This window comes from Chryseobacterium lactis, assembly GCF_003815875.1.
Classification (GTDB): Bacteria; Bacteroidota; Bacteroidia; order Flavobacteriales; family Weeksellaceae; genus Chryseobacterium; species Chryseobacterium lactis.
The window spans coordinates 5,420,886-5,478,556 of record NZ_CP033924.1 but is presented as its reverse complement, the minus strand read 5'-3'; the positions used below and the strand labels follow the sequence as shown (position 1 = coordinate 5,478,556).

Annotated in this window: 59 protein-coding genes and 1 riboswitch (2 of these 60 cut by a window edge); of the genes, 34 read left to right on the top strand and 25 right to left on the bottom strand. The window is 35.6% G+C overall.

What is annotated here, in order from left to right; genetic code table 11:
• On the top strand, positions 1-89 hold the final stretch of the coding sequence (locus EG342_RS24430; RefSeq protein ID WP_103293264.1) for an L-fucose dehydrogenase. The gene continues 691 nt to the left of window position 1, outside the view; only the last 89 of its 780 coding nucleotides appear in the window; its start codon lies beyond the left edge, outside the window; it ends in the stop codon at positions 87-89.
• A 462-nt stretch (positions 90-551) separates the two neighbouring features.
• On the opposite strand, the gene EG342_RS24425 is transcribed toward EG342_RS24430, so the two are convergent.
• The 9 genes from EG342_RS24425 to EG342_RS24385 form a co-directional block, all read right to left on the bottom strand.
• Complete coding sequence (locus tag EG342_RS24425; protein ID WP_103293263.1) at positions 552-1,025, bottom strand: hypothetical protein; 474 nt, start codon at positions 1,023-1,025, stop codon at positions 552-554.
• On the bottom strand, positions 1,000-4,497 hold the full coding sequence (locus EG342_RS24420; RefSeq protein WP_103293262.1) for a DUF6443 domain-containing protein: 3,498 nt from the start codon (positions 4,495-4,497) through the stop codon (positions 1,000-1,002). The genes EG342_RS24425 and EG342_RS24420 overlap by 26 nt, the downstream gene beginning before the upstream one ends.
• 6 nt (positions 4,498-4,503) lie before the next feature.
• Positions 4,504-7,980, bottom strand: a complete 3,477-nt coding sequence (locus tag EG342_RS24415) for a hypothetical protein (protein WP_103293261.1) — start codon at positions 7,978-7,980, stop codon at positions 4,504-4,506.
• 438 nt (positions 7,981-8,418) lie between these two features.
• Positions 8,419-8,991, bottom strand: coding sequence for a Crp/Fnr family transcriptional regulator (locus EG342_RS24410; RefSeq protein ID WP_103293260.1), 573 nt, complete (start codon positions 8,989-8,991; stop codon positions 8,419-8,421).
• 10 nt (positions 8,992-9,001) lie between these two features.
• A complete protein-coding gene (locus EG342_RS24405; RefSeq protein ID WP_103293259.1) occupies positions 9,002-10,072 on the bottom strand; it encodes a tetratricopeptide repeat protein in 1,071 nt (356 codons plus the stop codon).
• 93 nt (positions 10,073-10,165) lie between these two features.
• A complete protein-coding gene (locus EG342_RS24400; RefSeq protein ID WP_103293258.1) occupies positions 10,166-10,417 on the bottom strand; it encodes a hypothetical protein in 252 nt (83 codons plus the stop codon).
• A gap of 100 nt (positions 10,418-10,517) precedes the next feature.
• Positions 10,518-11,054, bottom strand: coding sequence for a GNAT family N-acetyltransferase (locus tag EG342_RS24395; RefSeq protein WP_103293257.1), 537 nt, complete (start codon positions 11,052-11,054; stop codon positions 10,518-10,520).
• A 9-nt stretch (positions 11,055-11,063) separates the two neighbouring features.
• Positions 11,064-11,456, bottom strand: a complete 393-nt coding sequence (locus EG342_RS24390; RefSeq protein ID WP_103293256.1) for a VOC family protein — start codon at positions 11,454-11,456, stop codon at positions 11,064-11,066.
• A 22-nt stretch (positions 11,457-11,478) separates the two neighbouring features.
• On the bottom strand, positions 11,479-12,258 hold the full coding sequence (locus EG342_RS24385; RefSeq protein ID WP_103293255.1) for a hypothetical protein: 780 nt from the start codon (positions 12,256-12,258) through the stop codon (positions 11,479-11,481).
• A gap of 104 nt (positions 12,259-12,362) precedes the next feature.
• Here EG342_RS24385 and pafA point away from each other — a divergent pair, with 104 nt between their 5' ends.
• The 3 genes from pafA (at position 12,363) to EG342_RS24370 (ending at position 17,266) form a co-directional block, all read left to right on the top strand.
• On the top strand, positions 12,363-14,009 hold the full coding sequence (pafA, locus tag EG342_RS24380) for an alkaline phosphatase PafA (RefSeq protein ID WP_103293254.1): 1,647 nt from the start codon (positions 12,363-12,365) through the stop codon (positions 14,007-14,009).
• Between the two features lie 130 nt (positions 14,010-14,139).
• A riboswitch (cobalamin riboswitch) is annotated at positions 14,140-14,316 on the top strand.
• Between the two features lie 33 nt (positions 14,317-14,349).
• Positions 14,350-16,188 carry a TonB-dependent receptor plug domain-containing protein gene (locus EG342_RS24375; RefSeq protein WP_103293253.1) on the top strand — a complete coding sequence of 613 codons (1,839 nt, stop codon included), beginning with the start codon at positions 14,350-14,352 and terminating at the stop codon, positions 16,186-16,188.
• 16 nt (positions 16,189-16,204) lie between these two features.
• On the top strand, positions 16,205-17,266 hold the full coding sequence (locus EG342_RS24370; RefSeq protein ID WP_103293252.1) for a YncE family protein: 1,062 nt from the start codon (positions 16,205-16,207) through the stop codon (positions 17,264-17,266).
• A gap of 175 nt (positions 17,267-17,441) precedes the next feature.
• Here EG342_RS24370 and EG342_RS24365 read toward each other — a convergent pair whose 3' ends face one another.
• From EG342_RS24365 to gldB, 12 genes are all read right to left on the bottom strand, one after another.
• The gene (locus EG342_RS24365; protein WP_103293251.1) at positions 17,442-18,860 is read right to left on the bottom strand and encodes a CCA tRNA nucleotidyltransferase; all 1,419 of its coding nucleotides are present in this window, start codon (positions 18,858-18,860) and stop codon (positions 17,442-17,444) included.
• 37 nt (positions 18,861-18,897) lie between these two features.
• Complete coding sequence (locus EG342_RS24360) at positions 18,898-19,242, bottom strand: nuclear transport factor 2 family protein (RefSeq protein WP_103293250.1); 345 nt, start codon at positions 19,240-19,242, stop codon at positions 18,898-18,900.
• Between the two features lie 106 nt (positions 19,243-19,348).
• On the bottom strand, positions 19,349-19,897 hold the full coding sequence (locus EG342_RS24355; protein ID WP_103293249.1) for an L-threonylcarbamoyladenylate synthase: 549 nt from the start codon (positions 19,895-19,897) through the stop codon (positions 19,349-19,351).
• 110 nt (positions 19,898-20,007) lie between these two features.
• On the bottom strand, positions 20,008-20,601 hold the full coding sequence (locus tag EG342_RS24350) for a hypothetical protein (protein WP_103293248.1): 594 nt from the start codon (positions 20,599-20,601) through the stop codon (positions 20,008-20,010).
• Positions 20,602-20,635: 34 nt separating this feature from the next.
• Positions 20,636-21,052, bottom strand: coding sequence for a hypothetical protein (locus EG342_RS24345; RefSeq protein WP_123868177.1), 417 nt, complete (start codon positions 21,050-21,052; stop codon positions 20,636-20,638).
• Positions 21,049-21,561 (bottom strand): DinB family protein, encoded by a 513-nt coding sequence (locus EG342_RS24340; RefSeq protein ID WP_103293246.1) that lies wholly within the window; start codon positions 21,559-21,561, stop codon positions 21,049-21,051. The genes EG342_RS24345 and EG342_RS24340 overlap by 4 nt, the downstream gene beginning before the upstream one ends.
• A gap of 115 nt (positions 21,562-21,676) precedes the next feature.
• Positions 21,677-22,123 (bottom strand): GNAT family N-acetyltransferase, encoded by a 447-nt coding sequence (locus tag EG342_RS24335; protein WP_103293245.1) that lies wholly within the window; start codon positions 22,121-22,123, stop codon positions 21,677-21,679.
• Positions 22,124-22,186: 63 nt separating this feature from the next.
• Complete coding sequence (locus EG342_RS24330; RefSeq protein WP_027374511.1) at positions 22,187-23,326, bottom strand: cystathionine gamma-synthase; 1,140 nt, start codon at positions 23,324-23,326, stop codon at positions 22,187-22,189.
• Between the two features lie 120 nt (positions 23,327-23,446).
• Positions 23,447-23,770, bottom strand: coding sequence for a gliding motility protein GldC (gldC, locus tag EG342_RS24325; RefSeq protein ID WP_103293244.1), 324 nt, complete (start codon positions 23,768-23,770; stop codon positions 23,447-23,449).
• Between the two features lie 24 nt (positions 23,771-23,794).
• On the bottom strand, positions 23,795-25,996 hold the full coding sequence (locus tag EG342_RS24320; protein ID WP_103293243.1) for a thioredoxin-like domain-containing protein: 2,202 nt from the start codon (positions 25,994-25,996) through the stop codon (positions 23,795-23,797).
• Positions 25,997-26,002: 6 nt separating this feature from the next.
• On the bottom strand, positions 26,003-26,905 hold the full coding sequence (locus tag EG342_RS24315) for an ABC transporter ATP-binding protein (protein WP_103293242.1): 903 nt from the start codon (positions 26,903-26,905) through the stop codon (positions 26,003-26,005).
• 74 nt (positions 26,906-26,979) lie between these two features.
• Entirely contained in the window at positions 26,980-27,966 is a 987-nt protein-coding gene (gldB, locus tag EG342_RS24310; protein ID WP_103293241.1) for a gliding motility lipoprotein GldB, read from the bottom strand.
• A gap of 52 nt (positions 27,967-28,018) precedes the next feature.
• Here gldB and EG342_RS24305 point away from each other — a divergent pair, with 52 nt between their 5' ends.
• The 8 genes from EG342_RS24305 (at position 28,019) to EG342_RS24270 (ending at position 32,420) form a co-directional block, all read left to right on the top strand.
• Complete coding sequence (locus tag EG342_RS24305) at positions 28,019-28,657, top strand: leucine-rich repeat domain-containing protein (protein WP_103293240.1); 639 nt, start codon at positions 28,019-28,021, stop codon at positions 28,655-28,657.
• A gap of 9 nt (positions 28,658-28,666) precedes the next feature.
• Positions 28,667-29,194, top strand: a complete 528-nt coding sequence (locus EG342_RS24300) for a GNAT family N-acetyltransferase (protein WP_103293239.1) — start codon at positions 28,667-28,669, stop codon at positions 29,192-29,194.
• Positions 29,195-29,725, top strand: a complete 531-nt coding sequence (locus EG342_RS24295) for a GNAT family N-acetyltransferase (RefSeq protein WP_103293238.1) — start codon at positions 29,195-29,197, stop codon at positions 29,723-29,725. It begins immediately after the preceding gene.
• Between the two features lie 11 nt (positions 29,726-29,736).
• Positions 29,737-30,531 (top strand): NAD(+) synthase, encoded by a 795-nt coding sequence (gene nadE, locus EG342_RS24290; protein ID WP_103293237.1) that lies wholly within the window; start codon positions 29,737-29,739, stop codon positions 30,529-30,531.
• A gap of 21 nt (positions 30,532-30,552) precedes the next feature.
• Complete coding sequence (locus EG342_RS24285) at positions 30,553-31,065, top strand: ribonuclease domain-containing protein (protein WP_185126917.1); 513 nt, start codon at positions 30,553-30,555, stop codon at positions 31,063-31,065.
• Positions 31,066-31,118: 53 nt separating this feature from the next.
• Positions 31,119-31,427, top strand: a complete 309-nt coding sequence (locus EG342_RS24280) for a GIY-YIG nuclease family protein (RefSeq protein ID WP_103293235.1) — start codon at positions 31,119-31,121, stop codon at positions 31,425-31,427.
• A gap of 67 nt (positions 31,428-31,494) precedes the next feature.
• Entirely contained in the window at positions 31,495-32,115 is a 621-nt protein-coding gene (locus EG342_RS24275; RefSeq protein WP_246008694.1) for a Zn-dependent protease, read from the top strand.
• A complete protein-coding gene (locus EG342_RS24270) occupies positions 32,112-32,420 on the top strand; it encodes a barstar family protein (RefSeq protein WP_103293234.1) in 309 nt (102 codons plus the stop codon). Before EG342_RS24275 ends, EG342_RS24270 begins: the two co-directional genes overlap by 4 nt.
• 585 nt (positions 32,421-33,005) lie before the next feature.
• Here EG342_RS24270 and EG342_RS24265 read toward each other — a convergent pair.
• Positions 33,006-33,488, bottom strand: coding sequence for a cytidine deaminase (locus tag EG342_RS24265; RefSeq protein WP_103293233.1), 483 nt, complete (start codon positions 33,486-33,488; stop codon positions 33,006-33,008).
• Positions 33,489-33,588: 100 nt separating this feature from the next.
• On the opposite strand from EG342_RS24265, the gene namA reads away from it, so the two are divergent.
• The 17 genes from namA (at position 33,589) to EG342_RS24185 (ending at position 49,760) form a co-directional block, all read left to right on the top strand.
• Complete coding sequence (gene namA / locus EG342_RS24260) at positions 33,589-34,641, top strand: NADPH dehydrogenase NamA (RefSeq protein WP_103293232.1); 1,053 nt, start codon at positions 33,589-33,591, stop codon at positions 34,639-34,641.
• A gap of 29 nt (positions 34,642-34,670) precedes the next feature.
• The gene (locus tag EG342_RS24255) at positions 34,671-34,961 is read left to right on the top strand and encodes a DUF2752 domain-containing protein (RefSeq protein WP_103293231.1); all 291 of its coding nucleotides are present in this window, start codon (positions 34,671-34,673) and stop codon (positions 34,959-34,961) included.
• A 177-nt stretch (positions 34,962-35,138) separates the two neighbouring features.
• Positions 35,139-35,543: a type VI secretion system tube protein TssD gene (gene tssD / locus EG342_RS24250; protein WP_103293230.1), complete on the top strand. Its 405-nt coding sequence runs from the start codon at positions 35,139-35,141 to the stop codon at positions 35,541-35,543.
• A 138-nt stretch (positions 35,544-35,681) separates the two neighbouring features.
• Positions 35,682-37,610 carry a type VI secretion system Vgr family protein gene (locus EG342_RS24245; protein WP_103293229.1) on the top strand — a complete coding sequence of 643 codons (1,929 nt, stop codon included), beginning with the start codon at positions 35,682-35,684 and terminating at the stop codon, positions 37,608-37,610.
• Position 37,611: 1 nt separating this feature from the next.
• Positions 37,612-37,782: a hypothetical protein gene (locus EG342_RS25315; RefSeq protein ID WP_164465230.1), complete on the top strand. Its 171-nt coding sequence runs from the start codon at positions 37,612-37,614 to the stop codon at positions 37,780-37,782.
• A gap of 64 nt (positions 37,783-37,846) precedes the next feature.
• Positions 37,847-38,884, top strand: coding sequence for a DUF2931 family protein (locus tag EG342_RS24240; protein WP_221408182.1), 1,038 nt, complete (start codon positions 37,847-37,849; stop codon positions 38,882-38,884).
• Between the two features lie 6 nt (positions 38,885-38,890).
• On the top strand, positions 38,891-40,354 hold the full coding sequence (locus EG342_RS24235) for a phospholipase effector Tle1 domain-containing protein (protein WP_103293227.1): 1,464 nt from the start codon (positions 38,891-38,893) through the stop codon (positions 40,352-40,354).
• Positions 40,355-40,393: 39 nt separating this feature from the next.
• Positions 40,394-41,434, top strand: coding sequence for a LysM peptidoglycan-binding domain-containing protein (locus tag EG342_RS24230; protein ID WP_103293226.1), 1,041 nt, complete (start codon positions 40,394-40,396; stop codon positions 41,432-41,434).
• Positions 41,435-41,448: 14 nt separating this feature from the next.
• Positions 41,449-42,492 carry a hypothetical protein gene (locus EG342_RS24225; protein WP_103293225.1) on the top strand — a complete coding sequence of 348 codons (1,044 nt, stop codon included), beginning with the start codon at positions 41,449-41,451 and terminating at the stop codon, positions 42,490-42,492.
• A gap of 2 nt (positions 42,493-42,494) precedes the next feature.
• Complete coding sequence (locus EG342_RS24220) at positions 42,495-42,983, top strand: DUF4280 domain-containing protein (RefSeq protein ID WP_103293224.1); 489 nt, start codon at positions 42,495-42,497, stop codon at positions 42,981-42,983.
• 11 nt (positions 42,984-42,994) lie between these two features.
• Positions 42,995-45,790, top strand: coding sequence for an OmpA family protein (locus EG342_RS24215; RefSeq protein ID WP_103293223.1), 2,796 nt, complete (start codon positions 42,995-42,997; stop codon positions 45,788-45,790).
• A gap of 1 nt (position 45,791) precedes the next feature.
• The gene (locus EG342_RS24210) at positions 45,792-46,397 is read left to right on the top strand and encodes a hypothetical protein (protein WP_123868176.1); all 606 of its coding nucleotides are present in this window, start codon (positions 45,792-45,794) and stop codon (positions 46,395-46,397) included.
• Between the two features lie 4 nt (positions 46,398-46,401).
• Entirely contained in the window at positions 46,402-47,115 is a 714-nt protein-coding gene (locus EG342_RS24205; protein WP_123868175.1) for a hypothetical protein, read from the top strand.
• Between the two features lie 59 nt (positions 47,116-47,174).
• Positions 47,175-47,942 (top strand): hypothetical protein, encoded by a 768-nt coding sequence (locus tag EG342_RS24200; RefSeq protein ID WP_103293220.1) that lies wholly within the window; start codon positions 47,175-47,177, stop codon positions 47,940-47,942.
• A gap of 114 nt (positions 47,943-48,056) precedes the next feature.
• Positions 48,057-48,839 carry a hypothetical protein gene (locus EG342_RS24195; RefSeq protein ID WP_103293219.1) on the top strand — a complete coding sequence of 261 codons (783 nt, stop codon included), beginning with the start codon at positions 48,057-48,059 and terminating at the stop codon, positions 48,837-48,839.
• Positions 48,839-49,399, top strand: a complete 561-nt coding sequence (locus tag EG342_RS24190; RefSeq protein WP_103293218.1) for a LemA family protein — start codon at positions 48,839-48,841, stop codon at positions 49,397-49,399. Before EG342_RS24195 ends, EG342_RS24190 begins: the two co-directional genes overlap by 1 nt.
• Complete coding sequence (locus EG342_RS24185; RefSeq protein WP_123868174.1) at positions 49,380-49,760, top strand: hypothetical protein; 381 nt, start codon at positions 49,380-49,382, stop codon at positions 49,758-49,760. The genes EG342_RS24190 and EG342_RS24185 overlap by 20 nt, the downstream gene beginning before the upstream one ends.
• Positions 49,761-49,941: 181 nt before the next feature.
• Here the strand turns inward: EG342_RS24185 and EG342_RS24180 are convergent, their stop codons facing one another.
• The 3 genes from EG342_RS24180 to EG342_RS24170 form a co-directional block, all read right to left on the bottom strand.
• Entirely contained in the window at positions 49,942-51,480 is a 1,539-nt protein-coding gene (locus tag EG342_RS24180; RefSeq protein ID WP_103293216.1) for an endonuclease, read from the bottom strand.
• A gap of 504 nt (positions 51,481-51,984) precedes the next feature.
• Positions 51,985-52,512: a DUF4136 domain-containing protein gene (locus EG342_RS24175; RefSeq protein ID WP_103293215.1), complete on the bottom strand. Its 528-nt coding sequence runs from the start codon at positions 52,510-52,512 to the stop codon at positions 51,985-51,987.
• Between the two features lie 5 nt (positions 52,513-52,517).
• On the bottom strand, positions 52,518-52,697 hold the full coding sequence (locus tag EG342_RS24170; RefSeq protein WP_089737355.1) for a DUF5522 domain-containing protein: 180 nt from the start codon (positions 52,695-52,697) through the stop codon (positions 52,518-52,520).
• Between the two features lie 39 nt (positions 52,698-52,736).
• Between EG342_RS24170 and EG342_RS24165 the strand changes: the two genes are divergently transcribed.
• The 5 genes from EG342_RS24165 to hemL form a co-directional block, all read left to right on the top strand.
• The gene (locus tag EG342_RS24165) at positions 52,737-53,063 is read left to right on the top strand and encodes a hypothetical protein (RefSeq protein WP_103293214.1); all 327 of its coding nucleotides are present in this window, start codon (positions 52,737-52,739) and stop codon (positions 53,061-53,063) included.
• Between the two features lie 651 nt (positions 53,064-53,714).
• The gene (locus EG342_RS24160) at positions 53,715-54,623 is read left to right on the top strand and encodes a 1-aminocyclopropane-1-carboxylate deaminase/D-cysteine desulfhydrase (protein WP_103293213.1); all 909 of its coding nucleotides are present in this window, start codon (positions 53,715-53,717) and stop codon (positions 54,621-54,623) included.
• Between the two features lie 15 nt (positions 54,624-54,638).
• Complete coding sequence (locus EG342_RS24155) at positions 54,639-55,697, top strand: glucosaminidase domain-containing protein (RefSeq protein WP_103293212.1); 1,059 nt, start codon at positions 54,639-54,641, stop codon at positions 55,695-55,697.
• A gap of 28 nt (positions 55,698-55,725) precedes the next feature.
• Complete coding sequence (locus EG342_RS24150) at positions 55,726-56,685, top strand: hypothetical protein (RefSeq protein ID WP_123868173.1); 960 nt, start codon at positions 55,726-55,728, stop codon at positions 56,683-56,685.
• A gap of 17 nt (positions 56,686-56,702) precedes the next feature.
• Positions 56,703-57,671, top strand: partial view of a glutamate-1-semialdehyde 2,1-aminomutase gene (hemL, locus tag EG342_RS24145; RefSeq protein WP_103293210.1) — the 5' portion only. It continues 321 nt past the right edge of the window; the window shows 969 of its 1,290 coding nt (coding positions 1-969); it begins with the start codon at positions 56,703-56,705; the stop codon falls past the right edge of the window.

Genomic DNA, 57,671 nt, shown 5'->3' with positions numbered 1-57,671 from the left:
CTTTTTTACTTTCGGAAAAATCCAGCCATACCACAGGCCAGCTTATCCATGTGGATGGTGGCTATGTACATCTGGACAGAGCTTTATAAAAAAAACACATTTATTATATTAGCATTTACTTTTTTCAAAGGAAAGGCTGTCAACTTTGTGGTGACAGCCTTTGTTTTTTATGTGGTTAAAAAACTATTAATCAAACATTCTAAAAACTGCAATCTCATCTAAAAGTTCTTTTTTGTGAGAATAATCAATTGCAGTGCTATATTTATAATTTCTACATCGTCAATATTGATATAAAATAAGGTAGTTTACTGAAAGATTTATAATAAAAATGCCACAAAGAATTTGTGCTGCTGCGAGGTTTTATTTATGACCACAAATATAAAAAATTCAACCCTTTTATTCTATCCCTAAACATAATCCTGAAAATTATTATTGTTCTGTTTTCTAATACAAAACGGAACAATAGAAAACACAAAACCCTCGCAAAATGCGAGGATTTATTTTATCTACCACACGATAATCGTATGTTAGCGGGAGGATTAAAAAATATCCTATTCGCTTTTATCGCAGTCGCTCTCCATAAAAATCTGAGTTCTATTAAAATCTGGAATGAATTTTTTATCTACGAAATAGAGTGCTCTTTCATCAATTGTTGATTGCCTGCCTTTCTTTAAATTAGATATATCTTGATTTGTTTTCTCAAAAAAAGAATCGAAAAAATTGATAATCTGCTTATCTTTTTCTTCACCCAAGTCAAAGATTATTAAAGAGCCTTTATAGTTATAAGTCTTAATCCTGTTAGAGAGATTATCATTATAATTCATTTTTGCAAAGCCGAACAGATATTGATTGTTACATTTTTTAATTAAGCTTATTTCAAAAAAAGCAAACTCCTTTTCACCAATTATTTTTTCTATGTAATTATAAAAATCCTTCTTTTGGTGAGTCTGAGCAGAGCAACCAAAATTCAATAAAAGAATGCATAATAAGAGAACTATTTTAATTTTTTTTAAATTTTCCTTCATAAGCTTTAATTATTTGAGAACTATTATATATAATGGTTGTATTGTGTGCCGGAGCGTAAATAAAATTCACTGCATTAGGCATAGTTTCTGCAGACACTCTATCTCCACGATTAGTTTTACTCATTATCTTAGAGGTAAAGCCATTTTCTTTTAGTGGAAATTTTGACATTCGAAACCCACTAGGATTTAAGGGGCCTGAAATTTGTTCGGGATTCCATGTCCCAGGATGCAAATGTCCTTGTAATTTAACATTATTTCCATCATAAACGGGACTTGTAGACGTTTCCTGATTAGATGTATATACAACAGTATTATCTTTACCATTTACTTCAGCTGTTTGTATTCCAAATTCCACATTTACTTCTCCCGATTTCATCCAATCTCCTACTTGATTAAGATAATCCAGACCTTTTGCTTCATCTCCTTTAAAGTCCAAATATGTCTCTCCAGTTGTTGAATATTGATGAGTATTCCCTTTGATAAAGCCTTTTTCACCAACTTCAAATCCACCATCATTTTCAGTCTTTAGATTTCCACTACTATCAAAATTCTTTTCAGTATAAATCACATCCGTTTTAGATTCAGCCATCCATGTAAGATTGCCACTTTTATCCATTTTGTATATATCCGTTGCTTGTCTGCCATCCGGATCAATAAATCTTATAGGATTATTAAAAGCATAAGTATAAGGACTCCATCTTCTTGAAGTTTCCGCCAACGGATCCACCACGCCCCATCTACCCAAATCAGGCATATACATCCTCGCTCCATAATCATACATCCCAGTCTCCTGCAACTCCTTCCCATTGTACTTGTAATTATAATACCCACTTAAAAGTCCTTTAAACCCTCCGATATGGTTTAATCCAAACGGGTAATAGCTGTTGGTATCGGTTACTTCCAGAACGCCTGCGCTGTTTTTGGCAAAACTTACCCTGGCATTTCCAAGGTGATCTTTGTACTGATAAATATAACGGTTTTCTGTGAAACTATAAAAGCCTTCTGCAGTAGGTACAAAATCCAGGATCCATTTTGGGTCTCCGGGGATGACCGGAATAATGATTTTTCTGTAAGCCTGTTCTTCATAGGCATTTTCCGTTTTGCAGGTAAAACACCCTGTTCCGTTATCTATATATGAATACTGAAACCCGTCAAGATAATCTGTCATGCGCTGTATAGGAAGTCCCATATAAGCTGATTGAACAAATGTCTTACGGAGCTTTATGCCATCAGCCCGATACATATGAGCGATGTTGGTCGTGCTTACTTTTCCCGCAGGATTCACCTGGGTAATTCCTATGGCGTTGGGTAAATTCAGGTAATTATAAACAATGGACTGAATTCCTTTATCCTTCATATTGATCATATTACCATTTGGATCATAATCAATGATATTATTTCCTCCTTCATAGCCCGTGTTATTCATTGCATTTTCTATAACCTGGTTCAGGCGATTTCCGGTGTACTGATACTGCAGATCGTCTACCTGGGTAGCCGTTGTACCTGTTACCGGGACAGCATTTCTTTTCAGGGTCAGGATATTTCCGTTCAGATCGTAGGTGAGATTTTCATTGAAATTATTGTTATAAGGATTTGTTGTACCTGGTTCGGTATAAATGGCATCTTTTAATCTGTTTAGCGCATCATAAGAATAGGAATATCTTTTCAGAACATCTTCTGAAGCGTTTCTCCAATCGATCTCTGCGATATTTCCGTTGTATTTTCCGGTGGCTATATTCGTATAAGGAGGATTATTATACCTGAGCTCGTATCCAAACAGCTTTCCATTCAGATTAGCAGGATCATTGATTTTGGTCATCCATCCACGGATATTGTAGGCATAGTCAATGCTCTGAAGGTTATTGGCTACTTTTTTATTCGAAACCTGCGAAAGCTCATTATAGGTATTCTGGGTTAAAATCTCAACAGGGTTACTGTCTACCTGATGCTTATGTACAAGTAACCTGTTTTGATGATCATATTCAAAATTCTCAGTAATTATTTTTTCCGTATCTGTAGTAAGTCTTTTATGTCTGGTGACAGCCATTTGCTGAGTTCCGGAGAAATTCAGCTTAGATTCTGTTTTGGTATACCCACCCAAATGATTGATGGAATAGCTTCCTATTGCTCTTCCTTTTAAATCATAGTAGGTATAATTTTTAGTCCAGTTGTCATCTTCAATATTTTTCACCAGGCTGACAAGAGGAAGGCTGTTTGTACTTCTTCCGTCAGAAGAAGGTGTTGGTGTTAAAGTAGGCTCGCCTTGTATTGTTGCAGGAAATGAAGGATTGAAGCTGTATCCGGGATAAGAATCATAATAATTTAAAGATAATAAACTCACCCATTTGGTAGAATTGGGATACGTGTTATCCGGATTTCCGTAATAGACATCCATTCCTTGTCTGTTAAACAAAACTGTGTTGAGCCTGGTGACATTATTTGAACCATATCCGTTCACAATAGCCTGTTCCTGACTTCTGTCACTTCCAGTTGCAATTCCTGTAATGGCCACTCTTCCCAGTTCATCATATTTTGTATAGATCCATTGACCTTTTGCATTGAGATTAGCATCCTGTGTAGCTACTAATCTGTCTTGCTTGTCATAGACCATGTATTCCCAACCTTTTCCGGGAAGCTTCTTTTCTACCAAACGATTTCTTCCATCGTAGTGGTACTGATAGCACAACTCATCATGTTTTACAGTATTGGCCACAATATCACCTCTAATACTGGCTAACGGAGGCAATACAAATGCCAGTTGGTCATATTCGTTATATACATAGTGGGTATCTGCATATTCTCCATTTACAATTTTTCTAACGACCACCGTTTGTCCTCTACTATTTTTAAACTCAACAGTTTTGTTGCCGTCCTCATCGGTAATTGTATTTTTAAATAACTGCCCGTCTCTGTACAACCAATCTTCAGCCAATACAGATTGGGTAGCTCCGTTTACCCAGCTCGTAGTGGTAATAAACTTTCTTACTCCATCAGCTATGGTAACTGCCTCATAATCAAATTTAACAGGCTTGGAACCCCAGTCATTACCCACCTGGATCTGTTGCTGGATTCTATCGAGTGGTGAATTCTCTAATATCTTTTCAGAAAATATTTTCTCTCCACCATAGATAGAAGAGGCATTTCCTAATGGTGAAGTATATATCGCTCCATTCTGGGTTCCGGATTGCGGGATAGGAAGATAGTCTTTTACCTGTCTTCCAAATGCATCATATTCAATATGAGTGACCACATCTTTTCCTTGTGGAGAAGCTTTTATTCCCACAACTTGTTTCGGCCTTCCCAATCCGTCAAAATACTGAACAGTTTCTGATGATTTGGTAGGCTGGCTTCCATTATAATCGAGATATGTTTTGGTCTGAACGTAATTTTCTGTAGCAGGAATCGGGCTGAGCTGTGCCTTCAGAGCACCTGTTGCCAATAGCATTCCTACAGGGATTATAAGTTTTTTCATCGGTTGTTAGTTTTTATAGTTGTACTTCATTTCCTTCAAAATCTTTCCATCTGCATTGATTACTTTTTCAAGTCTTCCTGCGGAATCATAGAGATAACTTTCCTTGATTCCCGAAGGAGGAATGATACTTCTGACTCCGATCAGCGGATCATAGCTGTAGGTAGTGATTTTGTAACCTGATAAATTGTTTTTAAATGTTTTAAAAGCGTTCAGTAAATCAGTTTCATCGTTATTAGTCCCAGCTATTGCATCCGTATCAGAAGCACTGACAATAGCATTGATAAAGGAAGAATTAATAGCTGCTAATGTTGCGTTCTCAATTTTGGCAATCGGCTGAGTATTGTTGTATCCCCAGATGATTGTTGTTGAAATACCATCTTTGGTAGTGTATTGTTGAAGGTTTCCCTTAGCATCGTATTTATCGTAGGTTACTTCTGTTGTTGAAGTACCAGTATTTTGAAGATCAAAGGATAATGTGGAAGTAGGTAATAAGGTAGCAGGATCATCGTACCTGGTTTCTGTTTTTGAGATTGTTTTAGAATCCTTTTTTAGCTCTGTCTCTAATGGAATACCTATCATATTAGCATTGATCAGTTTTTGATTTCCTTTTTCCCCGGCATATTGATATGTGGTTTGATGGCTTGTTCCATCAGGGTAAATAACATTCTGTTGTATAGGGTAGTTTAAATTATTGTACACTATGTTTTTCACCGTTTTCACACTGTTTTGACCTTGTAAGAATTCTGTATCTTCTTGTTTGATTAAGTTGGCTTTTCCTATGATTTCATTATCAAAATGATGTCTGACCATATTAGGCGTTTCTCCACCATAAAAGGCACATTGAGGAGGCGTAACATTCAAATCATCATAAAAATACTCTTTCACGCCTACATAATTCTGGGTATTGGAGTGCGCAGGTTCCACATGTTGGGAACAACCTCTGATATGGAGTAAGAAATCACCATACTTTTTAAACATCGGATAATATGCTGAAGTAGAGAGTTGACTGGAGAAATAAGTAATACCTATATTTTCAATATGATCAGTATATGAATATTCCTGGGTTGAACTTTTTAAAATCCGCCCTTGATCATCTAAGATGGCCGCTTTTTTTAGCAATCCTCTTTTATAATCCGGAGTTTCATAAAAAAGAATGGGAGGGGCACTGGCAGGGATATAATTATTTGGAATATCAATCGGGGAAGAATAGGTGTAATTTTGTTGTCCTTTACCGATTTCTTTTACCACTACATTTTTGTATCCAATCTCTCCTTTTAATTTTTGGGAGGGCACAATGTTCGATGTTGTTATGACATCATAAACAGGATAGTCATAGCCAAAAACTCCTAAAAGGGCTCCCACAGGGCTTCTGTGGACACATTTGAGTCCTTTTTTTGTAGAGTATTCCTTATAAGTATAAATTGGCTTCGGAACGGATAAAGAACCACTGCTCAGCTCTGTATTATCAAGATTTTGATAACTGTATTCTGTTTCTTTTGCGGTGTTGCTGTTACTTTCTTTATAGGTTACCTTTTTGATTCTTATTCCACCACCAAAGACATATTTCTGTACTATTGACTTTTTGGTCTTATAAAAAATGTTTACAGAAGAAGTAAAAGGCTGAGTAGCCCCTATATTCATTGAACTGTACTTCAGATAATAATTTCCTGGTTGGAGAGAAAGGGTCTTCTTACTTTCTGTGTCAGAATTTTGAGCAATAAGTGTTTCCCCTGCGATTCCTGTTGGGCTTGTATACAAAAGATATCGCCAGTCTGAAGGTGGGTTTGGGCCAAATGAATTTTCAACAACGAAAGATACATCAGCTGCTTCTTGTAGAGTAAAAGCATATTTTTGGGGCTTGTTTTTATCTGTTTGATTAAAATCTGAAACAATATATTGTTCATCCCAATTATTAATATTATCATCCCAGTTCGTAAGAGTTTCGGTAGTGTTGTACAGAGAGCTGTATGAATAGGTATTGTTTTCGTAGGTGAAATCTATACTGCCTGATGTAGGCAGTGTCATCTTTGAGAGAACATCAACGTTTGTAATTCCCGGGGTAACTTCCCTGTATTCGCCCGAAAAAGAATATATAGGTCTGGCATTCAAATAACCCCAGTAGTCTTTCCCTATATTTTGTGAAATAATATTGCCTGTAATATCACTGTAAGACAGTTGATAATTATATAAGAAAGCATTATTTTGATCAAGAACATCTACTTTGGAAAGGAACATTCGTTTGTATATACTCTCTCTGTACAGCTGGTTTAAAACATAACTTTTTGACTGATGAGAATTGGGATCGTTAACGGTGATTTTTTTAAGGAATCTTGATTCAGAAGGGTTATGAAGGTTTGTATCACTTCTTCCTGTTTGAAACTCAAATTTTATAATAGCTTTTCCAATAATATTAATTTCTTTCAGTTTGCGGGTATAGCTTATAATCTGATTAGTACTTGTTCTATTCACAGGGTTCAAATAAGGAAATATCTGATCTTCACATTGCCGCATACGGATATCATCCAAAGTAGTTTCATAACCGGAACTAAATGCATAGTTGGTAGAGTTGTTTATAATGACTATTTCTTTACTTGGCTCTTCGAAAGATGCAGCCATTAATAATCTGTTGTTGGTGTCCTCAATACGACTTAAATGAAAAGCACTGTTATAACTGATCGTTCTGGTAATGGATGAACTTCCTATACCGTCTAAACCAGATGAAAAAGTGACATCATTAGAATCGGATCGCTCTATAATATCAAAAATATAAACGTAGCCATTTTCATCTGTGATAGTAAATTTGACAGGCTCAAAGTTAGTATTATTGATATATTGAATTCTCAGGTTATTTTCATCGAGTTTTTTGACAATAAATTCACCATTATCATTTCTTTTGATAATAAATCGTCCTGTATTTCCGAAAAAGTTATATTGATACAAATCGTACTGACTGTCATAAGTGCTTTTAAAGTAAGTCTCCCATGCGAATTCATTGTATTTGTCATATCGAACCAGATCATCATAGCCAAATTGTTGATTTTTAAGAATGTCATATACTTCACCATATTTGTTAGGATAAGATTGTTCATCTTTTCTGTAGATACCTCTGCGGGTATAATTCCCGTCAAATTTATATTCATCAGGAAGTCCTTTTACAGTTCGGGTAATTGTTCCTCCGGCTATTAAGTTCCATCCTAAACCGACATCACTGGCTTTTTCTTCAACCGCAATAGAAGCTGGATGGTATTTCAGACTTACATCCAGATTTAATCCTCTATCTATACTCATGCTGGTAATCGGAATACCAATATCAGGAACTCCTGTATAGTTGTCTACAGGAATTTCCTCAAACTTCATTAACGAAGCAGTAGTTGGGGAGCTTGGAAGATCTTTAGGCGTATAGCTATTACTTTCAGGATTAGATATGTTCTGAGCTTTTCCAATATTTAAAATGAAGATGGATAATAAAAATATTTTTTTCATCGTGTTTATTTTTTAATCAATTTAGTATTTGCCGTTTGGCTTAAGGAATCTTGTGTAGAAGACTTAATGTCTTTTTACCAAATCATTTCCTGAGAATATAGTATTGAAGTAGCACATAAGAATAATGCACCCGCATAGAGTTTTTTCATGGCTGTGTTGTTTGTTTATTAATTTTTATTTCTGAGATCGCTAAGATATTACTTTTTGTACCTCCCTTTGTTGAGAATTTTATACGTGGTTTAAACTTGTATTGCAAAATTAATATGAGAGAGCGACAGAAGGTGTCGTAATATATATTAAAAAGGAAAGTTAAAATGGAAATAGAAAAAGACACCTTAGGGTGTCTTAGTGTTGTTCTTTAAAATTAAAATTAACCTTCATCTTCATCATCCCAAAATTCATTCATTATAGATTGGTGATGAATTGATTAAATAAAATTTATTGAGAGACTCTTCGTTTTCTGATTCTGCTCAACGTTTCCCTTGCAACTCCAAGGAATGATGCGGGTTGGGACAGTGATACGCGTTGAAGCATTTCAGGGTATTTATTTTCGAGATATTCTAATCTTTCCTGTGCTGAATAGAGTTTAAACAGATTCGCAAATTCTTCCTGTTTTGTTGCAAATCTACGAATACAGCTCCGGCCTAATGCTTCTATTTCCGGAGATTGCTTTGCGAGTTCAAATAATTTTTCTTTATCAAAAACGATGGTTTCTAAGGTTTCACAAGCTGCAATATTGAACTCAGATTTTTGCCCGCTTCCAAAACTGGTGATATTAGTTGCAATCTCATTTTCAAAGAAAAAGCCGGTGTTTTTTGTTACACCATCTATCTCGTAATAGCTTTTACAAAATCCCTTTTCAATAAAGAATAATGAATGACATATTTCCCATTCTTTCAACATAAGTTCGTTTTTTAGATACGATCTTTTAGAAAGTGCGGGTTGAAGAAGAGTCCAGCTTTCGTTAGAAAATGGAATAAGAGATTGGAGGTTTGTAAGTAGATTTTGCATTGACCGGAAATTATTTCTTTATTTGATCAGATATATAGATATTGTTGCGATCGATCTTAAGTACATTTTTATCTGCTGTATACCATTCTACAAAGGTATTGTACTCTTTTCCATTTTTAACTTTCCAATCCTTGAACGCTTCCTGATCTCCTATCTGAAAAATGTAGTGATTGTAAGCATCGAATACTTTGTTATTTTCCATAGTTTTATGATAATCCATTAAAACATTAGGATAGTCTTTATAATCTTTGACATAATATTCTTTAAGAAATTGTCGTCTTACAGAAGACAGAATGTCAAGATTGATCTCTTTTGTGTTAAGGGCAGAAAGTGCAAAGTTTTTAGCAAAAATAATACACCATGACAGTTTGTTATTCTTATCGTATTCTTGGGCATCAATAATGGCAGGGCAAAAGTCTACTTGTACCTGATTATTATCAAATTTCACAGCCTTTTTATATCCATTATATAATAACTGACTGATTTCTTGTGATCTTGGTGTTGTTCTTTCAAGGTTGATGAATATTTCCCCATACATAAGACCGGATAGAAGATCATTTGAATCTAAGTATAGCCTGGATACCCGATAGTAATTCGAAGGGTAAGAGGGATCAGCTTTTATTCCGGCCTCGTAGCTTTCTATTGCATTACTGATTTTCTTTTCCAGTTCCAATACCACTCCTTTTTCCAGATATAGTTTTCCTGAAGCAGGGAATCTCTTTAAGCCTTCATCATAAACTTTCAGGGCTTGATTCGGATTATTTGAAAGGTCATATGCACTTCCCAGAAGGGCATAATAATAGTCATCAATATTAGAATAGCCTTCAACCTTTTCTAACTGAGATATAGCGTTTTTATAATCCTTCTTTTTTATATATGCAAAAGCAATTTCGTAAGGATAGGTATAATCCTGTGGATCTTTTTTTTCGCAGTCTTTCAATATGGCAATACCTTCATCATATTTTTCATCATCAATTAACTGGATGGCACGATGGATTTCCTGGCACTTAAAAGTTTTTGTTTGCGCATTTGCTAGAGAAAAAGCAGTTATAGCGATTATAAAATAGATTGTTCGTAACATGAAGTTTCTAATTATTAGTCATACTACAAAGATGCATCTTTTCAAAACAAAAAAGCGGTAAAAAACCGCTCTAAATTTATCTGACAACATATTTTAATAAACACATCCGCATCCTGTTTCCCATTCCTGGCAGAAACGCATAGGCTCATGACAGATGATACCACCACCGCCGCCGCCAGGATTGCCTCCGCCACCTCCGGTAACTCTATAGCAAGTACCGTCGTTGCAGTAGGATGAACCTGCTGTAGGAGGGCAATTGCCATCAAGGTCACATAATGCATAAGGAGTATCCCCTCCGGCAATCAATACCAATTGGTTTCTTTTTAACTTTTTTAAATTTTTCATAGTAATTTGTTTTTAATTTATTGATTACTAATGTATAAAATTATTAAGACACTTCAAAGTGTTTTAATATTAAAAATGTTTGAAAGTCTATTTTTTGATTTTATTCAATATCCAAAGTCATAAACAAGGCGATTTCCTCAGAGTTTTCGTATAGTCTGGTGTTGAGCCCTGTAATATTAAATCCCATTCTTCGATAAAATTGTATGGCAGGGTAGTTGGTATTCTGGGTTTCAAGCTCAATAACTCTACAATTTAATCTTCTGGCTTCTTTGATCGCATTTTTAATCAACATAATGCCGATGCCTTGTCTTCTGTATTTTTCATCAATCAGAATATTTTCAATGTAGAAACTGTTGTTCCATGTTCTTTGTTCACAGATGATCCATCCGACAAGTTCATCCTTGTGATAAGCTCCAAAGGATTGTCCTTTTTCAATAAGAAGATTAAGTTCATCAATATCCTCAGAACCGGTTTCCCAGACTTTGGTATAAGACAATGACTTTTCCCTTATGGTAAATTCAAACGAACCTGCATATTCAATCGAAGAAACGGAATATATTCTGTCTGTTGTATAGCCGTTATGTCCCCAATTAAGGCTGGAATTAACGGCTAATTTTTGTAGTTTTTTTATTTCCATAGATTAATATTACTGAATCTCAGTACAGATTTCAATGAGATAATGATCAGGATCCTGAACGTAGGCTGTTTTCTGTCCCCATGGCTTCAAGGTAATGTCTTCATATAAAGTGGCTCCGTTTTGAATGGCTTTTTCCACCAGGGCTTCAACATCATCAGTTACAAATCCAAGTTCAATTCCGAAAGGTTTAGCGTGGGTTTTGGAGGTTAAAAATCCTTGTTTCAAATTTGAACCGGCGAGCTCAATGGAAGCAAATGAAAGACTTGTGTCTCCCGTAATAAGCTCTCCATAATCTTTTTCCGGAGTGATGAATTTTATTTCGGTATTAAAGGTGTTTTTATAAAAATTCATAGATTGTTCTACGTTTTCTACGTACAGGATAACATATTTGAATGTAATCATAGTGATACTGTGTTGATTATTATTAATTTAAAATAAAATTTTCATCCTCCATCAATTCAATATGAGGCCCGTTAAGAGGATAGTATTTTAACCCACCAAAATGGCCAAAATGAAACTGATATTTTTGGGTAAGAGATCTTATTTTATTCCCGAATGAATTGATATCAATGGTTTGAATACCGTCTTTATACTGCCTTCCATTAGTGAAAAATAACATCAGGTTGCATTGATCTTCAAAATCGTAATCGTTGTAATAAAAGATATTGAGGTTTTCATCCTTACAAATTAAGACAACGTCATGAAGGAAATCCTTTTTAGATACTAAGGGTAAATTACAGTCGATTCTGATGGAAAGAATTTCTGCGTTGTTTTTTTTAAAGTCTGACCCAACGATCTGGATGAAATTATATTCAATTCTTTTAAATTGCTCTCTTTCCGGATGATAGACTTTGGTATTTTGAATTTTAAAAGGATCGCCAGGTTCTATCAATACAGCATTTTCACGACTAAGTAAATTTTCAATTTCAAGAGCAAACTGGAAGTGATAATCAAAAAGCTGATGGTCTCCTATACTTATGATAAGCTGGTTTCCATCAATGTTCAGTTGTAAAAAGGTTCTTTTGAAATGTTCTTTTAAAGTTTCCAGTTTTTGGATAAAATGATCAATATGATCAACCCGGACCTTTGCGATCAATTCAGCATCATTATCAGCGTGGCCTCCGAAGCCTTCAAAGAATTTAAAAAAATTGAAATGATATAAATTTTCAGGAAATTTAAAATACCAGTAGACTCCTAAAACCATAGCAAAATAAGTTGATCGGTTGTAAAATATCAAAATTAAATAAAATTTCACACTCCAAAACTTTCAAAACGCTTAAATTTGTGATCAATAAAAATTTTACTTGGATGCTTAGGAACATTTCAATTGCGGCAGCTACTTTCTTGTCCGTAGTTACAATCAATGCACAGAAGAACAAAAATACCCAACTTGAAAGACCGAAATTAGTCGTAGGTCTGGTCGTAGATCAGATGCGTTGGGATTATTTGTACCGTTTTTACGGGAAGTATGGAAATGATGGTTTCAAAAGACTTTTGAACACAGGATATTCTTTAAACAATGTACATATTCCTTATGTTCCTACCATTACGGCTTTGGGACATACATGTATCTATACAGGATCTGTACCTGCAATCCACGGAATAGCCGGAAACGACTGGACGGATAAGGAAACAGGTAAGGGAGTTTATTGTACGGCAGACGAAAGTGTGCAGCCTGTAGGAACTACCAATGCTAAAATCGGAAGCCATTCTCCGAAAAACCTTTGGTCTACCACAGTAACTGACGAATTGAGATTAGCCACTAATTTCCAAGGGAAAGTAATCGGGGTTTCTTTGAAGGACCGTGCTTCTATTCTTCCTGCGGGACATACTCCAAACGGGGCTTTCTGGTTTGATGACAGTACAGGAAATTTTATTACCAGTACATGGTATATGAATGATCTTCCTCAATGGGTAAAATCATTCAACTCTCAGAATTTGCCTGAAAAATTGGTTTCAAACGGTTGGAATACCTTACTTCCGATCAATCAGTATACGGAAAGTTCACCTGATAATTCTGCCTGGGAAGGATTACTGGGAAGTGCAAAAACCCCTACATTCCCTTACAGCAATTTAGCTCAGGATTATCAGACAAAAAAAGATAATATTCGTTACACTCCTTTTGGAAATACATTGACCTTGAAATTGGCGGAAGCTTCTGTAGAAGGTGAAAAACTGGGTGGAGATAATATTACGGATTTCTTAGCCATCAACCTGGCTTCCACAGATTATGCAGGACATAAATTCGGACCTAATTCTATTGAGGTAGAAGATGTGTATATCAGACTGGATCAGGATTTAGCAGAGTTTTTCAAATATCTTGATTCCAAAGTAGGAAAAGGGGAGTATACTGTTTTCCTTTCTGCTGACCACGGAGGAGCACATTCTGTAGGATTCCTTAAAGAGCATAAAATCACCACCGGTTTCTTTGGTGAAGGTGCAGAAAAAAATCTTAACCAAAAGCTGAAAGATAAGTTTGGAGCAGATAAATTAATCAATGCTATTGATAACTATCAGATATATTTTGACAGAAAAGTATTGGCAGATAGTAAACTGGAATTGGATGATGTAAGAAATTTTGCGGTAAAAGAACTGGAAAAAGATCCTACTGTTTTATATGCTGTTTCTGTAGATAAAGTGCAGGAGTCAAGTATTCCGGAGCCTATTAAACAAAGAATCATCAACGGAATCAACAGACAAAGAAGCGGAGATATTCAATTGATTTCTCACGACTCTATGCTTCCTCCATATTCTAAAACGGGAACAACACACAGCGTGTGGAATTCTTATGATTCACACATTCCGTTAATCTTTATGGGATGGGGAGTGCAGCACGGAGAAAGCAATAAAGCTTATCATATGACGGATATTGCACCTACGGTTTCTTCTTTATTGAAAATCCAGTTCCCAAGTGGAAATGTTGGAAATCCAATTACAGAAGTTATAGGTAAATAATTTAAAAAAGATATATACTTTATAATGGCTGCTTTCAGTATTGAAGGCAGCTTTTTTATTGTTACCGATCAGTAAATATCCGGAGTATGGCAAGCTATATTCTCCTTTTTGTCTAATACATTTAAAAAGCTATCTTTGCAAAAATTTTGGTTTCCAGGATATTGGAATGAAAAGGGAATCGGGTGTAACCCCCGGACTGTCCCCGCAACTGTAAATCGCAACAAAAGTTTCTGTAAAAAGCCACTGTCTGAAACGGGAAGGCACAGAAAGCGAAAGTCAGGAGACCTGCCAGAATCATAATCAAAAAAACATATTGCTTTCGGAGGAAAAGTAAAAGAGTATGGATATAAAAAGATCTTTAGTACTGCTTTTTTCATCGTATGGTTGTTTTCTTTTTGGACAGGAGAAGGCCATTGATACTATTTATATTTTCGACAGTCAGATGAATAAAGTAAAGCTTTTTCATCCTGTAAAGACCATTACGACTGAAGATGCCGAAAAAAACTCCACCAATCTTTCTGACCTGCTGAGATTTCAGTCACAACTCTATATTAAAGAAAACGGACGAGGTGCTGTTTCTTCTCCATCGTTCAGGGGGACCACGGCCCAGCAGACTGCTTTTGTCTGGAACGGGATCAATATAAATTCTATGTTTTTAGGGCAGGGAGATATCAATAATATTTCCTTATTTGGCTATGATCAGATCGGAATAAAAGCTGGAGGAGGAAGTGTAATTTATGGAAGTGGAGCCATCGGGGGAAGTATTCATTTGAATAATGATCTGAATTTTAACAAAGGATTTCATGGTTCTTTATTTTCAGAAGCAGCTTCTTTTAGTACCTATAATAACTTTGTTAAAGGGTCTTACAGTAATGATAAATTCAGCTTTAAGGCTTCCGGAAATTATTCAGCAAGTGAGAATAATTATAAGGTAGAAAACGAAGGGAAAACGTATACAAACGATAACGGACAGTATTATAATACCAATTTCAATATAGCTACAGCTTATAAAATTGCCCCTCATCATCAGATTTCATGGATTTCTGAATTCTTTAATGGAAGACAGCATTATCCTGTTTTTTTTGGAGATCTTGAAACGAAAACGAAGTATCATACTCAGAATATCCGAAGTCTTGTTTCCTGGGATTGGAATGAATCCAAATTCAGCAACTCATTCAAAGCCGCTTACACGGAAGAGAATTTCCAATATTTCAGCAATATTGACAAACCTTATACCAGTGGAGGAACCGGGAAAAACTATATCGTGAAAAATGATTTCAATTATTTCGTACATCCGAAATGGAATATCAATATCATCGCGGAATATCAGCTGAATAAAGGAAACGGAGAAGGAACTTCAATGGTGGGAGACGTTCACAGAAATATAGGTTCTGTTTCCGGATTATTAAGATACTTCACCACAAAAGATTTGCGTTTTGAGGCAGGAATAAAGAAGGATTTTGTGGAGGATATAAGTTCACCCGTTTTATTTTCTTTTTCAGGAAAATGGAATGCTGTAGATTGGTATCATGTAGGGTTGGATGTTTCCAGAAATTTCAAATTTTCAACATTCAATGACCTGTACTGGGGACAAGGTGGAAATAAAGATCTGAAGCCTGAAACATCCTATCAGTTTGAATGGAGAAACCAATTTATGGCAGGAGATTTTAAACTTTCTGTAATTCCGTACTATATGAATATCCGGGACATGATCAGATGGCTTCCGACACTTGCCGGATATTATGCAGCATTTAATACTGCAAAAGTAGAATCTTACGGGTTGGAGTCACAGTTGGGATACGAAAAAAAGTTTGGAAAACATATTTTGAAATCGAATCTGGGATATTCTTATACCAAATCTACAGATCTTAGTATTAAAAAACAGCTGATGTACGTACCTTATCACAAATTTACAGGAAGTATTGATTATCAATATGATTTTGTGAAAGTATATGTACAGGGAATGTTTAACGGACGTACCTATACAGATTCCAATGAAACAAAAGGTGCTGCACTTGATCCATATTTTGTAATGAATGCTGGTGCCGGTTTCACATTTTATAAAAATTATACGCTGGGCTTTAAGGTGAATAATATTTTTAATACAACTTATTACACGATGCTTTCTTATCCTTTACCACAAAGAAATTACAGTGTAAATCTCAATATCAACTTTTAAAATAAATTAATTAGATATGAATATCAGAAAAATTTTACCTCTTGCGTTTGCTTCTATGTTACTTTTCAATGTGTCTTGTAGCTCAGATAGCAGCGAAATGATTACGATGCCAACCACTCTTGAAAACGGAGTTCTTATTTCTAATGAAGGTGGATTTACTACTCCTACTGCAGATGTTTCTTTTGTAAGTAATAATCTGTCTTATGGGTTTAATAAAGTGTATTCAACAGCAAATAACGAACAATTAGGAAAAGTACTTCAGACGATTGGGTTCAACGGAAGTAATGCCTATCTGGTTTCTAATATTCCTAATAAAATTGATATTGTAAACCGTTATACTTTCAAAAAACAAACTACAGTAACAACTAATCTTGATGGTGCCAGAGGTATTGCTTTTTCCGGGAATCAATATTATGTAACCAACAATAATTTTGATACAGGAAAAAGAAAGCTTAACGTGTATAACGTTGCTGACAACTCTTTTGTGAAAAGTATTGATTTTACTAATGCTGCAGAAAAAGTAGTGGAAGCAGCAGGGAAAATTGTTGTACAAACTGACGGAATAGGATATGATGCAAGCTGGAACCCAATCCCAACGGGATACACTGTAACTGTGGTAAACCCATCTTCAAATACCGTAAGTCAGGTGATTAATCTTCCGACAAACGGAATTATCAGAGATCTTATTTCCTATCAGGGAAATGCTTATGCATTGGCTTCTGATAATACCAATTCATATATTTATAAGCTGAATACAGCGGATGGAACATATACTACAACAACTCTTACAGCTATTCCAAAGGTTCAAAAGCTAAGAGCAGCTGATAACAAGTTCTATTTCATCACCGATACCAATAAAATCTACGGAATGACAATTGGAACAACAACTCTTCCAACAGTTCCTATCGTAACGGCAACAGGGAATGTATACGGATTTGACGTTATTGACGGTAAGATTTTTGCCTCTGATGCAAGCTTTACAGCAGACAGTAAAGTAAATATTTACAATGCTACCAGTGGTACTTTATTGTTAAACTTTACCGCAGGAATCGGTACTAACGGTTTCTATAAAAACTAAAAGTTACGCTTCGGCGTACACTCAATAATTTTTTATTTTTTTTCATCATTTGTGTTTTTTTCCGGCCGGTTTCGAAGAAACCGGCCGGCTTTATTTTCAATAAATTAGATTGAAAATAAAAGCTCCGGCGGGATGAAATCCCGCCGGAGCTTTTGACAATATAGCTGTGCTATACTTATATTTTTAATCCCAGTTTTTCTGCTTCTGCAATCACAAATTGGGTAGCTTCTTCTTTTTCATTAGGAATCTCGCCTTCAAGAATCGCTTCTTTTACCTTTTCCTTTAAGATACCAATTTCGCGTCCAGGTTTCAGATTAAACATTTCCATAATCTCTTCACCGGTAATGGGAGGCTGGAAATTTCTTACCTGATCTTTTTCTTCTACTTCCTTGATCTTGACCGCAACATATTCGAAATTTCGTTTAAATTTCTCCTGTTTTTTAGAATTTTTAGTGGTAATATCCGCTTTACAAAGAGTGAAAAGATCTTCAAGGTTTTCACCGGCATCGAATAAAAGCCTTCTTAATGCAGAGTCTGAAGCATCATCTGTAATCAAAGCGATGGGTCTGGATGAAAGTTTTACCATCTTTTGTACATATTTCATATCACTTCCTAATGGCAATTTGAGTCTCTGGAAGAGAGTTTTTACCATTTTAGATCCTAAAAATTCATGCCCATGGAAAGTCCAGCCTGTTCCTTCTACAAATTTTTTAGTTGGCGCTTTTCCTATATCGTGAAGTAATGCAGACCAGCGTAACCATAGATTGTCTGTATTTACAGAAATATTATCTACTACTTCCAACGTATGGTAAAAATTGTCCTTATGCGTTTGCCCTTCCACTTCCTCTACACCTTTAAGCTCAAGCAGCTCAGGAATAATGAGTTTTAAAAGACCGGTCTGTTCCATTAATCTTAATCCTACAGAAGGTTTTTCGGAAAGCATGATTTTATTAAATTCCACCATAATCCTTTCCATAGAAACAATCTTGATTCTTTCTGCCTCCTGTTGGATGGCCTGTAAAGAATGCTCTTCAACAGTGAAATTGAGAGTCGATGCAAAACGTAAGGCTCTCATCATTCTCAACGGATCATCAGAATAGGTTTGTGCAGGTTCTAATGGTGTTCTTAAGATTTCTTTTTCAAGATCTTCGATACCATTAAATGGATCAATGAGTTCTCCGAAATTATCTTTATTTAAAGAAATGGCCATCGCATTGATGGTAAAATCCCGTCTCTTTTGATCATCTTCAAGGGTTCCGCCTTCTACTTCGGGTTTTCGGCTGTTTTCGGTGTAGCTTTCCTTTCTGGCACCCACAAACTCCAGTTCAAGTTCCTTATACTTGATCATAGCCGTTCCATAGGTTTTGAATACAGAAACCTTTAATTTTGGATCAATATCGGCTGCTACATTTTGCGCCAGCTCAATACCACTTTGCTCTGTGACAAAGTCAATGTCTGTAGAAGCTTTCCTCTTCATCAGAAGATCTCTCACATAACCACCCACGATATATACGGATTGGTTATTCCTTTCTGCAGCTTCAGAAATTATTTTGAAAAGTTTTAAATTTTTATTTTGATTAAGATTAATTTTCATCGTTTATAATAGTGTCAATTTCTACCAATGTCACTCATTAATCATAATGAGCATACATCCTACTAATTTTTCCTTCTTCATTAAAAAACATAACCTCAACAGCATGTTTATCCATAATAGACTTATAAAATAATGCCACAGAATCAACTCCAGCCGTTGAATGAATCAAATCAAAGTGAAGATCCGGAAATTTATCCAGTGCTTTTCTCCAATATTCACGAACTGCATCTTTCCCTTTTAATGAACTTTCCTTTCCGCCCGTAGCCAGAGCTATCATTGGCGTTGTTATGTCGATATCTTCAGAATAATGAGAAAGAATATCTTCCAAATCATGAGAGTTCCAGGCATCTACCCATAGCTGAGCAAATTGTTGATGGTTCATAGCATGTATTTTATGAGTTGAAGTTTTGCAAAGATAGAATTAAAAAAAGAAATCCTGCCGGTACACACAGACAAGACTCTAAAAATAAAAAGATCTTCGGATGATATTATTCACGAAGAACTTTTATTCTGTTATCACTCCAGATTTTGATCACCGAAGAACCTGAATATTTTGAAACCTTTTCTCTGTCTTCTTCTACCGCATAATCAACAAGATTAATCATCTCTTCAGAAATATCAGAAAATTTCAATGGACTTTTTTCTCCACTAAAATTAGCGGATGTAGATACCAACGGTTTATTAAGCTTTGTAATCAGCTTTTTGCAAAAATCATTTTTTACCAATCGGATCCCGATACTACCGTCTTCAGCAAGCAATTCTTTAGGAAGACCTTTTGGATTCTCATAAACCATAGTAACCGGTTTTTCACTCAGATCAATGATTTCCCAGGCCATTTCCGGAACATCCACCAAATCCTGAAGTCTTTTTTCAGACTCTACCAGAATAATCATGGATTTATTTTTTTCACGTTTTTTAATGTCAAAAATTTTATTGACTGCTTCTATATTGGTGGCATCACAACCTATTCCCCAGATGGTATCAGTAGGGTAAAGAATAGTTCCGCCGGATTTTAATACTTCTATAATATGCTCCATAATGGTATCGAATTCAAATCAGTTGATAAAGGTAGAAAATCTATGTTTTTTAGACAAAAAATTAGGGATTAAATGAAATGGTATTTTGATTTAATCAAAATTTATAAAGATTATAATCCATGGAAAAATGAACTAAAATATGTCGAGCGTTTACGTGGTTGAGCTTCTTTCTGATGTAATATTTTTTTTAGATCAAATATGGTAAGATACTTAGAAAATAAAACAGGAAAATTAGCCCTTGAGCATTCTTTAATTACAGTATAAAGAATGGCATTGTTTTTAAAGAAAATGATTGTAGTTTGTTCATAGTTAACAGGGCTGTAGAAATCAGCCGTTTCATTTAAATAAAATAAATTGGTAGAAACTTTGGTTATCCTATAATTATATTTCTTACCATATTCAAGAATCCTGTTTTTAGCTTCATCTTTAGAAATACTAAATTTAATTTCTTTCAAATATTTTTCTGTGGATTTGCAATAAAAAACATATAAACTAAAAGTAAATATGACAGTGAAAAATAAATACTCCAATCCGTTATTTAGAGAAGGTTTTATTTCTCTTACACAAAGTACACTACTTCCAATCATGGCTAAAGAAGCAAAATAGATTGTCCAGGTATCAAACCTATCATACCAATTTTCTTCGAAAATTAATTTTTCAGATTCAATACTTTCTGTAATTTTTAACTTTTTTAATTGCCTCATAGCAAATCAAGATAATATTTTAGTTCTGTTAAATTTATATTTTATAATTAAAAAAAAACGAACAGATAGTTAAAAATAAAAATGACGTTAACCATAGGAAATACCCTGCTTCCAAACTATATATTTTCCCCTGTCTTCCATTTTCTGCAATTAGAATTTCTTTCCAAAATAGGAATGAAATTGAAATTACTGTGGCTATTAATCCTAGTATAAAGGCTTTTGAATAGGATTGCTTTTTGTAAATGAAAATAAGAGCGATCAAAAACCAAATATTAGCGGTCCAAATAAAAAATTCAAATATTCCTCCACCAAGAAAACTAACAGGACCTACAAGAAGTATTTCTAGGGAGCTATAAGCTTTAATTTCTTCTACCTCTATAACCTTAAATGCATTGAAACATAAAGAAATGGTAAAAACAATTAAGCTCACTGGAATAATCCATTTTCTCACATCCATCCCAATTTCGGTAAATATCTTTCTTCAATAATATTAAGGTGGTGAATGTTGTGTCCTACAATCAATTTTCCGATCGTTTCCACAGTAATTTCATTACCGTTGGCCACACCTGTAGTTTGTAAAGCAGATGAATTAAGGGTTTCTGATAAAATCTGAGATGATTTTCTTACCAGTTTATATTCTTCAACCAATGATTCTAATGTTCTTTCATTGGCAAAAGACTTTTCGGCATATTCATTTTCATCAAACCCTGGAAGGTTATTTTTATCACCTCGTGCAAAAGCCAGCATTCTGTATTGAAATACTCTTTCCGTGTCTGATAGGTGGAGTAGAAGTTCTTTCAATGTCCATTTTCCTTCGGCGTAAGAAAATTTGGATTGTTCTTCGGTAAGATTAGAATAAATTCCTAACGTTTTTTCTCCGGAAATTTTTAATTCTTTCAACCAATCTCCTGATGGAATCTGGTCTAAATATCTTTGAATATATTTTTGAAAATCAGTCATGGTATTTTCAGTTATAAGTTAAAGGTCTTTTTTGAAACATTTCAAAATTGAATATACACTTTCAATAGTATAAGATAAGGATTTAAATGATTACTCAATACTAATTATCCATTACTCATGAATTGCTCCATTCATAGAAATTTACCGAATCGTAAAGCTTAAATCCACAAGAAGGATACAGCTGATTTCCTACATCATTGCCTTTTCCTGTTTCAAGTAAAATTCCGCAAGCGTTGGTGGATATGCACAATTCTTTAGCTTTTTCGATAAGCTCTTTTGAATATCCTTTTCCACGATGATTTCCGTTGACATATAGATCATTCAGTAACCAGTAACGTTGCATTCTTGTGGATGAAAAAATAGGGTAGAGCTGGACGAAACCTGTCAATACTTCATTTTCTTCGGCAACAAAAATTTCAGAATCTTTATTCTCAAGCCTTTGTTGAAGAAAATCTTTTGCAGCAGGAACATCAGATTCTTTATGATAAAAAATCCGGTACTGATCAAATAATTCTGCCAGTTGAGGCAAATCGGAAATGGTAGCTTTTCTTGTATTTTTCATATATATTTGGTGGTATAATAAAATGAGAAGGATTATTATAAACCCTTCTCATTGTTATTTATATTAAGAAAATGCTTTCTCCAAATCTGCAATAAGATCTTCTGCGTCTTCAATACCAACGCTTAAACGAACCAAATCATCGGTGATCCCTAATTCTGCACGTTTTTCTGCCGGAATAGAAGCATGAGTCATCAATGCAGGATGGTTAGCTAAAGATTCTACCCCTCCCAAAGATTCTGCTAGCGTGAATACTCTTACTTTTTCTAAGAATTTAATAGCATCTTCTTTTTTTCCGGACTTGAAAGTGAATGATACCATTCCTCCTGATTCCTTCATCTGAGATTTTGCCAATTCATATTGAGGGTGAGATTCCAAACCGGGATAAATTACTTTATCAACAGCAGGGTGTGTCTCAAGATATTTTGCCACTGCAAGACCATTGTCAGAATGTCTCTGCATTCTTAATGCCAACGTTTTGATTCCTCTCAATACAAGATAAGAATCGTGTGGGCCTAAAATACCACCACTTGCAAATTGAATGAAGTGAAGTTTTTCTCCCAGTTCTGCATCCTTAGCGATAAGAGCTCCTGCAATAACATCAGAGTGTCCTCCTAAATATTTTGTTGCAGAATGCATCACGATGTCAGCTCCAAGATCAATTGGTCTTTGGATATAAGGAGTAGCAAAAGTATTATCAACAGCCACTAAGATATCTTTTCCTTTTGCAATGTCTACCACCGCTTTGATATCTACCAATTTCATCAATGGGTTAGTTGGAGTTTCCACCCAGATTAGTTTTGTTTTATCTGTAATAACATCGGCGATTTTAGAAACATCATCAAAATTCACGAATGTAAATTTCAACTGATATTTTTCAAAAAGTCTGGTAAACATTCTGTAAGTACCACCATAAAGGTCATCTACAGCAATTACCTCATCCCCCGGATTTAATAATTTCAAAACACAGTCGATTGCAGCAAGACCGGACCCGAAAGCAAGACCTCTCGCTCCGTTTTCAATACTTGCCAAAGAATCTTCCAATGCCTGTCTTGTAGGGTTGGCAGCTCTTGAATATTCATATCCGGAATGTACTCCGGGACTTTTCTGTGCAAATGTAGAGGTTAAAAATACAGGAACATTTACAGAACCTGTTGCAGACTCATGATGCTGCCCTCCGTGAATTACTTTTGTATTAAAATTCATATTTATATAATTTGATCATTTGAAAATAAGATCATTTGAAAATGGAATTGCAAGCATGACAAAAATGGCTCCTTCATTTTCAAATTCTCAAATTACCCCATTTTCAAATTGTTTTACATTTTATTTTATAGCTGATTTTGTCGCAAACTCCTCTGCAACTTCCTCCATCCATTGAGCTACATCTTCTTCTCCGGTTGCTCTCTGATACGTGCTTCCCAAAGAAATTAAGATTTGATGGATAAACATTTTCATCTGATCCACAGGCATTTCTTTTGTCCAAAGATCAATTCTTAAAGCTTCTTTTGTTTTATCATCCCAAACAGAGATCATCGTTGCTTTGGTCTCCTGCTTGTCAATACCACCATCCTCAGCATTCCATGTTATATTTTCAGGAACGTGGTTTTCATCCAGTTCTACATCTATCGTAATCTGAGTTTTTCTCATATCAATCTAAAATTTTTCGCAAAGTTAATACTTCTTGAGCTTATCCAAAATTTCTACGAAATTATCTTCATCAGGAAATGGGCTATTAAAGTTAAAAATTTTGCCTTCAGGATCAATAATAATAAACCTCGGAATTGACTGTATTTTGTATTTATTCATAAACTGCTCAGCATTAACCAGCCAGAACTGTGGGATATTGGACGTTTTCGTTTTTAAATAATTAGTCCATTTTGATTGTTCCTCATCCAGACTGATAGAAATAAACTGTATATTATCATAGCGTCTGTATTGATAACTTCTCGACTCAAATACGGGACGAATTTGCTTGCACGGTCCACACCAGGTTGCCCAAAAATCTATCACGACATATTTCCCTTTATATTTTGAAAGCTTTTGAGTGATCCCTTTATCGTTAAGAAGCGAAATATCAGGAAATACAGAACCTTTCTGAGACCTGTTGATCTCGTCAAGCTTTGAATACAGTGCTTTTTTATAATCGATATTACCTATTTTACTGATTTCAGTATTAAAAAGTTTGTTTCTTGCAGTACTATCCGTTTGCAGTTCAATGGTTTTTGTTAAATGCTTGGTCAACAACTGGTCTTTAGAAATTCCTTTTGGCATCTGATCAATTTTCACAAATAGGATACTATCCGGATTGGAAATCTGGTCTTTATCAGACAATAACTGATCCAGTTTATATTGAAGATAGTTATCATTTTTACTCAAAAGCGGGCCTGGCTTCTGAATATTTTCATTTAATTCTTTAAGAAAAGATGCAGGTGGAGCAAATTTTGAATCCGTTAGTGAAGTCATTCTTCTGTAATTATTGATCTCATTCAGATATTCAATAGACATCAGCTCTCTTTTATATCTTTTGTAATCTTCTGAAAGAGCATTGTTTTCGGGATCTGCAAATACATTGAGAATCCTTTTATTTTCTTTCCAGTCAGATTCTGCCAGTTCATAAAACTTTGAGGGATCATTATTGTAATTCTGTTTTTCCAACGCATACTGGAATTCGTACCCAAAAGAAGCTTCATTGTTTTTGTAGACCTGATCAGCCTTTCTGTTCGATTGTACGTAAGATACCATTTTTACACTGTTCAGTTTGATATCAAAATTGAACCAGTCACCAGTGGCCATGATGATATTCAGCTTCTTATTTCCGATTTCAAGAATATACTCATCCAGGGGAAGAGCTTGTGTAGTCAGCCAGCTAAAAGTATTGTTTTTAACCACTGCTGCTCCGATTTTTTTATGAAAATCTTTAGAGTAAATTCGGACAGAATCTATCTTGAGATCAGTTTCTAGTTTTCCTTTGATAACGACTCCCGTTCCATCGCTTTGATAAGACTTAGGTTTTTGGAAGATATAAAGCAAGCCTGAGCCAATAATAAGGCCGGCCAATGAAATGAAGATCTGCTTTTTGTTTTTAAGAAATGCATTTTTAAATCCTTTTTTACTGTACCAGAAATAGCCCAGAATAAGAAAAACGACCATCCAGAAAAGACTCATATACTCGGAGTGAGAGATGAAACTATTGAGGTTTTTGATTTCCGGAGCATTCCAGAAAGTATATAATGAGCTGTAAGGATTAAAGAAATAAGCCTGTTTCTGTACAAGAGACGTAATATTGGAAGCCAGTCCCAGTGAACCAATGAGAAAAGACCAGATGAAACCTTGAAAAGCTACGGAAACACAAAGTTGTAAAGCCGCAATTCCCAAAATCGTCACAAGGATTCTGATAAAGGTTTTGAACATCCAGCTAACGTCAAAATGTAGTAATTTTGCGGGATCCGGATGTACATAATAATCTATTAAAGCTAAAATGATATTAAATCCGAAATAAGAAACGATGCACAAGAAACACAGGAAGATTAGGATAGTATATTTTGATAAATATAATTGAAGCCTGCTTACTGGCTGGGTTTCCATCAGTTGCCATCCGTTATTTTTATGATCGGTTTGTGCTATTCTGTTGGCCGCGATGATCGCAAATAAAAGTAAGATGAAAAATGTGAAGTATTTAAGAGCTTCACGTCCTATAGCATCTTCAAATACCGAATACTTCAGGGCTTCTTCCATCACAAGACTTTTCTTGAAAAATCCGGGAACGAAACTGAGCAGAGGGATTAAAGCTCCCAGAATAAGAGCGATGTAGGTTAATCCTAATCCTTTTGTTTTAAGCCATTCTGTACCGATGGCTGTCATTAATTTTTTCATCGATGTTTAGTTTTTTGTGATTTCCATAAACCAGTCTTCAAGGCCTGCATTGTTTTTAATTTCGAAAATTTCAGCATTATTTAAAACCAGTTGCTTGATAAGACTTGCAATATTTTCTTTCGATTCTGCTGTGATTTCAATCGTATGATCATTGATGATTTTAGGAGAATAATTTTTAGGAATTTCATCGATAAATTGAGTGGCATTACTGATTCCAATTCTGATATGGTTATATCTGTAGAGTTCATTAAGATCTTGTATACTTCCTGTAAAGCGTATTTCACCATGAGAAATAATAGCAAGATGGGTAATCATTTTCTCAATTTCCTGAAGCAGGTGACTGGATATAAAAATCGTAACCCCTTCTTCTTTGTTAAGCTTGATCAGTAACTCGCGCATTTCCAGCATTCCGTTGGGATCAAGTCCGTTTACGGGTTCATCGAGAATCAATAAATCAGGATTTCCAAGCATGGTCATCGCAATAGAAAGTCTTTGCTTCATTCCAAGAGAATATTTCTTCATTTTCATTTTTCTGCTGTCCCAAAGATCTACCAGATGCAGAACCCTTTCGCATTCAGACTCTGGTAAGTTTCTGAGCCTGGAAATGATAATCAGATTGTCCCATCCTGAAAGATGATCATAAAATGCAGCAGTATCGATCAGACTGCCGATTTTTTGAAATCCTTCCGGGTACAGATCTGATAAATTTTTATCAAAAATCCGGATCGAATTGTTGTCATCGGGAATACTGCCAATGAGCATTTTCATCGTAGTAGATTTTCCAGCTCCGTTGGCTCCGAGGAACCCGAAAATACTTCCTTTCGGAACCGAAAGATCAATATTTTTGAGAATAAGCTGTTTGCTGGTAAATCCGTAATTTAAATTTCGAATACTAATTAGATTTTCCATATATCGTGATTGTGTTAAAACTAAAAAAGACCTCTTGTTTGTACAAAAGGTCTTCTATAGGTATGAGATGGAATCTATTTCGTTACAGTCGGTTTATAACCCGATTGATTAAAGATGGTGGTAGCATCCATTTTCAGGAACGCGGTTAATTTGGTGTCAGGCTTTTCTTTAAGGTAAGCTTTGCAAATTTGCCATCCCGTAAAAATCCCGATTTGAGGGGAAGATTCATTGTCAATTTCTGTATAAAATTTTGAAAACGGCCCCGGAGCAATAAAACGTTCACCCAATCTTGGGTCATCTCCGAAAATCAAATTGCTTTCCACGAAATAATTCCAGATATTGGCTTCATTGCTTTTAGCCCAGTCATACTGCTTTTGAGTATAATTCATTTTCAGATAATCAGGGAAATCCGGAAGGAAAGCATCCTGTAAAATCATCACCTTGCCGTTGAGAATAATTTGGTCAATGAATTTTTGATGATCAGGAGATTCCGTAACGATATTTTCAGCAAAGATTTGTGAAACTTTCGGAACAATATTCTGTGGATTCATCGATTTTTGGAAATAAAGTTCCAACCCTTTATAATGGGGATTGCCATCTCCCATAAATCCTGTGATATCGATAAACAAAAGATTCGTTTTGCTGTCATAAATAATCGGATCCTGCACCATCTGTAACGCTGATGAAAACAGGTATACTTTCGGGCTTTTAAACTGTGGGAAATAATATTTAATGTGAGAGAATAATCCCTGAAGCTCCTTTTGCAATTTAGCCTGGTCTATTTTTCCAATGGCTTCTTTATAGATTTTTATTTCTTCTGCATCAGTTCTTCTCTTTCCAAAATCTTCATCAGAAACAGTTCCCTGGAACCACGGAAATTGAGCTTTAAATTGCTCCAACGGAATGGCCGGATTATAGAATTCTTTGGAAATATCCGTTACATCAGCTTTTTCGGTAGTCTCTTTGATCTCTACCTTCCATTGATTTTCGGGTTCTTTTTTGCAGGAATCGAGTCCCAGAACTAAAACAGAAGAAAGCGCAATAAATCTAAAAATCTTCATTATTTTTACATGGAATTTAAGTTTACAAAAATAAACATTAAATGGACAAATTATGATGAAAATTAAAATATTTACAGCTCTGGCCTTTATTTCAGGACTTTCCCTTTTTTATGGTCAAAAGCTTGATTTTAAAGACAAAAATTTTGAAAAAGCGGTATTGGAAAATTTTGATCTGAACAAAAACGGAACAATGGAACCCATGGAAATCGGCATGGTTACCAATTTATTTCTCGTTCAGAAAGGAATCACTTCCACCGATGATTTACGGCATTTTAAAAATGTAAAAATGATTCTGTTAGATGATAATACAATCCAAGATATAACAGTGAATAATCTGGACAAACTGGAACTGTTTTCATGCACAGGATGCAAAAGTTCTTCATTCAAAGCCGAAAACCTGAAAAGCCTGACGTCATTATATTTGGATAACAATAGTCTTGAAACCATTTCTCTGAAAGGAACACCAAGAATTGAACAATTAACTTTATCTTTAAATCTACTGAAAACAATTGATGTTAACCAGCTCAAAAATTTAAAAAAGCTGAATATAGAACATAACAAGATTCAAAAAGTCGATATTTCCGGAAATTCGGCTTTACAAACACTCAATGTAGGAGGAAACAAGATGAAAGAAACAGACATCAAAAAAGGAGCAAAAACAGGTATAACCATCTTTGGAACCGAAGAATAAACAAATACTATGATACTGGAAACGGAGAGATTAATTTTAAGAAAGCTTGAAGATACCGACTTTGAACGGATGTTTTTGATGGACTCTGACCCTGAGGTAATGAAATATCTGGGCAAGCCGGTGACGAGCGTTGAAGAATCAAAAGAAGGCATCAGAATGATTCAGAAGCAATATAAAGAAAATGGAGTAGGAAGACTTGCTGTGATTGAAAAAGAAAGTGGGCTGATGATTGGATGGAGCGGACTGAAATTATTGAGGGAACCCATCAACGGACATGTGAATACACTGGATCTGGGCTACCGTTTTATTCCTGAATTCTGGGGTAAAGGATATGCCATGGAAACGGCAAAAGCTTCTCTGGATTATGGTTTTAATGAATTGGGAGCAGAGACCATTTATGCCTACGCAGATTCCGGAAATACCGGATCAAATTATATCTTGAAAAAGCTTGGCTTTAAGAATACGGGAGAATTTGAAGACTCAGGAGTACTATGTTTCTGGTACGAATTGAAACGTGAAAATTATACAGATAAATAGATGATCATACGACAGGAAGAAGAAAAAGATTATAAAGAAGTGTTCCAGCTTGTAGAAAAAGCTTTCAGGGATATGGAACATAGTGATCACCAGGAACAGTTTTTGGTTGAAAAATTAAGGAAATCAGATGTTTTCATTCCCGAATTGTCTTTGGTAGCAGAAGATGAAAGTGGTGAAATTGCAGGTCATATTCTGTTCACAAAAATTAAAATTGAAAATGATACAGAATCTTTTGAGTCACTGGCTTTGGCTCCTGTATCCGTACAACCTGAATTTCAGAATCGGGGAATCGGAGGTCAGCTTATTCGGGAAGGACATCGTATCGCTAAAGAATTAGGATACCGATCTGTGATTCTTCTCGGACATGAAAAATATTATCCTAAGTTTGGTTACGAAAAAACAAGTAATTTTGGGATTTCTTTTCCGTTTGAAATTCCGGAAGAAAATGGAATGGCCATAGAACTGGTAAAAGATGGATTAAAAAATATAAAAGGCGTAGTAAAATACCCTAAAGAATTTGGTATAGATTAAAAAAATAAACAATGCAGACACAAAAAGTAATAGATCATATCGTAAGCTGGTTAAAGGATTATGCTACAAAAGCAAGAGTTAATGGTTATGTAATTGGCGTTTCAGGTGGAGTAGATTCAGGAGTGGTTTCCACACTGGCAGCGATGACAGGATTGAAAACGTTACTTATCGAAATGCCGATCCGTCAGAAGGTAGATCAGGTAGATCGTGCAAAAGACCATATGAATGATCTGAAGTCGAGATTTCCCAATGTTGAAATAATGTCTGTAGATCTGACACCTGCTTTTGAGGAGCTCTACAAAACATTTGATGTTAAAGATGATTTATATCCGAACGAAAAACTGGCTTTTGCCAATACAAGATCCCGCTTAAGAATGCTGACATTGTATTATTACGGTCAGCTTAACGGTCTTTTAGTGTGTGGAACAGGAAATAAAGTAGAGGATTTCGGAATCGGATTTTATACAAAATATGGGGATGGCGGAGTAGATGTTTCTCCTATTGCAGACCTCTATAAAACAGAAGTGTATACTTTAGCTAAAGGATTAAATCTGATCAAAAGTATTCAGGAAGCTATTCCTACAGACGGACTTTGGGATGTTGACAGAACAGATGAACAACAGATAGGAGCTACTTATCCCGAGCTTGAAAAGATTCAGAAAGAATATGGTACTAAAACTGCTGAAGAGTACGAAGGCAGAGATAAAGAAGTATTCCTGATTTTCGACAGAATGCATAAAGCGGCAAAACATAAGATGGAACCTATTCCTATTTGTGATATTCCGGAAGACTGGAGAGAAGAATAAATAAACTGTTAAATAGTTACAATGAATAATAAAATAAGACCTGTATTTTTTATCTGTTTAGGACTTCTTTTCGGGATGTCTATCATGTACATTTACAAAAACTTTATAGATAAAGAAAATCCTTCCAAAGCTGCACAAACTGAAAATGTAAACTACGGAAGCACCTCCGCAGACAATCAGAAGGCCGGAAATTCATCAGATCAGGGTTCTATTGAAAAACTGACAGAAGAAAAAACTGTAATCAGTTATGTAAAACAAAACCATAGGTTACCGGATTATTATATCACAAAAAATGAAGCCAGAAAACAAGGCTGGAATCCCTCAAAAGGAAATCTTTGCGATGCACTTCCCGGAAAGGCTATTGGGGGAGATAAATTTGGTAACAGAGAAGGAAGATTACCGGATGGCGAAAAGTATTTTGAAGCAGATGTCAACTACCATTGTGGCAGCCGACAGACTGACAGAATTATCTTTACCAGAAATGGCGATGTTTATCTTACTAAAAACCATTATAAAAGCTTTGAGAAGCAATGACGTCATTGCGAGGAACAGCGTGACGAAGCAATCTCTAAATATATTGTAAACAAATGAAGGCCGGTTTTATTTATATCATGACCAATAAAAACCATACAACTCTTTATACAGGAGTTACTTCAAACCTGCCAAAACGAGTTCAGCAACATAAAGAGTCATATTTTTCGCAAAGCTTTACATCCAGATACAATTTGCATAAACTTGTATACTGGGAGGCTTTTCAGGAAATAGGAGATGCAATAGGTAGGGAGAAACAAATTAAAGCCGGTTCAAGACAAAAGAAGTTGAATTTGATTAATGCAATGAATCCAAACTGGCTGGACTTGGCTGATGACATCGAAAATATCATGGATGTTTTTTGAGATTGCTTTGTCGTTGTCACTCCTCGCAATGACAATATCTCAAATTAATTATTTTAAATATTTAATTTTGAAAAATTATAGTTTTTACTTTCTTTTGGTTTTCTTTCTGATGATCTCATGTAAAGAAGAAAAACAGAATGTAACAAAGACTGAGCAAAAACAAGCTATAACAATACTTGTTCAGCCTTTCAGAGATGTTACTCCTCAAAGTTTGAAAACGGTTACAGAAGGCATTAAAAAAGTGTATCCAAACGTACAGGTTCTTGAGGCTATAGATTTTCCTAAGAATACTTACTATAAGGAGAGAAATAGATATCGGGCCGATTCAATTATTAAATTCTTGAGTGAAAGGACAAAAGAAGGCTTTGTTACGATTGGTTTAACTTCAAAGGATATCAGTGCTACCAGAGGGAGAATCAAAGATTTCGGTATCATGGGATTGGGGTACAGACCTGGAAAGGCTTGTGTAGCATCAAAATTTAGACTGAGTAAGGACAATACGGATGAGCAGTTTTATAAAATAGCCATTCATGAGCTTGGACATACACAAGGGTTGCCACATTGCCCTGAAAAAATGTGTTTTATGAGAGATGCAGAAGGTAAAAATCCTACCAATGAAGAGACGGATTTTTGCAAGAAATGCAAAACTTTTTTAATGAATAAAAATTGGAAATTTAGTTCGATATGAAGACAATATATATAGATTTTACAGACATAGGTGACTATGAAGATTTTTACGCCCAGTTAAAGGAAAAAATTCAACTTCCTGAACATTTTGGGGATAATCTTGATGCACTTTTTGATACCATTACCGGAGATCTGGAAATGCCGCTTCACTTGGAATTTGTCAATATGACGGTAGATCAGTTGGAGATTTTTGAAGATTTGCTGACCACGCTGGAAGATGCTGAGGAAGAAGTGGAAGATTTTACTTTCAGCTATTACCTGGAGCAGTACGAAGACGATGAAGACGAAGAGGAAACTGAAGGATAATTCGTAAAGTAAAAAAAAGTAAAAGGTTGTTTTAGAAATAAAACAACCTTTTACTTTATATTCATTAAGTGATCTGCTAGATTTTAAAAACTTAAAATCTGTTTTATCCTTTCACAGATTCAAGTGGTTTCACACATGTAAAAAGAAATTTTTGAAAAACGCAATGGCGCAAAGATTATGATAATATTACTTTAATAAGACGCAAGGATTTTATCTACGATAAAATTTGAATAGTGCAAACATTATTAATTAATTTGCTGATTAAGCAGATACATGAAAAAACAGTGTAATCTTCTTGAGTAGCAAGGAAATTTTTTATAGCCATTAATGCGCAAGTTTTTTATTAGTGAATTAGTGACTAAAAAAATACTGAAAATCTTGGATTTTCTTGCGCCTTAAAAGGATGTTTATTTTTAAATTCTTTGCGTCCTTGCGTTTTCCAACCATAAATAAAAAACCTGAAGTATTCATTACTACAGGTTTTAAACTAAATATTATCAATACAATTTCCAACAGATCCCATATCGCACAAAAGTTGTTTGATCATTGCAGAGCGATTATTGACCTGTTGTTAAATTCGTCTTCTTACAAAAACGTCGAATCAAAATAAAATGGCAACAAATCCTTCACCGCATGTACCTTTACCACCTCTTCATTCATACTGGAGAAGTAAAGATCAATGTTTTCATTTTGTTTGGTTTCGTATTCTATTAAACTTTGGCGGCATGCTCCACAAGGAGGAATCGGGGGATTGCTCTCATGAAATTCCTTAGGGCCACCTACCACAAAAATTTTCTTTATTTTCACATCAGGAAAGTTGGCAGCCACCCAGAAAAGAGTGGTTCTCTCCGCACAAAGACCGGATGGGTAAGCCGCATTTTCCTGATTGTTTCCGGAATAGATTTCTCCGTTCTCCAACAAAACAGAACACCCTACCAGAAACTGAGAATACGGGGCATAGGCCATCTCACGAGCCTCCTTGGCTCTTTCAAATAATTTTTTCTCTATATCGCTCAGTTCGTTGCTATTTTTAAAGTATTCGTAACTGATCTGTATGTCTTTTTTCATATATTGTCCACTAAAAAAGGGGCGTAAAAGTACTTCTTTTTAATGAGTTGGGCAATATTTTATTCTTCTTGTAAGAAACTCTAATTTTAAAATTAATAAAATGATATATACACCAATAAAATTCAGAAACATAGAGCTTAAAAACCGATGGGTAATGTCTCCTATGTGCATGTATTCATGTGAAAACGGAATGGCTAATGATTTCCATTTTGTGCATTATGGCAGCAGAGCACAGGGAGGAACAGGGTTGATTATTGTAGAAGCAACAGGAGTAGAGCCAAGAGGACGTATTACCAATCATTGTATGGGAATCTGGAATGATGAGCAGGCTGAAAAACTACAGAAAATTGTCAATTTTGTCCATGAAAACTCTGACAGCAAGATAGGAATTCAATTGGCGCATGCCGGAAGAAAAGGTTCCACCTGGAATAATAAACAGATTTCAATTGAAGAAGGTTGGGAAACAGTTGCACCGAGTTCTATTCCTTATCATCCTTCAGAAAGAATTCCACATACATTGAGTACTGATGAGGTAAAAGAGCAGGTGCAGAATTTTAAGGAAGCAGCTAAAAGAGCTGTACAAGCAGGATTTGATATCATTGAAATCCATGGAGCGCATGGCTATCTTATTCATCAGTTTTTATCACCGCTTTCCAATATCAGGACTGATGAATATGGAGGTAGTTTTGAAAACAGGATAAGATTTTTAATTGAGATTGTAGACGCAGTTAATGAAGTACTGGATGAGAATACAGCACTTTTCATACGCGTTTCCGGAACAGAATATGCAGAAAATGGCTGGGATATTGAAAGCAGCGTTGCATTGGCCAAAGTTTTAAAAGAGCATGCCGTTGACCTTGTAGATGTATCCAGTGGAGGAAATATTCATGGAGCAAAGATTTCAGTTTTTGACGGATATCAGGTTCCTTTTTCTTCACAGATAAAGAATGAAGCTTCGGTGAAAACGGGAGCTGTAGGTCTCATTACAGAACTGGACCAGGCTGAAAAGATTCTTCAAAACGGAGAGGCAGATCTTATCTTTGTTGCAAGAGAAATTTTAAGAAATCCATATATTGCCGTTCAGGGATCATTTGAAACGAAAGAAGACTGTTTCTTCCCCCATCAGTATACCCGAGCAAAGATTTCTACCTAACAGCAAAAATAATATAAACAGTCCCGAAAATGAATATTGAAGACTTCATGCTGACTTGTCCCAGTAAAAGATTCCTTGGAGTAGAATGTCCCGGGTGCGGAGCCCAAAGAGCCGTTGTTCTGGTATTCGAAGGAAGATTTTCAGAAGCATTTCATTTATATCCGGCAGTCTATACATTGTTGCTGTTTTTCCTCATACTTGGGCTAAGTTTTATAGATAAGAAAAGAAAATACGGCTCTGTTTTAATGGCTCTCCTCATGATCAATCTTGTTATTATCATGGTGTCTTATATTTATAAGCATTATTTTTTACATACTTGATAAAAAAAGAGACTGGTTATAATTTTTACAATAATGTCCAATAGTTGAAAAGTCGTAGAACTACTACAATTTCTCAAACTCTTGCCTAAAAACTTTTCAGTTTAGAACATGAAGTCTATCTTTGTTTGTATAAATCCTACAGGAAGGAACAAATAGTAATGAATAAAATTTAAGAATATGGCAGGAAATTCAAGAGGAATCTTAAAATTCAATGGAGGTGAAGGACAAAAATTATTAAAACTTAACTACAGTGTTTCAAGAGCTACAGATGTTTCTGGACGTGTAGCTTCTGATCCGTCAAACGCTCTTATTAAAGTAACCATCGAGGCGACAGAAAAATCTGATGTTTTGGAGAGTTTATTAAACAGCAAATATAAGCCTACAACCGGAGAAATCAATTTCAATAAATCTCACGAAGAAGGTACATTGATTACCTTAAAATGGGAAAACGGATATGTAATCCAGCATGAAGTAGATTTTGATGCACTAGACAGCAACAATATGCTGGTAAGCTTTGTAATAAGTGCAGAAAGCATTTCTTACGGAAATTCATTCTACGAAGGACTTTGGCCAACAAGCTAGTCTTTACTATAAGTTGAAAAAAGACTGTCCTTATAAGACGGTCTTTTTTTACCTGTTGTACAGCCAGATTCTGCCGGATTTTTATTTGTTTAAAAATTCGTTATAAAAATTAAAAACCTTAACAAATCACTACACAATATGTCAATCATACCCGGAAATAATGCGGGGACTTTTCGTCCGACGCAAAATGCAGACGGTATATCTGAAAATCATCATAACGGAATCAACCGGTTGGTAAAACTCTCTCTTGTCATAGAGGGAAAGATGATCAAATACTATAAACATTTTAAACTTAAACAAAGTACCAAACGTCATCATGAGTTTACACTTACGTTGGCCCATGATACTTTGGGAGACAGGCAGACCCATTCATTGGAGGATGCCAATAAATTTCTGGGAAAACGCCTCACCGCCATCATTTCTTATAAAGATGTAGATAATAGCCCTGAAAGAATTTTCGTTGGGGTTATTACAGGAGTAGGATTCAGTCAGGAGAAAATGAGTCTGGGAAATATTGTTCTGACTGGCTACAGCCCGACAATTCTTCTCGATGGGGCTTCCCATATTCAGAGCTTTGGCGGGAATCAACCCGTAAACATGGGAATTATTGCGGAAGAAGTCATCAAACAAGGAATTGATAAAAGCCGTTTTGACATAAGAGTTGATGCCAATAATTTTTCACAGATCATTTACAGCAGCCAGTATGATGAAACCCATTATAACTATCTGGCAAGAATGGCGGAAGCCTATGGAGAACAGTTTTATTACGATGGTGAAGTATTACATTTCGGAAAGCTTCCTCCTCAGAATAAACCTATCATATTAACTTACGGAAGCAGTGCCAATGATATAAAGGTTGAACTGAAAGCGGTACATACCAAACCACAATTCTACGGTTACAACAGCAATAAAGACGAAAAGCTGACTTCCGGATCAACACCTATCAAACATGTAGGGGATCTTGCGAAAACAGCCTATGATCATAACGATTCTATTTATAAAACACCGGCACTACAGGTCGCTCCAATGAAAGCTTCGACCCATCTTGATGTAGAGTATTCACAGAAAAGTGCTTCAGGAAGTGAAGCTGTAAATGTTTTTTCCGTTTCAGGAAATACAACCGTTCCTTTTCTTCATCCTGGTTGTGTGGTGGATATGCAGATGCGTAAACCCGATTCCAATGAGACATCTTATTTCACAAGAATCATGATCACCGAATCAGAACATGAGATTGATACCATAGGTCATTATCATGGAAGTTTTGTAGGAATTGCTGCAGATACAGGATTTCTTCCAAAACCAGAATTTATAGTTCCAAAGGCAGAACCACAGACAGCCACAGTGATTTCAAATACAGACCCTGAGAGACAAGGACGAATTCAGGTGAGGTTCGACTGGCAAACTAATGATACCACTCATTTTATCCGAATGATGAGTCCTGATGCAGGAGGTACAGATCAGATTACCCAAAACAGGGGATATGTAGCCATTCCTGAAGTAGGAGATCAGGTCATGGTCAACTTCGTTCACAGCCACCCGGACCGACCTTTCGTGATGGGAGGAATGTTCCATGGAGGAGTTGCTTTAGGAGGTGGAATCAATAATCATTTAAAATCAATACAAACCAGAAGTGGTATCCGTATTTTGATGAATGATGAAGAAGGAAGTGTGAAAATTCTGGATCCAAGCGGAAATATTTACTTCATGGATGGTAAAGGAAATATTGATATGAAAGCTCCGAAAAACTTCACATTAAATGCCGGTGAAAATATCAATATCACAGCAGGGAAAGAAATTTCAATCGGTGCAGGAAATAGTATTACAAGCAACGCCAATGATAATATTATTTCTACGGCGGGACAAGATATTGTGCAAACAGCTTCCGGTGATATCAGGGAATCTTCAGATACCAGAACTGAAATGGTGGACAAAGAATTTAAAAGACAATCCGAAACCTCTCATGAAATAGCAGGCGAAATATCCATGTTCAGCGAACTGGAAAATATGACCATGCAGAGCGGGAAAATTGTAGAGTTCAACAGTGCTGAAAAATCAAAATTGTTCTGATATGGCCATAAGAAAAACAGCGACTAATATTCAGATTACCGTTAAAGATTCCTACCATTTAAGCGTAGGAAAAAAGGTAGAAAAGATTGCGAAAAAAATAAATGTGGAAGCACAGCGAGAAAATCTTATGTTAGCAAGTAATAAGAAAATAATGTCTCATGGGAATAAATAAATTGAAGATCTTCATTCTTTTCATTGTATGCAGTTTCTCATTAATCAGTTGTCAAGATAAAAAAATGGAAGAAAAATATAAGTGGACCGGAACATTATCTGCTCCTAATGAATACCCAATGCAGGCTTATTACGGAGAATTGATCGCCGATGATTATCAGTATCCTTTTTCTGATATCTGGGGAATTGCCGGCGGAGGCTGGGGAGAACCCGGTAAATATGGTGGTGGAACTGATAAACTTGTTAAAGTTCCTCATACCTTAGAATTTACCTGGTATTCTTTGACTGAAAATAAATTCTATGCAGGCCATTGGGAGCTGGATACAAAAAAAATCACCCAATTATTTAATGAAGGGTTCAGTCAGACTTATTTTGATTCCTTAAAAAAAGGAACATACGATACTTTTATCATTGGCCTGGGACCAAAAGGGAAATTGATACTCTGGCTATATGGAGACGGACATCAGGTGGAAGTAGGGCATTTTCAGGGAAAGGAAATAAAAATTACGCAGGCAGAAGCTTATGATAAGTTTAAATATGTATTTGAACCTAATTACAGAGAAGATATCCTTAATGACCCGGGAATTGTAAAGGCTATTGTAACACAAAAAATAAAAGAAGAAGGCTATCCGGATCCCAATCTGTATGAAACTTTCAGAGAAAAGCTGAACTGGAGCCCTAAACTTATTCTACCGGCTGGAAGTACTCTCGAGAAAAGAAATTTTTATATGGCCAACGGAGAGCGTGAGAGTACGCTGCAAGATAATCCGGCTACTACTTTGCCGTATGCAAAAAGAGCGGTACCCTATCTTTTCTATTTCCAATGGAAGAATAAAGATGGAAAAGAAGAAAGTTCACAAATTGTATTTACAGGTAATTCACAATATATAAAAGATGCCAATAAAGTATATAACGGAACTTTTCTTCCTCTGGATTTTGAAAAGACAGATATGTTTAAAATATTTGGTGGATTGGATAAAAAAAACTCTGCTGATATTGTGATTGATATAAGCAGTGGAAACAATGCTGAAGTATATATTGAACAAAATGGTAAAAAATATCCGGTAACGCAGATGGATAAATATGTTAAACAAGATAAATAGAAGCCTATGTCGAATATAGTTTTTGGAAATTATACTCCGGAAGATATAGAAGATGATTCTATGGATGCAGTGTTGGGCATTTTCTTCGATGGAACACTTAATAATAAGGTTAATACTAAAGAGCGGGAAAATAATACTGAGATTTATAAAAAATACGGAATTAAAACCTGGTTTAAAAGACAAATAAGCGAGAAAAAAGATACCAGTTATGATAATGGCTGGAGCAATGTAGCCCGTATGTCAGAAGCTTGTAGTCTTGATTATGGAATTTACATTGAAGGAATAGGGACGGATGATCGTAAAGATGACGAAAATGATGGCTTTGCTTTTGGTAGCGGAGATACGGGAATTCGGGGGAAAGTAAGAAAAGGTTGTGAAGAAACCGTTAAAAGATTAAAGGGAAAACTTGGTACGAAAAAGAAAGTTGCGGTCTTAACATTAGATGTCTTTGGATTCAGCAGAGGGGCTGCAGCAGCCCGTAACTTTGTCTATGAGATCAATAAAAGTAAATATGCCGCCCATAAAAAAACATATACAAAAAGGAGAGTAAGCGTTACCTTTTACAGTGATGATGACGGAAAAGAAGTACCTATCACAGAATTGCCTCCAAGAGGACATTTAGGATTGAAATTAAAAGAGGCAGGAATTACCGTTGAGCGGATTGTCGTTCGTTTTTTAGGAATATATGACACGGTATCATCTTATCATCCCAATTTTTCTGCAAACCCTAACTTCAGTAATGATATAGAAGAGCTGCATCTTGATGATATAACCTCAGCAAAAAAGATAGTGCACTTTATTGCAACTGATGAACACCGGGAAAATTTTGACCTTACCAATGTAGCTTACGATACAAATTTGAAAGGAAAAAAACAGGTTCCTGTTTTTTACGGTGAAGAAAAAACGTTTCCAGGGGTGCATTCTGACATTGGAGGAAGCTATTTATCCGAAACAGAATGGGTAAGAGAAATAGAAACCGACTGGACGGATAAAAGGGATCTTAAACCTCTTGAAGACAGATTGGTTGCCGAAGGATGGTATAACAGAGATCAACTCTCCTACATTGGAGGGAATGCATACTTTGCATTAAAGGGAGTCAGAGAATTATTGCATACTTACAGCTACATTCCTCTTACATTTATGACAGAAAAAGCAAATGACGCCCAATGTAAGCAGATTTCCATGATGAAAATAAAGAAAGGGTATGATTTTTCTAAAGATGCCTTATTGGTTCGTGTTGAAAAAAAGCTGAGGGAGTATGTATTTAAAAATGGAAGACCTTATGACTTTAAGTGGGTTGCCGATTTAAAGATAAAGTATAAAAGCAATACAGCGAATCCGAATTACATAAGAGAATTGGGAGAACAAAAAGATCTTAGAGAATTAAGAAATAAATATTTGCATTGGTCGGCAGACAGGTACGCCATAGGAATGGATCCAAGGTCAGACAGAAAAAGAGTAGTACATTAAGAAATAGTGTCGTTACGACATTTTTGAAGCAGGATTATCATGCAAAAATTCAATATACATACCGTTCAGAAAAATGATACTTTAAAGAGCATTGCTGCACTTTATGGATTAGATAAAGATGCTTTGAAGTTATTTCATAATAACCTTTGCAGTGTTCGGGATATGATTTTGATTGAACTGACCGCGCAGAAGGAGATTTTTATTCCGAGAGCCGCAGTCGTTGATCAAAATAAAAAAGTACTGTTGGGTCGTGCGAACAGCCTGATTTTTAACCCTTCAAAAATAGACAGAAAATATGGGGTGGTAATCAATATCGAAAATGGTGACCATCACAATGAATTGAAATATGAAGTTTCAGTTCGTTGGATCAGAAGTGAAAATGGACTTCACTATTTCGAGATAGACAGAATCTCCAAACTTTATCTGAATCAAGAAGAAGTGAATGAAATAGCCGATATGCTCGCTTACCAGACTTCTAAAGTTTTGTATCCCTTACAAATCAGTACAGATGAGCAGGGGAAATTTAAAACAGTGGAGAACCTTTCTGTGTTTAAAGAAAGATGGGCGGCAGTAAAAGAAGAGGTATATAAAGAATTTGACGGAGAGACCGTAGATCGGTACTGCCGGCAGATTGAAAAAGTATTGAAGGCTCCAGAAACACTTAACCTCTATCTTAAAAATGATTATTTCCTTAGGACATTATTCTACGGAATTTATCAAAAATTTGGGAAGAATTTTAGCACAGAAGAAAATGAAAGCTTCCCGATCATCGATAATCCGATAGAACCGAATTATAAAATAAAACTCCAGCTTGATCCGCTGAAAGATGATCATAACCTGATCCGGATTGATGGAACAGGAAAACTCCATGATGAAAGGTCTGTATCTGATTTTATGAACGGTGCACCCTTCTCTATGATTATTGACGATGATCCTGTCATAAACCATAACGGTGAATTCAGAATCCGCTATTACCTTGACGGGAATGCAATCTTTCCGGAATCAATGTATCTGGAAAGCAGTATCAGATTAAGAGAAGAAAAGAAGATATCTGTGTCTATTGCGACAGTATCAGAATAAAAAAAACAAAATAAATGAAAATTAAATTAAATCATAAAATTCTCACATTGCTGTTTATAGTATGTTTTAGCCTGTATTTTGGGCAGAAAACGGAATTTACCATACCTAAAAGTATTGAAACATTACAGAATGCAGTATTTTATTTCAGTAATGAATTTACAAAAGATGAAGCTAAAGCAGCGGCAGCATCTGATGATAATTTCTCAACGACTGTTGATCTCTATAATTTAAAATATGATGCAGGTTACAAAAATCCTTATCTGAAACTGGCATTGAAGAACGGAGCACAATCCAAGCAGTTTATCCAGCAAGCAGTATGGAATGTAACCATGAAAAAAATATCAAAGAAAAGTACGAAAGTCAGTATTTTTCTTCAAACGGTTACTCCGGATCGCTGGTCAAAAAAAGATGTTGATGTAAAACAGACACAATCTACAGGGAAAGTAGAGCAGGAAATTAAAGAATTTCTTTTAAATTATAAGGAACCAAAGGTGTCCGAAGCTTTAGCGGCGGCTATAGGTGCAACTGATGCTGCGGCGGCAGAAGCTATGGCAACAGCTCAGGTTACTGATTTTGAAACAAGAAATTCAGTAGAAAAGGTGACCTCGAAAAAATTACAAAGCTTATTTAGTAAAAAAGAATTTATTTCTCTGCCTACAATATCAGAAAAATTTACCAAGCTTTTACAGATACAGTCCAGCGAACAGGAATGCGAGGATTGTAAAAAAGGAAAATATTCCAGTTGGGATTTTGATGATTTTAATATGATTTATACTCAGATGAATGACGGAAAAGAATATTATGCCCTGCAGTATTATGGTGATCAAAAAGTTTCTGGCTTACCGTACGGCCTTGTATTCAATGATAGTTCGCCCACGGAATGCAAAACAAAATTTGCAAGGTATAATGCCCAGCTTTACCAAACAACGGTAGATACGGATGAAAGCTCATCAAAAGCACTTACAGTAGTTACTTTCAAGATCAGCACCAGTTTTGTTCGTCTTGAATTTGGAAATGGATATTTAACCAGACTTGTTATTTCAAATAAAGAATTCTAACCATGGCAGAAAAACATATTGTAGTACAAGGCGCGATGTGCAAATGCCAGTTCGGACAAGCTCCGGATAAACTCAAAGTATTGACTCATCAGAAAGAATATGCCAATGATAAAGACGCTTCCAAAAAACTGATCGTTACCACGAAAGAAATAGGAGGTGCCACATTTGAAAAAAATACGTTCGGTAACTGTACAAAAAACGGAGGTCCGCCACCTCCTTGTAAAATCATGGTTACAGAATGGACGGACTTTTATGATAAAGTTCAGTTAAGCAATGGTGGATTTATCATTGTGGAAAATAGCAAAGCAATTTGTGCCGTTGCCGGTACACCTTGTATTGAAATTATAGATCACGGCCAAAGAGCAGAAGCCAGCCAGCAGAATTTCAAAAATGCCAATCCTGATGTGCAGCAGCAGATCAATCCTTTGGTGGACGCTGAAGAAATGCGTAAAGAAGAGAAAAACGAAGACGATCCATCAGATGATTTTTAAACTATGATTGTATGGCAAACAAAGGAATAAAGAAAATAGATATTGCTCCAAGAGCAGACAATGCAAAAATTATAGTCAATAGTGGGGATTTCATTGGGGTAGAGCCAGGAAAGCCCATACGCTTTACCGTTTCTGAATGGTATCCCGGAACTCCGGAGGCCGATAAGAAAAAAGAAGTTGTATGGATCAGGCAGAAATCTTCAAGAAAAACAGTCATAGAGCAGTTGAGAAGACCGGCAGGCTATGTGTTTGAATATAAGTTCACCAAAAAAGAATGTGGAATTCTTTCCTACTATGTGGAAGCAAGTTTAGGAGGTAAACCGGATACCATAAACAAAGTAGGAAAGTATATCTTCGGATTTTGCCCACCCAGAATTGTAGATTCCAGATGGAGTGCAAAGGAAGGAGGACCGGATGTAAGAAAAGATTTCTATTTCAGCTACGGCCATATTATTTATCTTTATTTAGGTACCGAAGGATTAAATGGTAAAAAAGATCTTAGGGTAGAAATCTACAGAAGAATAAGATATGGCGGCGGATCAAAGGATGATCTTTTATTAAGAACCATAGATGATGTAGAAGTAAATGACGGGGAAATTAACCTGATGGTTCAGAATACGTCTCAATGGAAAAGCACCATCAAAGACATCAAGAACATTGAGGAATTATATGTAAAAGTAAAAGATACCAAATCAGGAAAATACATTGTAGATGACAACAATGATGACATCCATGCCCGTTTTTTAAGAATAAGGAATGAGCTGGTGGCTCAGGCTCCCAAGCAACCTCAGAATGTAGTGCCTACCAAAGTGTACATGCCGGATAAAAATATCGAAAGATATGAGCCATGTAAATTTGAAATGATCAATATCACCGATATCACTTTTGATAAAAAAGGGGAGGTGAAAACACCCATTACCATTTTCGATAACGGAAAAGGAGTTAAAAATACGGCTGCAAAGGAAACAATCCATTCTACCATCTTCTACGAATTCAACTCTGCAATTATTGAAGGTGATGGAGAAACAAAATTGAATAATATCCTTCGTTTTTTATTAGAACACCAGCATTCCACAATTACTGTAGACGGATATGCCTGTGTAATCGGTAAAATGGAGTACAATAAAACCTTATCCCAAAAAAGATCTGACATTGTAAAGAAATTCTTTACAGACGGCGGATTAGATCCCAAGCGAATCAAATCACTGGGAAAAGGAGAAGTAAATGCCACCGATGATAAAAAAGGAGCTGATAACATTAAATATAAAGACGAAAAAGACTACAAGAACAACCGTAGGGTAGATATTTATTTTGATTATTTCCCACACGATGCCAATACGATCATTTACCACACCATAGGTCCCACTGCTACTACCAAAAGAAATGTTACCATTGAAGTGACAGACTTTGACACTAAGGCCTGTTTCAGAAATAAGGCACTTCATGCCAGGGAAATAAGACTGGTGGATATAGGTCAGGTCATTGATGCGGGAGATAAAGAAAGAAAATTTGCTCCACCATCTTTTAATTATCAGGTATATTCCGATTTATCCAGATTCAATGCGCTTCCGTTACAGTATATCTGGCCGGAATGGACAACCCCAAACAAAATTCATTTGCATGCTCACAGCTGTAGATTTTATAGCAATACAAGCAAAACAACAGCTTTAATCAACGTTTTTCCCGATATCAAATGGGATTTTCATTTCTTTCTGAATTTAAGCAATGAACTGAGTGTTAAATGGCAAAACCTGACTCCGAAAAAACACCAGGAGATGCAAAGCAAAGCCGGAAAAATTGGAAATGAAAAAAGCAATAAGAATACGGCTGTAGATTTTGGAGTAACCATGGAAGCCAATTGGGACAGAGTGGGCAATGATAAATATAACGGTCATTTTGATGCCACTTTTAAGTTCGAAGATAAAATTAAATGGTTTTACAAGGTATTCAGCTCATTGAAAGAGTTTTCAAAAGGTGTAACAGACCAGACCAAAGGAAAGATCAGAAAGAATAGTTTTACCAGCAAACTTCCTTTAACCATAGAAATGAAACCACCCAATTTCTGCTTCGGCGGAGAATGGCAATTGGAAAGAGGACAAAAAAATAGAAAGCCGCTTCCAACCATTGGAACCGCCATGGAATTATATTTTAAAGCAGATCCTATTATTGGTATCGATATCACAGTAGATCTTCTGGACATGTTGATACAGGCCGGAGTAGGAGTGGTGAGTGGAGGAACAGCCAATCTTGCAGCCAAGCAGGTTCTGAACGAGGTGAGAGCATGGCTGGCCGATGATGATCATCCGATTACTTTAAATATGTACATGGATTTAAAAGTTTTCGGAAAAATTTCAGGGCAGACCAAACTGAATTTTAATACCAATTCCGATGCAGGCGGAGGAGACGGGAAGTTAACAACCAAAATTGGTATTGAATTGGATGCAGGTATTGAAGTAAAGGCAAAATTCGTTGTCATTATTGCAGAAGCCTATGCTGAAGGAAAGCTGAAAGCTACCGGAAAAGCCTCTGCTACATTTGGCCAGAGTTTAGTCTATGATCAGAAAAGTAGTACGCAAAAAACCTTATATTACAGACCGGAAGTGAAATTCGACGGTTTGATAGCCACGGTTGTCGTAAAAGCCAGTGTCGGATTGTATATCAAAAAAGGAATTTTGAAAAGTGACAGAAAAATAGATCTGGTTGACTTTGATAAAACCTATGAGATACTTCCCGAATTTGATGTGATTAAAAAACTGGAAAAATATACAGGTATATCTGCACAGATACCATTCATTCAAGAAGGATAATATGAAAAAGATAATACTGATAAGCACAATAATGTTATGTAATAGCTGCATTTCCCAATCAAAAACGGACTTGTCTGATCTGAAAGTGGGAATCATTAATGAGTCGGTCATTAAAAATGCAACCAGGCAAATTGATCTTGAACAGACCACCGGATATCCATATTACAACACCTATAAAGTTGATCAGTATCAATATGGGGACATCCGTTTTTTAGTGGATTACCCTAAAGAAAAAAAGTTTCTGAAAAGTGAGATCGGGTTTTTAGTCAACAATCAAAATGACAATCTGCTTCAGGGATATTATATCGTTACCAAAAATGTCAAGGAAAGTGATGTTTTGATGATGGCTCTTAAGAAAAAGTATGGCGAACCAAAAGTCATCTCTCTGGCTACTGATGCCTGGCCTTATTCCGGATATTACTGGAAAAATACTAAAGATGGTTTTGATATTTTATTAGAACAGGTCAGCAACAAATTGGCTACCGATCAGAAAGAAATGAAAGGTTTTGAAACCAATCTGTATTTTGTGAAATCAGGAATACATTACGGAAATATGGAAGATAGGGAAACTGTTTTACAAAGCTTTATAACCAGCCATGAACAATAAGAATATGAAAAATTTGAAATACGTATTAATACCAATCATCTGTATGGGACTTGGATCATGTAACCAGCAGGAAAAGAAAAAAGGTGAATCTCAGATGGAGTCCCGAAACGATACCCAGACCGGACCTTTTAATCTCGCTTCTCTTAAAGTAGGACAAAATATTAATGATATTTTAAAATCAGGAGGCATTACGACAAAAGATACTGTTCATTGCGATGATGTGACTCTGATCGGAAACGAAAGGTTGGCCTTCACTTCAGAAAAAATGTTACATTTTAACGGAATAAGTTTAGACGGGAAAAACAGTAAAAATACCAATAAAGTCTTGTTGCATTTCGGTAAGGTGGATCAGGAAATAGGTCCACTGGCCAATGAAAAAGAAGACGAATTAGGGATGTATCAGCTGGATATTTATACTGAAAAAGAAAATAAGGCACTCTTTGAAAATTTAAACCAAACCTTTCAAAAGCCCGTTTTTACTACTATTCATGAAAGCTTAGAGTCTGAAGTTAAAGACAATGAGATTATCCAGACACCCAATAAATTCAAACAGGAAGTCGCCATCTGGAAAGAAAATGGGTTGATTTATTACTACTGTGAAACCCAGATAGATAATAAACCCGATGAATACAGATGCAATCTTTTTGTTTTTAAAGATAAAGAATGGAAAGATTTGTTGAAAGGAGCCGGATATCCGGATCTTGACAAAATTTCTTAGTTAAAATAATATCGTATTCAAATTAAAAAATAGTTTAGAAAAACCTATTAAAACTCCCTATGCAGCAGCCTTATTATGTAATTGACTTCAGTGCGTCAGCATGTATGTTTGAAATCAGAATCAACGATTATCCGGTTATCCATATGAATGCTACCCACCAGGTTTCAACAATGGTTCCGATCAATTATGCTATTCTGGAAAAAGGAAAACAAAAGATTACAGCTTCTATTTTGCCTGTAGTAGGGCAAACGGAAATAGATCAGCAAGCGGAACTTCGATTCAATATAAAACTTTTTGATGTTGTCAATAATTTTGTATTTGATAAACAATTTGGAGAATATCAGTCTAAACCTGTAGAAGATAAAAAACTTCCCGTTATCCGGTATGAAAGTTCATTTGAGGCTGAGGTTCCATACACGTTGAATGCATGGCAGAACGGAACCGATCTTAAAGACGTTAAAGATTGCAGAGAAAAACTGAAACTGGTCTATGATAAAATTATTAAGCTCATTCAGGACGGAAAATATGATGAGTATAAACGACTTATTGCCGGAAGAGAAGGGAATATGGCTCAATCCATGTATTTATCCGGTCAGGAATCTGAAGGCAGATTTAAAGAATTACTCAAAGAATTCGAAGGAATGAAAGTTCAGCCACTTCCTGCTGATGCCATAATGATGCAGTATGCAGATAACAAGGTAGCTGTTTTAAAAAGACTCAACGGAGATGCCGCATTGTATCTGCTGGATCCCAAAACCGGAGAAGAACTGATGCTGGATATTACTTTCTATATCCCGAAAGGGAAAACTGATTTTGAGATTATTTAATTTTTAATAAACATATTATAAAAGGCTGGTATCATTCGAAAAAGAATAATGCCGGCCTTTTTAAAATAAAATGTATTTTTGAAATAGCAACAACCGGGAATCACAAAAAATAAAATGGAGAACAATAAAAAAAAGTCATTTGCAGGCTATATTATCGTAGGGATTATACTGCTCTGTTTCCTCTATTTTATTCTATGGCTAATTTTTAAAGAGAAAATGCCTTTTCATCAATATGCCTATGAAATAGCCAATAACTACGATGCCTATGCAGAAAAAGCATTAATTGTCCTTCCTTTGGTGTTTTTTGTTTTCATTTTTTTTACTGTAATGAGGCCAACTCCCGCTAAACGCTTTTTACGGTTACAGGCATCGCTTCCTACTTCAAAAATAAAATCATTGGCCAAAGGGCTTGTTGAGATTGAAGGGACACTCATCATGAAAACGCCTTTATCTTCCCCTGTAGATCATGAGACATGCATCGGATATTACTATACCATTGAGGATATTGACAGAGATTCGGATGGTAAAGAGTCTTATACAACAGTTCACAGAGAAACCCAATGCAATTCTTTTCAGATCAGAGATGAGACAGGAATCATAGAAGTGGAGCCGGAAGGAATTGAATTTGTTCTGTTGGGAGAAACCAATATAAGCAGCAACAACAGCAAAAGATACACAGAAACGCTTCTGAAAGACGGTCAAAAAATGCTCCTGGTAGGATATGCAGATTCTAAAAATGCAGTATCTTTTATCAGAAAAGATGATCACTATAAAGTGTTGGGGATCACCTCCTCATCAGGAATAACGGTGTGGAACAAATACCAGCCGTTATTGAGGTCATTTCTGTTTACCTGCTCTGCCATTCTATTAATAATCATTTATATACTTATACAATAATGAATCAGACTGTAGCCATCATATTACTCATTCTTCTCGCAGTAGTCATTATCAGCTTTTTGATCAATCTCTACAATAAATTGGTAATGCTTAAATTCAATGTTGAAAAAGCCTACGGCAATATCGATGTCGTTTTGAAACAAAGGGCAGATGAAATTCCTAACCTGGTTAACGTGGCAAAACACTTTATGAATTTTGAAGAAAACCTGCTCGCACGTCTTACCGAATTAAGAACTTCTTATAATACAACCACTGATTCAGATAAAAAAACGGCACTGGCAAATGAGACATCGAAAGCTTTATCATCCTTTTTTGCCGTTTCTGAAAATTATCCGGAATTGAAATCCAGTACTAACTTTCTGGAATTACAAAAAAGAATCTCTGAAATTGAAAATAAAATAGCGGACAGGAGAGAGTTTTTTAATGACAGTGTCAATCTTTACAATATCGGAATTCACGAATTTCCTAATGTTATTCTGGCGGGGATGCTGGGATATAAAGACAAGACCTTATTAGAAATAACAAGTAGTGAGAAACAATATGATGGAGTTCAGTTTTAATACTTTTTTCGGACTTGAAAGAGAAATGGCGGAACATCCGGAGATGGTTATTTTCGGAGCACTCTTATTCCCGCTGGTCGCCATGTTTCCTATTGCTTTGATAGGATGGATTTTTCGAAAGCTTAAGCTGAATATGTATCTCATTCATGCACTGCTTTATACTTTAATGTTTACCTTCTTATTAGGAGTTCTGACCATTTTTATTCTTTATTTTATCACAGACAAAAATGCAGTGAAGCTCATTTATTGCTGGCTCGCTGTTTTCACAGGAATGTTCTTTTTCAGCCTGATAAATACCAACACCATCACCAAAATGTTCACCGATTGGTCAAAAATTATTAAAGAAAAAGAGGGAAAGTGAGTTGAAAATGGATGTAGCCTGTGCGTGTCCAAAGTCGGATTGTTCATTCATCTTTGTTCCTTTACAACTTAGGATATTTATCACAAACTTTGCATCAAAAATTCCCTTAGAGATAAAAGCTTTAGCCAAAAAAAGCTGACCTCAAAAACAGAGGCCAGCCTTTATATGAAGTATTTTCTTATTATTTAACTAAAAACTGCATTGTAGTATTATCCAGTTTTAAAATATAAACTCCCTGACCAAGATTCTGAGTTCGGATTGAATTTCCATTTCTAAAAGGTTGATCAATAGTTTGCATTACTTTCCCCTGTAAATTATAGATCTCCGCCTTTTTAACATTTTGAAGATCTCCTTTTACAACAATTTCCTGATTAGTAATTGGATTTGGAGAGATTTTAAACGTATTTGTGGCCGCTCCTGCAGCTATATTTTGAACCTGTCTTGAAGCAGAACCCGAATAACAGCTCCATTTCAAATCATCAATTGCTACTCTGTTGCTTGTCGAATTATTAACAAGACTTACCACTACATTTCCTGAAATATTGATATTATTAATCGTCGTTGTTGCTGCCGTAGTACTGTACGGAATCGTTCCAACACTGGTACCGTTTACTTTCACGTCAAAAGTACCATTGCTACCAGAAAACTTAAGCTGAGTTGTTATCGTTAAAGAACCAATACCATTTGCGGAGCTTCCTGATGTTAAAGAACCGTTTCTTACAGTAATAGCTCTGGTATTGATAGTTTGATCCGTTCTTGCATCAGTAGCCGTCCACGAGATCCCGCTGTTACTCCATGATCTGGTAGTATAAGAAGCATTGTCTGCCGGAATTGTTTCAAAAGCTTCATTTACACATCCTGTTCCGGGATTAGTGGGATTGGTAGGTGTTGTTGTACCACCGCCAGTATTAGGAGAAGATCCCCATATTTGATTGACATAGCCCGGATTATCAATAAATGGATTTCTATTTCCCTGATAGCTATAAGAAGCATTATTTCTTTTAATCTCTGCCTGAGAAACCGGATCCTGATTATGCCAGGCCAGAAGAACGTTCAGTTCCCATGTCTGTAATCCCGGAAATGCAGAGCTTCCCAGCATATTTCCGGACGAAAATGAAGAAAGTTTACTTTGATATCTGGTGACGAAATAGAAAATCATACGAGCCACATCTCCTTTAAATTCATCAATAGGTTCAAAAACCACCCCGGAATATCCGGATGATGAAGAATTACCAAGCTTGGAACCGTTTTTAGAAGTAAAGGTGGCACTTCCTACCTTGCCGTAAGGATAATTACTTCTCATTCCATTTACTTTTCCGTCTGTTGCTCTTATAAAATTAATATCAGCAACCATCGGTGAAGCCTCACTAAATAAGCTTTGAGGAATTACATGCTCGCGGTTATAGCAATTTCCTTCCGTAGAATAAGTACCACATTGGTTGGTTCCCGGCATATATTTATAAGGATCTGGTCCTCCCGGTTTTTCTGAATAGATATCAAGGATTGAACCGTCATTTTCATAATCTTTATCGATGTCAGTTGTTTTAAAAGCAGTCCATAATCCATTATAGCCTTTGTCCTGATGACCGTTGGTAATAATGGTGCTTAATGCTGTTTTTAAAGCTGCACCGCTTAATCCGTTAGCAGCATTGTAGTACCCTGCAGGAGCCTGAGCATTGGCTAGCCCCGCAAAGAAAGTGAATAAAATAATTTTTTTCATATTAATATAATTTCAAACAAGAATACTATATTTTTATGAATAAAAAATTACATTATTGTTAATTTTGAAATGGATTGCATTCAGCTTTTATTGATAAGGATGAAAGGAGCTTTGATCATGCAGAATCAGTGGAACAGTTGTATTTTGAGAAACAATAATATTCAATAGAAACGGACTTTAGTCCGTTTAAATAAATGATAAATCTTCATAGGGCTTTAGCCAAAACCTGAAATTTCAATATAAATAACACAAATAATTTTCACGAATTTCACAATTATAAATGTTGTAATTTCATTTGGGGTTACTTATAAATATTTGCTTGGCTACATGAATAGAAATGGGCTTTAGCCCATTTAAATAATAGAAAGCATTCTATCTGGCTTTAGCCAAAACTTATTACATATTTGTTAAGGGCCACGTAAATACCTGATTAAATTTTCAGACAAATAAAAATGCCGGTACACAATTGCACCGGCATCTATATAGTAATAATTGATTTAAATCTTATTTTCTTTGTGGCGGATAATTTTTCATGATCTCAGCCATGATTTCCGGAATCTGTCTCTGTTTCGCTTTTGGTGAATCCACAGAAACTCCGCTTCCTATTCCTTGCCAAACCAGTTTATTGGTTTTGGAATCGATAAGGTCAACGATTAATGCTCCCTCATTGTAATTGCTCGTCCATGTTCTGTTCATACCAACTCCCCATCCGAACGGGCCACCCCATCCCCACATTCCGTAAGGTGATGTTGTATTGATATCCGTAATTTTTTTGTGATTAGCTTTTACGTTGACAATAAGATCAGGGTTTTCTCCGGACTGAAGTCCTTTGGTCTGAAGCTGTCTGGAAAGCTCATTCAAAACTCTGTCTTTATCAATATCATTCAATTTTAGGTCATCGATTCTTATTTTATATGTTTTATAAGAATTGAAATTGGCAGTTTCAGCATAATCTGAACGTACCTGAAAAGGGCTACAAGAAGTTAATCCCAATGTAGCTGCTGCCAACAAAATAAAAATATATTTTTTCATTTTATTTATTTTTTTTTGTCAATTTTAATGAATGTATCAGTCTTTTTATCGTACCCGTAAGGACAGTGTCTGCAACCACTTTTACAGCAGTATCCCCTTTTCAGATGGAACTTTTCTGTAAAAACTTTGTATCCCTGTTCATTATAGTAAAAGTCTTCACCTTCTTTGATGTCATAATGGGCCATAAGTTAAAAGCTAGTCAAAAAACTTTTTATATTTGTTATATGATAATTGTATGCCAAAAGCCATTAAAGAAATTAAAAATTAACGGCATTGCTCTCTTTCCCTTTATCTTCATTAGGAAACCCGAAGATAAGGAAAATAAAATACTTATCAATCACGAAAAAATCCATTTGCGACAGCAGTTGGAAATGCTTATTATTTTCTTCTACATTTTCTATGTCATCGAATATTATTACTGGGTTTTTAAACTGAAAGATGGATATCTCGCCTACAAAAGAATTTCATTTGAAAGAGAAGCCTATGCCAACGAACATAACCTGAATTATCTTAAAAAAAGAAGATTCTGGAATTTCCGGAAATACCTCTGAAACCCAAAATTTAAACACAAATAGCACAAATTATTTTCACGAATTTCACAATTATAAATGTTGCAATTTCATTTGAGGTTACATATAAATATTTGCTTGGCTACATGAATAGAAATGGGCTTTAGCCCATTTAAATAAAAGAAAGCATTCTATCTGGCTTCAGCCAAAACCTGAAATTTAAACACCAATAACACAAACAATTTTCACGAATTTCACAATTATAAATGTTGCAATCTCATTTGGGGTTACATATAAATATTTGCTTGGCTACATGAATAGAAATGGGCTTTAGCCCATTTAAATAAAAGAAAGCATTCTATCTGGCTTCAGCCAAAACCTGAAATTTAAATATAAATAACACAAATTATTTCCACGAATTTCACAATTATAAATATTGCAATTTCATTTGAGGTTACATATAAATATCTGCTTGGCTACATCAATAGAAATGGGCTTTAGCCCATTTAAATAAAAAATTTAAACACCAATAATTTCCACAAATTTCATAATTATTATACGGGTTAATTTATATTATCGGTAGTTAAAAAATTATAAAATAGTATAAAAAAACTCTCTCATTGTTTACGATATCTTTAACCAACAAATCTTTTGCTACTTTTGCAATAATAATATGAGCAGCTAAAGACCACAATGCTATTAAAACTCCCGACAGAAACTATTCCGATCCAGGAAATATCTATTGATAAAAATATAAAACTCTTTATTAAAAGAGAGGATCTGATTCACCCTCAGATTTCAGGAAACAAATACTGGAAATTGTTTTTTAATGTTAATCATTATCTGGATAACAAGCCTGAGAATCCTTATATTATTACTTTTGGAGGGGCATTTTCAAATCATATTGCAGCCGTTTCTGCTGTAGGAAATTTAGCAGGTATTCCAACATTGGGAATTATCAGAGGGGAAGAGTTGCAGAACAAATGGCGTGATAACCCGACCTTGCTTTTTGCCAAAAGAAATGGAATGAACCTGAAATTTGTCACCCGGGAAGAATACCGTCATAAAGAAAAACTGACCGAATTTTTGTCTGTGGAGTTTCCTGATGCACTGGTCATACCTGAAGGGGGAACTAATGAAGACGCTGTAGCAGGCGTAAAAATGATGCTCAATGAGCAAACAAAAGATTTTGACTATCTTTGCACCGCAGTTGGAACTGGAGGTACCATTGCCGGAATTTCAAAATTTTGTGAAGACAATCAGAAAGTTATAGGATGTAAAGTCGTTGACGATGCTTCACTGGAAAATAAAATATTTGAATTAACTTCGAAAAAGAATTTTAATCTAATAGATTCAGGATTTGGAGGTTATGGTAAAATAAATGATGAAAATGTCCGTTTTATCAATGATTTCAAAGAGAAATATGATATTCCTCTGGAACCGATTTATACAGGAAAAATGATGCAGAAGGTTTTTGAACTGATTGAAGAAGATTATTTTCCTGAAAACAGCAGGGTTTTATGCTTTCATACTGGGGGATTACAGGGGATTGAGGGAGCTAATCTGCTTTTAGAAAAACAGAATAGAAATTTAATTATATAAGTAAAATTGAAAAACATGAAAAGACTTTTCCTATCCATAAGCCTTTTAGTTTTATCAAAATTTTCTGCCCAAACCTGGGCAACCGAAGATCAGTATATTCAAAAGTTTGCTAAATATGCAGTAGAAGAAATGGAAAAATACAAAATTCCGGCTTCTATTACGTTGGCTCAGGGACTTTTGGAAACCGGCGGCGGACAAAGCAGATTGGCGCTTGAAGGTAAAAATCACTTCGGAATAAAATGTAAGGAAGACTGGACCGGTAAAACCATGAAGCATACAGATGATGCTCCTAATGAGTGTTTCCGGGTATATGAAGATCCAAGACAATCGTACGAAGATCACTCCATATTTTTATCTACAAGAAAATATTATGCAAACCTTTTCAATCTGGATATGAAAGATTACAGAGCGTGGGCGTATGGCTTGAAAAAAGCAGGATACGCAACCAATCCCCGCTATGCTTCAATTCTGATCACTAAAATTGAGAAGTATAAACTATATGAATACGACAATACCAGCTCGAATGAGGTATTGTATGCTGTTCTTAAAATGTACCCTGATCTGAAAGACGACCGATCTTTCATGGCTCAGCTGGAGCCGTCAAAATATGCCAGAAAAGCAAAAGAGCCAGTTACCGTGGAAGTTCCTTATAAGCAAACTTCTTACGCACAACAGCAGAAAAGGGTAGAGAGAATCAAAACCAAGGCGGAGATTCTTAATTCAATTCTTATCAAAAGCCATCCGAATGACGGTCTGAAATATATTGTAATCCCTGAAGATACTAATGTACAGTTCATTGCCAACAAATTTAAAGTCAGCGAAAGCAGACTTAAAAAATGGAATGAATTGGAAAATGATGCTTTAAAGAAAAACGATATTGTTTTCCTTGAATCCAAAAATTCTTCAGGAAATACAGCAACCTATAAAGCAGAGTCAGGTGAAGATATGCATGACATCGCTCAGAAATTCGGAATCAAATTACATAAATTATACGCCAAAAACAGAATGGATGAAGGGCAGCAACCATCCACAGGGCAGCTGATTTATTTAATTGATAAAAAACCACGAAACTAATACAATCTGAATGATGAAAATATTGAATATGAACACTAGATATCTGTTGATATTTTTGGTATTCATATCATGTAAAATATTTTCTCAGGAACAAAATTATATTCCTTACAGAAAAGGAAAGGTGTGGGGATTGTGTGATGCCGGTAAATTTATTACAGTACAGCCACAGTATAGCAGCATAAGTTGGTATGATGAGTCTGTAAGAGGGTTTCATGCTGAACTAAATGGTAAATTTGGAATCATTGGCCCCAATTCAACACTTGTTATGCCATTTATTTCAGATAAACCAATAGCTGTGGATAACGGTGAATTTTTGGTTTTTGATGGATGGAGTTACTATTATTATTCCATGAAAACAAGAATGCGTCTTGAAAAGCAAATCCAAACTACAGGACCTCCGGTTAATGATAGAGGATGGGTAAGAGGAATAGAACCATTCTATAGAGGAGATATAAAGGAAATCGTATTAAGCTGGGAAGATCTTAGTGATGAAGATATTGAAATGTTGAAGCCCTACAATAATGACCAATATGAGCTTAATTTTAAAAGAGATTTTATAGAAATAGGAGCTGGTGATACATATATTGGAATTTACATTCCTCAACTTAAGAAAATATTTTTAAACACGCCTGAGTTGGCGCATATAGGATGGAAGTATTATGGGGGAATTCCTTATATTTATACAATGGATACTTCGAATTTAATGGGACTCGTAGATGCATATTCCCGCGAGGTATATCCTAATAAATATCATGAAATTACTTTGGTAGATGTCGATCAGTTGATATATCTTTCAGAGCCTGATCCAAAGAATCACAATAATTTAATTTTTAAAACAATTCTTCCCAGTAATAGAGTATTAAACGGACGTTTTGAAAGTGCAATGGTAATTTTCAAAAATGGCCAGCCTTTTCAGTTATACTATACGATGATTAATGGGCAGAAAAATTATGCAGGAGAAGATGGAACCCTTTATTTTGAGGGTTAAATAATAAAAAATAGAAAATGAAATATCAAAGAAGTTCGGCTTTATTTGATGAAGCCTACAAATACATTCCGGGAGGAGTAAACTCTCCGGTACGAGCATTCAAATCAGTGGGAGGTGTTCCCGTTTTCATGAAATCAGCAAAAGGGGCTTACCTTACCGATGCGGATGATAATACCTATATCGATTACATCAATTCATGGGGACCTGCTATTTTAGGACATACTCATCCTGAAGTACTGGAAGATTTGAAACTACAGGCAGAGAAAGGATTCTCTTTCGGTGCTCCTACAGAACTGGAAACAGAAATTGCCAAATTTATTGTCGAAAACGTTCCGAATATCGACCAGATCAGAATGGTTTCTTCAGGAACGGAAGCTTGTATGAGCGCAATCAGACTGGCAAGAGGATATACGAAAAGAGATAAAATTGTAAAATTTGAAGGTTGTTATCACGGACATTCAGATTCATTCCTGATCAAAGCGGGAAGTGGTGCCGCGACTTTTGGAAATCCAAATTCTCCGGGAGTTACAGCAGGTACGGCTAAAGATACTTTGCTGGCTCGTTATAACGATTTTGAACAAGTAGAAGATTTGTTCCGTCATAATCCGGGTGAGATTGCAGCTGTTATTATTGAACCTGTTGCCGGAAATATGGGGTGTGTATTGCCTGAAAATAATTTCCTTCAGAATTTAAGAAGAATCTGTGATGAAAATGGGGCTTTATTAATTTTTGATGAAGTAATGACCGGTTTCAGATTAGCTTTCGGAGGAGCACAGGAACTTTTCAACGTTAAAGCTGACCTTGTAACCTACGGAAAAGTAATCGGAGGTGGACTTCCAGTAGGAGCTTTTGCAGGTAGAAATGAAATTATGGATCATCTGGCTCCAAAAGGTGGAGTATATCAGGCGGGAACGTTGAGTGGAAATCCACTAGCAATGAGAGCAGGATTGAAAACCCTTCAGTTGATTAAAAATGATCCTGAATTT

What these genes read in the sequence shown, in the direction of transcription:
- namA (WP_103293232.1), top strand. Translation starts at nt 33,589, where the DNA reads ATGATATATACACCAATAAAATTCAGAAACATAGAGCTTAAAAACCGA.
- EG342_RS24175 (WP_103293215.1), bottom strand. Translation starts at nt 52,512, where the DNA reads ATGAAAAAATATATTTTTATTTTGTTGGCAGCAGCTACATTGGGATTA.
- EG342_RS24205 (WP_123868175.1), top strand. Translation starts at nt 46,402, where the DNA reads ATGAAAAATTTGAAATACGTATTAATACCAATCATCTGTATGGGACTT.
- EG342_RS24235 (WP_103293227.1), top strand. Translation starts at nt 38,891, where the DNA reads ATGTCGAATATAGTTTTTGGAAATTATACTCCGGAAGATATAGAAGAT.
- EG342_RS24195 (WP_103293219.1), top strand. Translation starts at nt 48,057, where the DNA reads ATGGAGAACAATAAAAAAAAGTCATTTGCAGGCTATATTATCGTAGGG.
- EG342_RS24400 (WP_103293258.1), bottom strand. Translation starts at nt 10,417, where the DNA reads ATGAAAAATTTAAAAAAGTTAAAAAGAAACCAATTGGTATTGATTGCC.
- EG342_RS24300 (WP_103293239.1), top strand. Translation starts at nt 28,667, where the DNA reads ATGATACTGGAAACGGAGAGATTAATTTTAAGAAAGCTTGAAGATACC.
- EG342_RS24150 (WP_123868173.1), top strand. Translation starts at nt 55,726, where the DNA reads ATGAACACTAGATATCTGTTGATATTTTTGGTATTCATATCATGTAAA.
- EG342_RS24390 (WP_103293256.1), bottom strand. Translation starts at nt 11,456, where the DNA reads ATGATTACATTCAAATATGTTATCCTGTACGTAGAAAACGTAGAACAA.
- EG342_RS24255 (WP_103293231.1), top strand. Translation starts at nt 34,671, where the DNA reads ATGAATATTGAAGACTTCATGCTGACTTGTCCCAGTAAAAGATTCCTT.
- EG342_RS24360 (WP_103293250.1), bottom strand. Translation starts at nt 19,242, where the DNA reads ATGAACCATCAACAATTTGCTCAGCTATGGGTAGATGCCTGGAACTCT.
- nadE (WP_103293237.1), top strand. Translation starts at nt 29,737, where the DNA reads ATGCAGACACAAAAAGTAATAGATCATATCGTAAGCTGGTTAAAGGAT.
- EG342_RS24230 (WP_103293226.1), top strand. Translation starts at nt 40,394, where the DNA reads ATGCAAAAATTCAATATACATACCGTTCAGAAAAATGATACTTTAAAG.
- tssD (WP_103293230.1), top strand. Translation starts at nt 35,139, where the DNA reads ATGGCAGGAAATTCAAGAGGAATCTTAAAATTCAATGGAGGTGAAGGA.
- EG342_RS24285 (WP_185126917.1), top strand. Translation starts at nt 30,553, where the DNA reads ATGAATAATAAAATAAGACCTGTATTTTTTATCTGTTTAGGACTTCTT.
- EG342_RS24405 (WP_103293259.1), bottom strand. Translation starts at nt 10,072, where the DNA reads ATGTTACGAACAATCTATTTTATAATCGCTATAACTGCTTTTTCTCTA.
- gldC (WP_103293244.1), bottom strand. Translation starts at nt 23,770, where the DNA reads ATGAGAAAAACTCAGATTACGATAGATGTAGAACTGGATGAAAACCAC.
- EG342_RS24180 (WP_103293216.1), bottom strand. Translation starts at nt 51,480, where the DNA reads ATGAAAAAAATTATTTTATTCACTTTCTTTGCGGGGCTAGCCAATGCT.
- EG342_RS24165 (WP_103293214.1), top strand. Translation starts at nt 52,737, where the DNA reads ATGATAATTGTATGCCAAAAGCCATTAAAGAAATTAAAAATTAACGGC.
- EG342_RS24190 (WP_103293218.1), top strand. Translation starts at nt 48,839, where the DNA reads ATGAATCAGACTGTAGCCATCATATTACTCATTCTTCTCGCAGTAGTC.
- EG342_RS24350 (WP_103293248.1), bottom strand. Translation starts at nt 20,601, where the DNA reads ATGAGGCAATTAAAAAAGTTAAAAATTACAGAAAGTATTGAATCTGAA.
- EG342_RS24210 (WP_123868176.1), top strand. Translation starts at nt 45,792, where the DNA reads ATGAAAAAGATAATACTGATAAGCACAATAATGTTATGTAATAGCTGC.
- EG342_RS24385 (WP_103293255.1), bottom strand. Translation starts at nt 12,258, where the DNA reads ATGGTTTTAGGAGTCTACTGGTATTTTAAATTTCCTGAAAATTTATAT.
- EG342_RS24355 (WP_103293249.1), bottom strand. Translation starts at nt 19,897, where the DNA reads ATGGAGCATATTATAGAAGTATTAAAATCCGGCGGAACTATTCTTTAC.
- EG342_RS24215 (WP_103293223.1), top strand. Translation starts at nt 42,995, where the DNA reads ATGGCAAACAAAGGAATAAAGAAAATAGATATTGCTCCAAGAGCAGAC.
- EG342_RS24375 (WP_103293253.1), top strand. Translation starts at nt 14,350, where the DNA reads ATGGATATAAAAAGATCTTTAGTACTGCTTTTTTCATCGTATGGTTGT.
- EG342_RS24280 (WP_103293235.1), top strand. Translation starts at nt 31,119, where the DNA reads ATGAAGGCCGGTTTTATTTATATCATGACCAATAAAAACCATACAACT.
- EG342_RS24425 (WP_103293263.1), bottom strand. Translation starts at nt 1,025, where the DNA reads ATGAAGGAAAATTTAAAAAAAATTAAAATAGTTCTCTTATTATGCATT.
- EG342_RS24335 (WP_103293245.1), bottom strand. Translation starts at nt 22,123, where the DNA reads ATGAAAAATACAAGAAAAGCTACCATTTCCGATTTGCCTCAACTGGCA.
- EG342_RS24305 (WP_103293240.1), top strand. Translation starts at nt 28,019, where the DNA reads ATGATGAAAATTAAAATATTTACAGCTCTGGCCTTTATTTCAGGACTT.
- EG342_RS24330 (WP_027374511.1), bottom strand. Translation starts at nt 23,326, where the DNA reads ATGAATTTTAATACAAAAGTAATTCACGGAGGGCAGCATCATGAGTCT.
- EG342_RS24295 (WP_103293238.1), top strand. Translation starts at nt 29,195, where the DNA reads ATGATCATACGACAGGAAGAAGAAAAAGATTATAAAGAAGTGTTCCAG.
- EG342_RS24245 (WP_103293229.1), top strand. Translation starts at nt 35,682, where the DNA reads ATGTCAATCATACCCGGAAATAATGCGGGGACTTTTCGTCCGACGCAA.
- EG342_RS24185 (WP_123868174.1), top strand. Translation starts at nt 49,380, where the DNA reads ATGATGGAGTTCAGTTTTAATACTTTTTTCGGACTTGAAAGAGAAATG.
- pafA (WP_103293254.1), top strand. Translation starts at nt 12,363, where the DNA reads ATGCTTAGGAACATTTCAATTGCGGCAGCTACTTTCTTGTCCGTAGTT.
- EG342_RS24395 (WP_103293257.1), bottom strand. Translation starts at nt 11,054, where the DNA reads ATGGAAATAAAAAAACTACAAAAATTAGCCGTTAATTCCAGCCTTAAT.
- EG342_RS24200 (WP_103293220.1), top strand. Translation starts at nt 47,175, where the DNA reads ATGCAGCAGCCTTATTATGTAATTGACTTCAGTGCGTCAGCATGTATG.
- EG342_RS24410 (WP_103293260.1), bottom strand. Translation starts at nt 8,991, where the DNA reads ATGCAAAATCTACTTACAAACCTCCAATCTCTTATTCCATTTTCTAAC.
- EG342_RS24315 (WP_103293242.1), bottom strand. Translation starts at nt 26,905, where the DNA reads ATGGAAAATCTAATTAGTATTCGAAATTTAAATTACGGATTTACCAGC.
- EG342_RS24370 (WP_103293252.1), top strand. Translation starts at nt 16,205, where the DNA reads ATGAATATCAGAAAAATTTTACCTCTTGCGTTTGCTTCTATGTTACTT.
- EG342_RS24225 (WP_103293225.1), top strand. Translation starts at nt 41,449, where the DNA reads ATGAAAATTAAATTAAATCATAAAATTCTCACATTGCTGTTTATAGTA.
- EG342_RS24160 (WP_103293213.1), top strand. Translation starts at nt 53,715, where the DNA reads ATGCTATTAAAACTCCCGACAGAAACTATTCCGATCCAGGAAATATCT.
- EG342_RS24220 (WP_103293224.1), top strand. Translation starts at nt 42,495, where the DNA reads ATGGCAGAAAAACATATTGTAGTACAAGGCGCGATGTGCAAATGCCAG.
- EG342_RS24415 (WP_103293261.1), bottom strand. Translation starts at nt 7,980, where the DNA reads ATGAAAAAAATATTTTTATTATCCATCTTCATTTTAAATATTGGAAAA.
- EG342_RS24265 (WP_103293233.1), bottom strand. Translation starts at nt 33,488, where the DNA reads ATGAAAAAAGACATACAGATCAGTTACGAATACTTTAAAAATAGCAAC.
- EG342_RS24240 (WP_221408182.1), top strand. Translation starts at nt 37,847, where the DNA reads ATGGAAGAAAAATATAAGTGGACCGGAACATTATCTGCTCCTAATGAA.
- EG342_RS24320 (WP_103293243.1), bottom strand. Translation starts at nt 25,996, where the DNA reads ATGAAAAAATTAATGACAGCCATCGGTACAGAATGGCTTAAAACAAAA.
- EG342_RS24365 (WP_103293251.1), bottom strand. Translation starts at nt 18,860, where the DNA reads ATGAAAATTAATCTTAATCAAAATAAAAATTTAAAACTTTTCAAAATA.
- EG342_RS24340 (WP_103293246.1), bottom strand. Translation starts at nt 21,561, where the DNA reads ATGACTGATTTTCAAAAATATATTCAAAGATATTTAGACCAGATTCCA.
- EG342_RS24170 (WP_089737355.1), bottom strand. Translation starts at nt 52,697, where the DNA reads ATGGCCCATTATGACATCAAAGAAGGTGAAGACTTTTACTATAATGAA.
- EG342_RS24155 (WP_103293212.1), top strand. Translation starts at nt 54,639, where the DNA reads ATGAAAAGACTTTTCCTATCCATAAGCCTTTTAGTTTTATCAAAATTT.
- EG342_RS25315 (WP_164465230.1), top strand. Translation starts at nt 37,612, where the DNA reads ATGGCCATAAGAAAAACAGCGACTAATATTCAGATTACCGTTAAAGAT.
- EG342_RS24270 (WP_103293234.1), top strand. Translation starts at nt 32,112, where the DNA reads ATGAAGACAATATATATAGATTTTACAGACATAGGTGACTATGAAGAT.
- EG342_RS24420 (WP_103293262.1), bottom strand. Translation starts at nt 4,497, where the DNA reads ATGAAAAAACTTATAATCCCTGTAGGAATGCTATTGGCAACAGGTGCT.
- gldB (WP_103293241.1), bottom strand. Translation starts at nt 27,966, where the DNA reads ATGAAGATTTTTAGATTTATTGCGCTTTCTTCTGTTTTAGTTCTGGGA.